The organism is Campylobacteraceae bacterium, from assembly GCA_013215945.1.
GTDB lineage: Bacteria > Campylobacterota > Campylobacteria > Campylobacterales > Arcobacteraceae > NORP36.
In genome coordinates this window covers 115,343-173,013 of the sequence record JABSOM010000002.1, presented here as the reverse complement: position 1 = coordinate 173,013, position 57,671 = coordinate 115,343, and the positions used below count along the sequence as shown (strand labels likewise).

Below are 57,671 nucleotides of genomic sequence, written 5' to 3'. Positions count from 1 at the left end.
ATATACTGTTTTTTTTTATACTCATGTATTTAGCAGGAGGAATATATTTATATATTTTTCAAAGAGATTTTATTTATTTTATACAAACAGAAATAAAACATGATGCTTTGGTACAAAATATCAAAATAAACAATGAGAATATTAAAATAATTGTTATAAACCCAAATAAAAACAAAGCCATTTTATATTTACCAGGCAGAAGTGAAACCGTTTCTAACAGAATTGATGCCTTTAAAAATAATTTTCCAGAACATACTGTGTATTTAGTTAATTATCGTGGTTATGGAGGAAGTTCAGGAAGTCCAAGCGAAAAAAACTTATTTAATGATGCCAAGTTTATTTATAAAAAAATACAAAAAGAGCATAAAAACATAATACTTATAGGAAGAAGTTTAGGAACAGGAATTGCTGCTTATTTGGGAGAAAAGTTTTCTTTTTCTAAAATAATATTGGTTACCCCTTATGATAGTATCATGGGCATGGCCAAAGATAAATATCCTTTTTATCCAATATCTTTCATTTTAAAAGATCATTATAATTCTCTTAAAAGAGTTAAAAATATTAGGTCTAAAACCTTAGTATTATTAGCAAGTAAAGATGAAACAATAGAAGCAAAATATTCAAATAATTTAATAAAAGCTTTTAATCCTAAAATACTTACGGTTAAAACAATTAAAGACTCAGGGCATAACAGTATTATAAAAAAAGAAGATTATTTTAAAGAAATGCGCTTATTTTTAGCACAATAAGTACAAGTGCTTAAATGATTCAAGGCTTAGAAATAGCCTAAAATGCTGTGATGTTTATAGATGATTCTTTTTATCTCTTTTAGAAAAGATTGTTCTAAGCGAAAATACTTAAAACTGAGGCTATTTTTATCTAGTACAGTGGTCATATAAGACTCCTTGTTCAAAGATTATTAAAACTTAATTATTATAGCCTCAAAAAAGACTTAAGTCAATTTTTTCTATTTTTTAAATATTTTTTTAAACGCTCTACCCCTATTTTTAAATGTTCTATATCTCTGGTATAAGCAAAACGTAAATAAACATTACTTTTGTTTTTCCCAAAATCCAAACCAGGCGTACAAGCAACTTGAATATTTTTTAATAATTCTTTTGCAAAAGAGAAAGAATCATTAGTATATTGGGATACATTAGCCCATAAATAAAAAGCCCCATCGGGTTTTGAATCTATATCAAAGATTTCATTTAATTCTTTATACAAATAATCACGTCTTTCTCGAAATATATCTTTTGAGTTTTTCAAATATTCATAATCAAAGGCTTGCAGTGCTCCATATTGAGATAGAGTTGGAGCCGATATAAATATATTTTGAGCAATAATTTCTGCTTGTCTGACATATTTGGGAGGAACAATAATCCACCCTAATCTAGCACCTGGCATAGCAAAATATTTTGAAAAACCATTTATGACAAAAACATTTTCATCAAACTCTAATGCAGTATGAGCGTTTTCTTCATACGTTAAACCATGATACAACTCATCAGAAATAAAAGCTATCTTGTTTTTTTTGCAATACAAGATAAGTGCTTTTAGATTTTCTTTTGTGTAAATATTTCCAGTAGGATTAGCAGGTGAGGATATTTGCAGTGCATCTAGGTCTTGACTTTCTAAGTGTTTAGGGATGAGTTGGTAATTAGTACTTTTATCTATATTCATAAATACAGGTTCAATATCAAGCATATGTGCAAAGTTTTTATAACACGGATAAGAGGGGTCACTTAAACCCAAACGATGTTTGTACTTTAAACTCAAGGTATAAGCCACCAAAAAAGCCCCAGAAGTCCCAGGAGTAAGTAGAATTTGATTTTCATTGATTGTGACATTGTATGTTTTTTTATAATGTTCTTTAATTTTAACTCGTAATGCTAATAAACCCATAGACTCTGTATATGAGAAACAATTGTCATTAATAGCTTCATGCAAAGCTTCTTTTACTTTGGGAGAAGGAGCTAGGTCCGGTTGTCCAATTTCAAAATGAATGGCATTGGGATATTTTTGGGCTTCTTTTACTATGTCCATTACAATAAATGATGTCATATTTTCATAACGCATTATTTTTCTCTCCCTAAGATTTAAGAAACTTCTTCTTAACTGGTTTTAATATAAGTATTTTTTAATTATATCTGCTTAAACTTTTCTATAAGCTCTTTGACCAAATAACTTAGCTAAAATTCAAAAAATAACAGCAAAAAGACAAAGGCAAAACATGCAATACTTTGGTGAACTACAAACAAAATACGAAGAAGTATTTCTTACACGTTCGTATATGTACTTTAATCGTGAAGATGAAGAAGAAATCACAGCAAAAGACTTAAAACAGAAAATTAAAACAGCAAAAGATCGAAAAAAGAATATCATAGGTACTGTATATATGTACAATCCTATTATTACACCAATGGGATTTGATACAACAAAGTTTTTATTGGATCAAGAATTTGATGCTTTTGATGAACTTATAGAACTAAAAGTTGAAAACTATATTACGGCTTATAAACAAGCAATGAAAGACACCTGTGTGGGAAAAATAGTTGAAATTAAAAATCTTTTTAATTTAAATGAAAAACACATAGACACTCCTTCTTTATTAGATAAATTTAATTCTGATTTAGAAAAATACATGTCGGCACAAAATACTGAGTTTGACAGAGATTTAATGTATTTAGATGCAGCAAACTTTATTCCAAGTGGTAAATTTGTTCTTTTTTCTTGGGGTGAGAAACTTAATAAAAAAGAATTTCCAAGTATTTATGATTATGCACAAATAGTTTATGACCACACGGTTAAATTGGGTAAAAATATTGTTTTTGTTTATAAAAAAGAAAAAACAATAGAGGGTTCTATTAATTTATTACAATTTCCAACACCTATGCACAATGTAAAATACAGAACAGACATCGCTTTTGCTTTAAAACTAGCATTTAAAGAATTTCCACCAACAACAGCATTTTATTTATAAGGTACAAAATGAACATTCCATTAACAAAAATACGAAACTTTAAAAACTTTATTGACGCATCAAGCTCATTAAAAGAAGAAGAAGGTAATAATATTTACCTTATTATCACAGCTATAGAATCTTACTATGAATTTGTAAGTGAATCTTTAATTCATGGAACATCTAGAAGTAAAACACAATTTAAATTACTTCAAGAACTAGAAGCTACAAAAGTGATTACTTTTGATGAATTTAAAATCATGGATGAAACAAGAAAACTAAAAAATGATTTAACACATAGATTGGATTTTTTACCTGATTTAAATACTTACCATAATTTTAATAACAACTGTAAAATTGAAAATATTCAAAAACCAAGTGATGAAAAGAATCAAAATGATGTATTAAAAGCTTTAACTTATTCTTTGGTTTCTGCTTATAAAAGCATTGATAAAAAGCTTTTTCCCTTAGTTGAAAAAGAATTATCGTAAAATTACAGTTTTATAGCCTTTATCCTTAATATCTAATGTTATTTTAAGGATAAAACGTTATTATTCCAAGCAACTTATTTAAGAGTAAGTTACGTGATTGGGGTATCGCCAAGTGGTAAGGCATCAGCTTTTGGTGCTGACATTCTCAGGTTCGAATCCTGATACCCCATCCATTTTAATGTTAAATAATAATTCAATCCGGGGAGGTTGGAGAGTGGTCAAATCCAAGGGATTGTAAATCCCTCGCCTACGGCTTCGAAGGTTCGAGTCCTTCTCTCCCCACCACTTTAATAGTGGCTCGATAGCTCAGTCGGTAGAGCAAAGGACTGAAAATCCTTGTGTCGACAGTTCGATTCTGTCTCGCGCCACCATTTGAATTTATTTAACATTATATTTTATATTACTACCATTAAAAATGCGAGCGTGGCGGAATTGGTAGACGCGTTGGACTTAAAATCCAATTCTGGTTTCAGAGTGTCGGTTCAATTCCGACCGTTCGCACCATGAACACTAAAAATAATGTTAAGACATTGTTTTTTTTGTGAATTTTAATATCATTTTATGATATAAAAAATTTAGTCCAATATTGACAGGAACATTATTGAGAAATGAAATGCATATTTCATTTTAGAAAACAAAAATCATAGACGATATGATTTAAATTTTAACTACTTCCTATAGTTATACGGTTGGAGAATTGACAGAGTTGGTCGAATGTACCGGTTTTGAAAACCGGCGAGGGTCACACCTCCGAGGGTTCGAATCCCTTGTTCTCCTCCATTATAAACTTACAAACAATCAAAACCTAATACTCATACAGTGGCTCGATAGCTCAGTCGGTAGAGCAAAGGACTGAAAATCCTTGTGTCGACAGTTCGATTCTGTCTCGCGCCACCACTTGATAACATTTTAAAACTGCATATCTTTTTTCTACTCATATACTATTTACTTATTTGCAAATTACATTAATAATTTATTAACAAAGTGATTCAAGTATGCGATTGTTTTTCTCATGGAAGAGAGGAATAAATATACAAGATTAAAAAACTAAGTATCAATTCTTTACTGCACGGTTTTAGCTCTAGAGAAATAAGGTTTAAAATCTCATAGTTAATAATACAAAACAATACCTAAGCACTCTTTTATAAAATGATATTTATCAAACAGTCAGATAAAACGTCATAATAGCTCAAAAGAAAGCTCTGGCATTTAAAAGTCCTAATATTAAGGGCATTGTGGAAGAAGAATAAAAGGGCGTCATAACACCTAGTTCTGTAGCAAAAAAATAAGCTCCTGCCTTTATTTTGATTCATATATTTATTTTAGATTATATTTTTAGAAATATGGAAATAATTTAAGATAAGACACGTCAAAATGCGTTTTGACTTAGAATATTAAAAAAAGAAGAGATTTATATAGATCTCTTCTTTTGTGCTTTAGCTTAGGGACTAAAGCACTGTTTAATACGAGGAGTTTTTTTCTTTGTTTTTGTTATGAAAAGCAGAAGAGACTTCATTGGCTGCTTTTATCATAAAGTTAGCATCAGAACCAACAGTTACAAAATCAAAACCAAGTACTTTCATTTTCAAAGCGTATTCCACCGTAGCATTATGAATACCTGCATATTTATTATATTTTTTAGCTGTTTTTAAAATATGTTTAATTGTTTCAAGAACAAAAGCTTCTTCTTGATCAAATTTTGGTTCATAACCTAAATTAAAAGACAAATCAGCAGGTCCAATATAAACAGCATCAATACCTTCTACACTTAAAATATCTTCTAAATTATCTAAGGCTTCTTTGGTTTCAATCATAGCTACTATTAAGATAGAATTATTAGCAATTTGCGCATAATTTCCTTCAAAAACATATTTCGCACGAATAGGACCAAAACTTCTTTTTCCCATTGGCGGATAATAAGAATATTCAACAAGTTTTTGCGCTTCTTCTTTATTATTAATCATAGGACAAATAATACCATCAACCCCCGCATCCAAAATTTTCATAACATGAGCAGGATCTAACCAAGGTACTCTTACCATGGTAGTAGTACTGGTAGTATTAATAGCCCTTAACATATCAACCGCTTTTAAATAATCATTAATTCCATGTTGCATATCTATTGTTAAAGAATCAAAACCTTGATGGGCCATTATTTCTGCACTAAAAGCTTCTGGCATAGACAACCAACCATTTAAGGTTGTTTGTTTATTTTCCCAGGCTTTTATAAGTTGATGGTTTTTCATTATTATTCCTTAGGCAAATTGTGTGGTAATTATTTTTGTATTCATATATTCATACATTCCTTCTTCTCCACTTTCACGTCCAAAACCACTGGCTTGGATTCCACCAAAAGGAACTTCAGCAGCAGCCAGCGCAAAAGAATTTACTCCCACCATTCCAGCTACTAAATCACTTGACGTTCTATTGGCTAACTCTAAAGATTTAGTAAAAGTATAAGAAGCCAAAGCATATTCAGTTGAATTGGCTTTTTTAATAACTTCGTCATAAGTCTTGAAACTTTGAATCAATGCAATAGGTCCAAAAATTTCATTGCACAATAAAAAAGAATTATTAGGAAGATCTCGTATTACTGTTGGCTCAAAAAAGAAACCTTTGCTAAAACCATCTGGTCTTTTTCCACCCGTTAAAATAGTACCACCTTGAACAGCTACTTTTTCTAAGAAAGATTCAATCTCTTCTCTTCTTCTTGCATGAACCAAAGGACCCATTGTTGTTTTTTCATCTAAACCAGAACCTAAAACATGTTTTTTAACTTCTGCTACCATTACCTCACAAAATTCATCCATTTTACTTTCATGAATATAAAATCGCGTAGGTGAAACACACACTTGTCCTGCATTGGCAAATTTTACAGCTGCACATAAAGTAGCTGCTTTTTTAATATCAGCATCTGCATGAACAATTACAGGAGCATGTCCTCCTAATTCCATTGTTACTTTTTTCAAAGTAATTGCAGAAGATTCAATAAGTTTTTGCCCTACCATAGTAGAACCCGTAAGTGAAAGTTTTCGAACGCGGGGGTCATTCATAATTCTAGGACTTAAAGCCCTTGCACTTCCGCAAAGAAAAGAAACCAAACCTTTTGGTAATCCTGCATCATGACACGCTTCTATAAGTTTCATTCCTGTTAAAGGTGCCACATCAGTAGAGCGTAAAATCATAGGGCAGCCAGCAGCTAAAGCAGGTGCTAATTTTCTAGCCATTAACAAAATGGGGAAATTCCAAGAAGAAAATGCGGCAACTGTACCAATAGCAGAGTGCTCTACTTTTACAGTAGTATTAGGAACCCTACTTTCAATGGTTTTTCCATAAATTCTTTTTGTTTGCTCTGAAAACCAAATAAATTGATCAATACTTAAAGCTACTTCTCTTTTGGCTTGAACCAAAGGTTTTCCCGTTTCTAAAGAAATGGTATAAGCTATCTCTTCTTCATTTACTTTTAAATTATCAGCAATATTCATAATCTTATCTGCTCTATCCCATGAATGCATAGCATTCCACTCTTTTAAAGCATTCATAGAAGCATCAATTGCAAGTGTAACTTGTTCTGGTGAAGCAATAGGAGCTTGCCCAATTACGGATTCATCATAAGGATTTATAACATCAAAAACGCCCTTATCTCCTTTTACCCATTCATTATTAATATATAAACCATATTCTTCATACATTTTCATTATTTAACCTTTATATTAAATTCTTCTCTTATTTCATTAATTGTAACACTTCTATTTTCTTCTAAAGATTTTTTAGCAGCAACTGCCATTAGTGCAGATTCTAGCGCATCTTCAATACCTACACTCACTTTTTCACTATTATTTATACTGTTTACAAATTCCACACTTTCTTGATAATAAGCATCTTCATATCTCTCTAAAAAGAAATACATAGGTTTGTCACTTGAAGTACCTTCATTATTAGTTATTTCAACTGAATTATCAAAAACGTTCTTACAATTAACATTACTTTTTGTACCAAAAACTTCTACTCTTTGATCATAACCATAAGTCGTAGCTCTACAATTTTCGATCATAGCAAAACTACCATCTTCAAGTGTCATGGTAAGCATTGCTGTATCAATATCTATATCTCCATAATCAGTAATTAAAGAAGCACCTTTTGCAGTAATTTCTGTAATATTTTGATGGGATAAAAATCTAACCATATCAAAATCATGAATAGTCATATCCAAAAATAAACCACCTGATGATTCAACGTAAGAACGTGGAGGTGCACTTGGATCTCTAGAAACTACTTTTAAAGATATTAAATTTCCTAAAGTATCATTTTTTACCAGTTCTGATATTTTTTTGAAATTCTTATCAAATCTTCTATTAAAACCAATTTGAAAAAGTGTATTATTTTCTTTTAGTATTTCTTGAACTTTTAGAATTCTTGATATATCTAAATCTACTGGTTTTTCACAAAAGATTGCTTTTCCTTTTTGTGAGGCTTTTATAATCAAATCTGCGTGACTATCTGTTGGAGTACAAATATAAACAGCATCAATACTATCATCATTTAAAATAGCATCAACATCTTTATATCTGTTTTCAATTCCTTGAGAAATAGCCCATTCTTCATCTAAATAAGGATCCGCAACACTTTTTACATTCACCCCTACTATTTTCTTTAAACTTAAAGCATGTACTTTTCCAATTCTCCCTGCTCCTAAAATCCCTACATTAATCATTATTTGTTTCCTTGTTTTAAAATATTTTCGGCTCTATTCCAGCTCTATTACCACGTGCTAAAAAATCAAAATCACAACCTTCATGCGCTTGTAATACGTGAGAGGTGTATAAATGAGTATATCCGCTGTCATAATCTCTTTTTTCTTGGACATACTCTTTTCGCCTGCCCTCTAATACTTCATCACTTAATAGAACTTCAATAATTCTATTTTTAACATCTAAATGAATCATATCTCCTGTTTGTACCAAACCTAAATTTCCACCAATATAAGACTCAGGAGAAACATGTAAAATACACGTACCATAAGAAGTTCCGCTCATTCTGGCATCTGAAATTCTTACAATATCCGTAATACCTTGTTTTAAAAGTTTTTTAGGAACAGGTAATTGTCCCCACTCTGGCATTCCAGGAGCCCCTTGGGGTCCTGCATTTTGTAAGATTAAAACAGTGTTTTCATCTACATCTAAATCTTCATTATCAATCTCTTCTTTTAAGGTTTTGATGTCTTTGTAAACCAGTGCTTTTCCTGTATGTTTTAACAATCTTGGTTCACAAGCCGTTTGTTTAATAATTGCACCATTTAGCGCTAAATTACCGCGTAAGACAGCAATAGAGCCCAATTTATTTAAAGGTTTAGAAAGACTTTGGATTACATCTTCATTGTAATTGACACTATCTTTTATATTTTCATAAAAAGATTTTAAATTAACTGTTTTAATATCATGTAATTTTGATTTAAGTTCCGTATACAAGGCTTTTGTTCCTCCTGCATAATAAAAATCTTCCATTACATATTTTCCCGAAGGTTGTAAATTTAAAATCAAAGGAATATCATTCGATATTCGTTCAAAATCGGCTAAAGTAATATCAATATTTGCCCGTTTGGCCATAGCAATTAAATGAATAATTCCATTGGTAGAACCCCCAATAGCATTTAAAACAACAATGGCATTTTCAAAAGACTCTTTGCTCAACATATCTTGAGGTTTAAAATCTTGTTTAACAAGTTCGACGGCTTGTATTCCACAATTTCTTGCCATTCGTATATGAGAAGAATCAACAGCAGGAATGCTTGAACTTCCAGGAAGTCCAAAACCTAAGGTCTCTGCTAAAATCATCATGGTAGCAGCCGTTCCCATACTCATACACGTACCAGCTGAACGTGCAATTCCAAATTCCAGTGCACGCCATTGACACTCATCTAACATACCTGCTTGTTTTTTCTCCCAAGCTTTCCACACATCAGTTCCAGAAGCTACGACTTTACCTTGATAGTTTCCTCCAAGCATTGCCCCTGCTGGCATATATACTGTTGGAATGTTAAAAGAAATAGCTCCCATTAACACAGCAGGCGTAGTTTTATCACAGCCTCCCATAACAACACAACCATCAACAGGATGAGCTTTTAATACTTCTTCCACTTCCATTGCTAATAAATTTCTGTACATCATAGAAGTAGGTTTAATTAATTGTTCCCCCAAACTTAGAACGGGTATTTCAATAGGGAAACCTCCTGCTTGTAAAATTCCTCTTTTAATATCTGCTACACGTTGGGGAAAATGAGTATGGCAAGTATTAAATTCATTCCACGGATTAATAATAGCAATAATAGGTTTTCCAATATATTCTTCTGGTTCATATCCCATTTGATTTACCCGTGAACGATGTCCAAAACTTCTTAAATCATCTTTTTCAAACCATCGTAAACTTCGTAATTTTTTTTGCTCTGCCATCTTTTTTCCTTATAAACTAACTACTGTTTTATTTTCATTGGATTCTATAATTGCATTTAAAACAAGAGCAACATTTTTTGCATCTTCAAAATTTACTTTTTTACTCTTATCATTGTGTACAATTACATTAAGAAAATTAGCAGCTTCAATGGCTTTTAAATCTTCATAACCCAAACCAGAACCATCTGATGGATTAAAATTACCGTGATTAGAATGAAGAGGAGAGGAATAAATCTTTCGATACCCATTTTGTTTACCTTCTTCATGAATATAAAGATTTAAGGTATTCATTTCTTCAAAGTTCCATTTAATACTTCCTTTTGAACCATGAACTTCAAAAGTCATTTCAGACGTTGGTCCATAAAAAGCTCTTGAAGAATCAATATAACCTCTTGCTCCATTTTTAAATTTAACAATGGCATTGACGTAATCATCATTCGTAACGTCTTTCATTTCATCGTTTTTTGAACCCTTCGCATAATGAGAAGCGCCTGCAGGGGCTATTGGACGTTGTTTTATAAAAGTATCCATTACCCCTTGAACTTCACTTATTTCACCCATTAAATTAATGGCCATATCTACAGCATGTGACATAATATCGGTCAAAGCACCATGCCCATTCTCTTTTTCAAATCTCCATGAATAAAATCCCAATTCATCTGCAGCATAACAAGAAAAGAATCTTCCTCTAAAATGTCTTAACTCCCCAATAGCTCCATCTTCTATAAGTTTTTTTGCTTCTTGAACCAAAGGAGACCATCTGTAGTTATAACCCACAAAAGTTTCTTTTTCATAATCTTTTACCAGTTCATAAGCTTTAATCGTATCATCAGGAAAAGCACCCACTGGTTTTTCACAGTTAATATGTTTTTTGTGTTTAATACAATATTCAATCATTTCTAAATGCAGAGAATTTGGTGCTGTAATATCTACAATATCAACAGCCGGATCTTCTACTACTTTTTTCCAATCCGTAGTACACTTCTCAAAGCCAAATCTTCTTTTAGCCGCTTGCGCTCTCTCTTCTATAATCTCACTACAAATAATTAATTTAGGACTCACATTTAAAGAAGCAAATTTCGCTTTAATATTATTATACGCATTTGAATGAGCTTCACCCATCCAACCCATTCCAATAATTCCAACACCTATTTCTTTCATCTTTTACCCTTATAATATTTTATTTATATACGCAAATGCTTTTTTAGCATAAACAAATGGATTAGCTAGTTCTGGATCTTGCTCCGCTTCAACAACTATCCAACCCTCGTAATTAATCTCTTTTAATACGTCAACAATAGGAGAAAAATCAATGATTCCATCTCCTGGTACAGTATAAACCCCTGCTAAAACAGCATCAATAAAAGAAGTATCTTTTTTTAATACTTCTTTTTTCACTTCTTCTCTAACATCTTTAAAATGCACATGAGAAATTCTATTTTTATGTTTTTTTATCATATCAAGTGGATTTCCACCTGCAAAATATATATGTCCTGTATCAAAAGATAAACCAACTTCATCTTTTGTATATTTTAAAAACATATCAATTTCATTTTCATTTTGAATAATCGTTCCCATATGATGATGGTAAGTTAAAATAGCACCCTTAGATTTTGCAAAATCATATAAGGTATTATATTTCTTGGCATAATTTTTCATTTCATCTTCACTTAAAACAGGTTTTTTACTTAACGCTATTTCTTGTTTTCCTTGAATTGTATTTGAGCATTCACAATAAACAACTACTTTACACCCTACATATAATTTATTATCAATAAAAACGTCTAAGTCTTTTAACTCTTGTTCTACGCTTTGAGATAATAAATTGCCAGAAAACCATGAACCTGCAAGTTCTAAATCAAAATCTTCTAATACTTTTTTTAACTCTTTTTTATCTTGAGGAAATTTTCCACCCATTTCAGTACCTACATAACCAGCTTCTCTGGTTTGGCTTAAACATGTTTCCAAAGGAGTATTTCCCCCTAATTGTGGTAAATCATCATTTGACCATGCAATAGGTGCTATCGCTAATTTTACTTCCATCTATACTCCTTTTCTTTGTGCTTTTACATTTTCTTCATAGTTTTTTCTGGCTGCTACAATTTTTTCTTTTTTTGAAACTTCTGGCACACCTACTTCCCACCAAGCATCTCCATGTTCGCTCCAATTATATTTTGAAACTTCTATATGAAGTATATAGGTTTTTGAAGAGGCTTTTGCTCGTAAATATGCTTCTTCTAAATCTTCAATTTTTGATACAAATTCACCATTTGCGCCCATAGCTTTGGCATGTTGTACATAATCAACTCCAAAAGGATCTCCTGCTAATTTACAATCTTGTATTAAATTATTAAAAGGCTCTGCTCCTTGATTTATTTGTAGACGATTGATAACGGCATACCCTTGATTATCACAAACAATAACAATCATTTTATCTCCAGATAATACAGAAGAATAAATCTCAGTATTAAGCATCATATACGAGCCATCACCTGTAAATACAATGTTTTGTCCATCTTTATTCGCAATAGCGCTTCCATATCCACCAGATACTTCATAACCCATACAAGAAAAACCATACTCATTGTCAATTGTATTAAAACCTTTGCTTTGCCAAATAGTATTAACTTCCCCAGGTAATCCTCCAGCTGCTGTAATTACCCTGTCTTTTCCCGTGGCTAATTTATTAATAATTCCAACTACATTAGCATAAGAAGGAATCTCATTTTTTTCATTAATTTTGTCTTCTACATATTTTAAATAAATTTTTTTATTTTCTTTTGCTTGGTTAATTAATTTTATGTCTGCTTTATAATCTTTTAATTCTTCACATAATTCTTTAATTATTTCTTTTGCATCGCCTACAACACAATGACTATTATGTTTAATAGCATCAAAGCGTGAAGCATTAATTGATACAAATTTTACATCTTCATTTTTAAATATTGACCATGAACCAGTTGTAAAATCTTGTAAACGTGTACCTATATTTATAACAACATCTGCTTCATTAAGTAAAACATTGATTGCTTTAGTTCCAGGAACACCAACAGGACCTATATTTAATTCTTCATTTGCTAAAAAAGCAGTTTTTCCTGATACCGTTGTACCATAAGGAATTTGGCATTGAAGGGCTAAATCATTTAAAACTTCACTTGCATTTGATAATAAAACACCACCCCCTGCAATAATTACTGGTTTTTTTGCTGCTTTAATTATTCGAACTGCTTCATTTATTTCTTCTTTATCTGCTCTGCTACGTACTAGTTTATGTATTTTCTTAGTAAAAAAAGACTCAGGGTAATCATATGCCATACTTTGGGTATCTTGACAAACGCCTATATATGCAGGTCCACATGTACGTGGATCTAACATCATAGCTATCGCTTGAGGCAAAGACTGCATTAATTGAGCAGGATTAGTTATTCTATCCCAGTACTTAGTAATGGCTTTGAAACAATCACTAGCACTTGAAGTAGAATCTCTTTCATTTTCAATTTGTTGAAGTACGGGGTGGCTTAATCTACTATCAAATACATCTCCACTTAACATCAATAAAGGCAAAGAATTCGTATACGCAACACCAGCAGCAGTAATCATATTGGTTGCTCCTGGTCCTACTGAAGTAGTAACAAGCATAATTTGTTCTCTGTTTTTTGCTCTTGCATACGCAATGGCGGCTAAAGCCATTGATTGCTCATTTTGTCCTCTGTATGTAGGGAATTCCTCTTTTATGTCATATAAAGCTTCTGCTATACATGTTACATTTCCATGTCCAAAGATTCCAAAAGTACCATTTATGTACTTTTGAACCCCAGTATCTGTTTGTATGTATTGATTGTTTAAGAATTTTATAATTGCTTGTCCAACCGTTAATCTAATAGTTCCCATACTTCTACTTCTCCTTATTTCTTATAAGTTTTTAGAGTCTTCACCTAACTCTTCACTTAAATCTTGTATTACTTTTCCACCAGCCATTTTTTCTTGCAGTTCTGCAACTGTTACACCAGCTTTATCATACGTTCCAAAGGTTTGACCTCTGTTTAAAATAGTAAACCTATCTCCTACTGCAAATGCATGATACACATTATGAGTAATAAAAATAACTGCTAGGCCCTTGGCTTTTGCTTGTAAAATATATTTTAAAACCATTGAAGATTGTGCCACCCCAAGTGCTGATGTAGGTTCATCTAAGATAAGTACCTTGGCACCAAAATAAACAGCTTTTGCAATAGCTAAACACTGCCTTTCTCCACCTGAAAGTGTTCCAACAGCTTGAGAGGCTTCTCTAATATTAATACCAATTTCTTTCATGGCATCAAAAGCTATTTTGTCTGCTTTTTTAAAATCCAATACTTTTATAGGTCCCCATCTTTTTTCAATAACATCTTCACGTCCAAGAAAAAAATTTCTTGAAATTGACATCAAAGGAATAGTAGATAAATCTTGGTATACCGTAGCAATTCCTGCATTTAACAGTTTTTCAGGACTTGGATCTACAACATCTTTTCCATCTATTTTGTATTCTCCAGATGTTTTAGGATGAACGCCTGCAAGTGTTTTAATTAAAGTAGATTTACCCGCACCATTGTCACCTAATAAACACATTACTTCCCCAGGATAAAGATCCATTGAAATTCCATTTAATGCAATAACATTCCCAAAACGTTTTTTTACGTCTTTAATTTGTATAATTGGCGTTCTCATCATTAACTTCTCATAATCTTTTTTCTGACACTATTACTTAACATAACAGCACCCAATAACATCAGTCCTAAAAATACTCTAAACCAATCACTATCAATAGAAGTATATGAAATACCAATATTTACAATTCCAAAGATTAAAGCACCCAATGATGCACCAATTACGGTTCCATATCCACCTGTTAATAATGCTCCACCCATAACAACTGCAATAATGGCTTCAAATTCTTTTAACAAACCTCTTTGTGCATCTGCTGATCCATAATCAAATACTTGACACGCTGCAAAAATAGTAGCACAAACAGCTGTTCCCATAAATAATAGAATCTTTACTTTATCTGTTGGAACTCCCATATTCTTAGAAGCTTGTTCATCTCCACCAGTAGCATAAATCCAATTTCCATATTTTGTTAATCGTAAAATAACTACACCAATAACAGTAAGTGCAATCCACCATACCAATAACATTTTAATACCAGTAACAACAGGTGTACCATCATCATAAGTAGCAATCATTCCCATTTCAGCAAAATAAGTAAATAAACCTGTAAAAGCTTCTCCTCCAAATAATGAAGCTAACCAATCTCCCTCTGAGGCTTCTTTAACTCCACCAACTAAAGTTTGATCCGTTAATAATCTTGAAATTGCAACCGTAAGTCCTCTTAAAATAAATAAAGAAGCTAAGGTAACAATAAATGAGGGTAATTTTGTTTTAACAACTATATATCCATTTAAAAACCCTATTCCACTCGCAATAATAAACGCAGTAATAATAGAAATCCAAGCAGGAATCCCATATTCTACTGTCATAATTGCCATTATAATTCCAGAAAATCCAATCATTGAACCTACTGATAAGTCAAACTCTCCACCTATCATTAATAAACAAGCTCCAACTGCAATTATTCCAATTAGTGCTGCTTGCTCTGTCCATGACAAAACACCTTCTAATGTAAACATTGCATCTTCTGCAATCATAAAAAATACTAAAAACACCCCTAATACCCCAACTACTGAAGTAAATTCTGGTTTTTTTAATATTCTTGAATATAAACTCTCTGTTCCTAATCGTTCATCAGCCATTCTTTATCCCTTCATAAAACTAGGATTACTCCTAGTTTTTTATATTATATTTATCTGTATTTACCTGCGTATTTTTCAACATTAGAAACATTTGCTTTCGTAACATATCCAGGACCTGAATTAATATCTCCACTTTGTAATACCCCATATTTAGCCATTTGAGTTAATACAACGATTGGCATATATCCTTGAAGGTATTGTTGTTGGTCAATTGCAAAATCAATCACACCATCTTTAATTCCTTTGATAATATCTTTACTTAAATCAAAACTAACAAAATATATATGTCTACCAAGTCTTGCTTTTTTAACTGCTCTCATTGTAGGAGAAGCCGCAACTGGTCCTAAAGCTAAAACTGCATCATAATCTTTCAATCTTGGTTTAACTTTCCTTTCAATTTCAGCAGGATCAACTCCAACATCTAACATATTATTCTTAACACCTAAAGCATCTGCAAAACCTTGACATCTTTGCTCTAAAGAAATATTTGTAATTTCTTGGTTAATACAAATAAATGTTTTAACTCCCGCTTTTTTAGCTTTTTTACCTGCTTGTAGTCCAGCATCGTACTCAGATTGTCCAATATGCATTAAAGCACCAATCTCTTTTCCATAAGCACCACCTGAATTAATGGTAATAACTGGGATTCCTAATTTAATTGCTTTTTTAATCGCTCCACCTAAAGCATTTGAATCAGGAATAGTAACTACTAAACCATCAGGTCTTTTAGCAATAGCGGCAGTAATTAATCTGGCCATTTCAGTTAAATCTCCTGATGCAGGGTTTCTATAATTTACATTAACACCCATATCTTTAGTTGCATTGTTAACACCATTTTTAACAACAGACCAAAAACCATCGGTATCAGATCCATGAGTAACAACAGCAATATTAATATCTTTTGCAAGAATTAAACTAGATGCACATAACAATCCACATATAACTTTCTTTAACATAGTCGACTCCTTTAATTTTGTTTTTCAACATATTCAAGTTTATGTAATTTTGAACAAAATGTACATAGTTTTTTATAATTACAATAAAAAGTTGTAATTATGGGTAATAACGTAACATTAATTAAGATATAAATATTTTTTTGTATTAAAAATATTTATATCATCAATTATGAGTACTTAAGTAACACATAATGCCATTTATTAAGTATATTTAAAAAAACTCTATACATTTTGTTCAAAATAGCTTATAGTTTTCTTAGTTTTATATCGGTAGAAGTATTTACTCTTTTAAGATAAATAACCGAAAGTATAAGTAAGCATTTTGCCTCTCCTATATATAATAAGATTAAAAGGATTTTCATGAAAATATATAAAATAGGTATAGTTGGGCTTGGACGAATGGGACAAGAACATTTACAGCTTATATCAGAACATGTATCATCTGCAAAAGTCAAAGCAGTATGTGATTTAGAATTTAATCAAGATGCAAAAACACTTATAAAAAAATATGGAATAAGAGATAAATATAGCGATTATAAAGAAATGCTAAAAGATCCCTTACTTGATATCATATATGTATGTACACATATTGATGATTTAACCAGAATATCTATTGATTGTATTAAAGCGAATAAACATACTTTTTGTGAAGAAAATTTATCAAAGAGTGTGGAAAATATAAAAGAATTAATGAGTGTTTTAGAGAACAGTGACTCTAAATTTATTGTGGGATTAAACAAACGTTTTGATAATAATTTTAATTCTGTAAGAGATGCTGTTATAAAAGGAAAAATTGGAGAACCACAAGTTATTAAAATAACGTCAAGAGATCCTGATTTTCCATCTATGGAATATTTAAAAAACTCAGGAGGTCTGTTCTTTGATATGACAGTCGATGACTTTGATATGATTCGTTATTTAAGCAAATCTGAAATTGTTGAAGTTTATGCCATGGGTGCGGTGTTAATTGATGATGCTATCAAAGAATACGATGACATTGATACTGCAACGCTTACCTTACGCTTAGCAAATGGTACCTTATGTATGATTGATAATTCAAGAAGAGCTACCTACGGTTATGATCAAAGAATCGAAGTTCATGGTTCTTTAGGAATGGTAACAACCTCAAACGAATTACAAAGTAAAGCAAAAATATATACAGGATATGGAGTTATTGAAGAAAAACCTCAATACTTAATCTTAGAACGTTATAAACACGCCTATATTAAAGAAACAGAACATTTTATTGATTGTATTAATGAAAACAAAGAACCACTAACAGGTTGTAATGATTCTTTACAGGCTTTGTATGCTGCAAAAGCTGCTATGAAGTCTTATTTAGAGAACAGACCCGTTAAACTTTCAGAAGTAAAATAAAGGAAGAAGATGAAAAAATCCATATGCTTAGAAACTATATTTACAGAAGTTGATTTTTATGATCGTTTTTTTCTTGCAAAAAAATATGGTTTTGCTTATGTTGAGTTTTGGACACATCATGACAAAGATATTACAAAGATTAAAGACTTGTTAAAAAAGTATTCTTTAAAACTGGCTAGTTTTACAGGAGATTATAGATACTCACTTATTGACAAAAAAGAACAAGATGTTTATATAAATGATATCAAAGAAGCAATTAAAGTAGCAAAATTTTTATCCTGTAAAAACATTGTGATTCACTCAAATGCTTTAGGAGATGGAGGAGTAGTTATCAATCATTATCTTGAACTAAACGAAGAAGAGCGAACCTTAACAATGATAGAAACATTAAAAATGTTAAAAAATGAGGTACAAAACTCTGGTATTTGTTTGGTTTTAGAAGCTTTAAATATTCATGAAGATCATTATGGAAATGCTTTAAAACATACCAAAGATGCAGCGCATATTATAAAAGAAGTATCTTGTGATTTTATAAAAGTTTTATACGATATGTATCATATGCAAATAAATGAAGGCAATATTATTTCTACTTTAAAACAGTATCAAAAAGAAATTGCTTACATTCATATAGCAGATGCCCCAGGAAGGGCAGAACCAGGTACAGGAGAAATTAACTTTTCTAATGTCTCAAAAACATTAAGAGAATTGTATGCAGATATACCCATTGGTTTTGAATTATTCCCAAAAATAAATTCGAAAATAGCAATAAATGAAATTATAAATTTATAGGAGAGAAAATGAGTAAAATAATAAAAGCTTTAATAAGCGGAGAGTTAGTAGAAAGTAAAACCAATAATTATGTAGATATGGTATCACCTTTAACCAATGAAGTTATAGGAAAAGTACCTTGTATGTTAGAAAGCGAAATAGATGATGCTGTCCAAAAAGCGCATAAAGCATATTTATTATGGAGATTTACTCCTGTTATGACACGAACAAGAGTAATGCTTAAATATCAAGCTTTAGTGAAAGACAATATGGAAGAATTAGCAACAATTCTTTGCGAAGAATCAGGAAAAACCTTTGATGATGCAAAAGGGGATTTAGTAAGAGGATATGAAGTGATTGAGTTTGCGTGTTCTGCTCCTACATTATTAATGGGAGAAACCATTGAAAATGTTGCAAATAAAGTAAATACCTATTCTTATAAACAAGCTATTGGAGTGTGTGCTGGAATTACACCTTTTAATTTTCCAGGAATGATTCCTTTATGGATGTTTCCCTTATCAATAGTAGCAGGAAATGCATTTATTTTAAAACCTTCAGAAATGGTTCCTAATACAGCATTAAGATTAGCAGAACTTTTATATGAAGCAGGAGCACCTAAAGATATTTTACAAGTTGTTCATGGACAAAAAGAACAGGTTGATATGTTATTAGATCATGATTTAGTACGTTCTTATTCTTTTGTAGGAAGTCCTGCTGTTGGAGGATATATTTATTCACGTGCTACGGCTAATTTAAAAAGAGCTCAGGCTTTAGTTGGAGCTAAAAATCATATGGTTATTATGCCAGATGCAAATAAAGAAAATGTATTAAATGCACTGGTAGGAGCATCAATGGGAGCAGCAGGTCAACGATGTATGGCTATTTCAGTTGCATTATTTGTAGGATCTGCTAAAGAGTGGATTCCTGAATTAGTAGAGCGCTTATCAAAAGTAAAACCCGGTGCTTGGAATGATAAAAGTGCTGATTACGGTCCTATTATTACGCGAAAAGCTCAAAACAGAGTAGAAGATTTAATTGCACAAGGTGTAAAAGAAGGTGCTAATCTGGTTTTAGATGGAAGAGGCGCAACAGTTGAAGGATACCCAAATGGAAATTGGATTGGACCTACTGTTTTTAGAGATGTAAAAGTAGATATGGATATATACAAAGCAGAGATATTTGGTCCTGTTATTTCTATTTTAGAGCCACAAAGCTTAAATGAAGCCTTAGATATTATCAATAACAATATGTTTGGAAATGGTACGTCTATTTTCACTTCAAGTGGAGCAGCTGCTACTAAATTTAGAAGAGAAGTATTAGTAGGACAAGTTGGTATTAATATTCCTATTCCTGTACCTTTACCATTCTTCTCATTTACAGGATGGAGAGGTTCGTTTTATGGAGACCTTCATGCGTATGGAAAACAAGCCATGACTTTTTATACAGAAACTAAAACAGTGACTGAAAAATGGTTTGAAGATGAAGAATATGAAGCAGTTGCTTTTAACTTTAAAGAAAATCACTCAAAATAATACCCTAAAGCGAAAGCTTTAAGGTATTCCTCAAGAACAAATCTACACAACATTTTATATAAACAATAATTTAAGACATGGAGCATGGTATGAAAACAATTGGCATTGGTTTAATTGGCAGTGGATATATGGGGAAAAGACATGCAGTTGCATTACATGCAGTAGGTGCTGTTTTTAATACCCAACTTCGCCCTATTTGTGAAATGATATGTACTACAAGCCTAGAAGGTGCTAAAAAAAGTGCAGAAGAACTTGGCTTTTCTTCGTATACAAATAATATACAAGAACTTATTAATAATCCAAAAGTAGATGCTATTATAATTGCAAGTCCTCAAAATACACATAAAGAGATTGCTTTAGCTGCTTTTGAATTGGGAAAACCCATTTTATGCGAAAAACCTTTAGGAGCTTCGCTTGCTGATGCTAGAATTATGAGTCAAACAGCAAAAACACTAAATGTTGTTAATTTAATTGGTTTTAATTATATAAGAACTCCTCTTACTCAATATGCCAAAAAACTCATACATGAAGGAGAATTAGGAGATATTTTATATGTAAGGGCAGAACATTCAGAAGATTTTTTTGCCGATCCTAAACATAAAACTACCTGGAGAATCAAAGGCAAAGAAAATGGCACGATGGGAGATTTAGCACCGCATTTAGTAAATCTCATGCATTATCTGCTTGGACCCATTGAAGAATTATGTGCCCAAATTGATGTAAAAAGAGAAAAAGACAAATCTAAAGTGGAAATACAAAATAATCTAAATGATGATCAAGCACAATTTATGTGCACCTTTGAAAATGGCGTAAAGGGGCACTTATCTTTCTCAAGAGTAGCAGCTGGAAGAAAAATGGGACTCTCTTATGAAATTACAGGAACAAAAGGAACGCTGCGTTTTGACCAAGAAGATCAAAATGCTTTATATTTATACAAAATGCATGAAAAAGATGAAGGTTTTAAAAAAATTCTAGCAAGTCCCACTCATCCAGATTTTGGAATGTTTTGTGAAGGAGCAGGTCATGGTACGGGTTATCAAGATTTATTAATTATTCAAGCCAGAGATTTTTTAGAAGCCATAGAAACAGGAAGTACATCTTGGCCAACGTTTCAAGATGGTTTAAAAGTAAGCCAAGTTATAGATGCCGTATGGCTCTCTCATGAAAATAAAACATGGGTACAAATAAGTAAATAAAAAGCAAGGTAAAATTTATTTGTTAATATAAAGGAAAAAAAATGTTGCAACAACAAAAATGTTCACTTCAAGACTTTAAAAGAATTTGCAAACAAACACTTAAAAAAGAAGACTATCCTTTGTCCTGTCTTATAAAAAAGAATATTGTTATTTATGATGGAAATAAACTTAGAAAAAGCCTTTCAAAGAAAAAACGAGTGTTTTATGAAATCGAATTTTCAAAAGTATTTGAAGAAGGTTCAGGCATTGTTGTGATTCAAAACTTTTTTGACAATAAAAATATTATTGATAAAATGAATACCGTTTTTAATACTATTTTAAAAGAAGAAAAAAACAAAGAAGCAGCAGATCATTTTGCAAAAGGTGGGCAAAATGCTCGTATTTGGAATGCTTTTGAAAAAAGTGCCCTTAAAGATGCAAAGGTTTTTCTAGAATATTATAAAAACCCCTTATTGTCCCTTGTGGCAAAAGCATGGTTGGGATCAAATTATCAAGTCACCTCACAAGTAAATATCATTTACCCAAAGGGTAAAGCTCAAGCTCCTCATAGAGATTATCATTTAGGCTTCCAAGAAAATGCAGAAGTACTTTCTTATCCTTTGCATACACAAATCATGTCAAGGCTCTTAACCTTACAAGGGGGAGTAGCTCATGTAGATATACCTATAAAAAGCGGGCCTACTAAATTTTTGCCTTTTTCACAGCAATATAAACATGGTTATTTGGCTTGGAGAGAAGAAAAATTTAAAAGCTATTTTGAAAAGTCTTATGTTCAACTTTCTCTAAAAAAAGGGGATGCCGTCTTTTTTAATCCAGCAGTATTTCATGCAGGTGGAGAAAATAGAAGTAAGAATATTATTAGATCGGTGAACCTTTTACAGTTATCTTCTGCTTTTTCAAAAGCAATGGAAAGTGTTGATTTATATAAAATTAGCCTTAATATTTATAAAGACTTACGCAAAGTTTATAAAAAAGGCTTTTTTGATGAACATTCTTTAGATGCCATTTTAACAGCTGCTTGTGATGCATACTCTTTTCCAACTAATCTTGATAAAGACCTTCCTTTAGGAACTATGTCACCACAAACATTAAAAGAATTGTATCAACAGGCTTTAAAAGAAGACTGGAAGTATTCAATGTTTAAAGAAGAAATAAAAAAACATAAAAAAAGAAGAAACTCTTAGTTATTTGGCGTGAGTATTATAGTAGTCAACAAGTTTGTTAATGACATCATTACTTTCTATACAATCTATTATATTCATAACTGGAACTGGGAAAAATGGGTATTGGCATAAAGAAGGAATGTTTGAATATACAAGAGAACATGTATCGGGATTTGAGTTCTTTTTATACGATAAAATCATAAATTTTTCTTTCTTGAAATCCAGATATACCTTAGAATTTACTTTTAATTCAGCAGTAACATAAGCAATAGATGCATAAGAATGATAGGCCAATAAAACTTTTTCATAGGTGAACTCTTCACTCAAGTAAGCTTCTAGTTTTACTTTAAAGTATTCAATTTTTTCAAAGTTTACAAGAGCTTCTCGATCTTCATTTGTACACTCTTTCCAAACTTCTAAAAAATTTCTTTTTAACTCTTGAGTATTCGTTATTTTTTGCATAAAAGATAATAGCTTAAATGCCATTTGATAAGCATTAGAGTTTAGAAAAACAATCAGTAAATATTGTATTTTCATTGAGCGATAAGATTGTATGTTTGATTTTTTATATCTCAAAACGAATAGTAAACAAAGCACCTCTAAAAATCTTATTTTCATATTCGTATTCTACGTTTTTTACCAGAATATTTCCACTAAACTCTTTTTCTATAATTTCCTCCACCATATATAAACCAATGCCTACGCCTTCATTTTCTTTTTTTGTTGTAAAATAAGGCTCAAATATTCTAGATATAATCTTATCATCAATGCCACCTGCATTGTCTTTTATTTCAATTACAACGAAGTTGTCTTCACTATAAACATTAATAAAAATAAAGCGTTCAAAAGACGAGTCCTTTAGTGCATCTTTTGCATTATTTAAAATATTTATAATAACCTGCATGAGCTCATTTTCAACAGCAAGAATGTTAATAAAATCGATTTTTTCTTTTATTTTTATTTTTTTATCATCAAATTGGGCACTTATAATAGTAAAAACCTTGAGAAAAGTATCTTGTAAATTAAACGTTTCTTTTTGTTTTCTTGGGTTGATAAAATTTGTAAAATCATCTATTGTTTTAGACATATATTTTAATTGAATCATACAGGCATCTACATCTTTACGTATTTCTTTTTCATTTAAATTTATGCAATTGTCTCGTAAGTACTGAATAATTAAAGAAACATTATTTAAAGGTTGTCTCCATTGATGTGCAATATTGCCAATCATATCACCCAAAGCAGACTTTTTTGTCTGCTGAGCCAATACAATTTGTTGTTTTTGCGTTTCAAGCTCTAAAGATTTTTTCCTTGAGATATTTCGTATTACGGAATGAAATACCGTTTTATCATCTAATTCTATCTCCGTAATGGTAATATCACACCATACTGTTTCATGATCTTTTTTTACAAATAAACATTCAAAATTACTTGATTTATGAATACTGCATTGTGTAATTATTTTATTCCAATTAACCAAAGGACTGTCATTTTCTAATTGATGGGAGGGGGAAATATCATAGGTACTTAATCCAATAAACTCTGTTTTATTTTGATACTTCATCATTTTTAAAATAGCATAATTGCAATCAATAATTATGCCCTCTTTGTCTAATAATACAATACCATCCGAGGATTTTTCGTATAATGTTTTAAATACATTTTTTTGTTTTTTTAATTTGGCATTACTCATTTTAATGTCTTTTGCATATTGGTCAATTGTTAATTTTGTTTTTCTTGATGTTAAATAAAAAGCGAAAGAAGTTAATAAAGACAATAAAATTGAAATGTAAATACCAACATAAATATAATTTTCTATTTGAGTATTTATATTATTCCTGATTTCATCAATTTCTTTTTGTAAATCATCAAAATAAAAACCAGAACCAATAACCCAATTCCAATCTTTTACCAGATAAAAGAAAGACATTTTTTTGTTCTCTTTTTCGCTATTATTTTTTGAAAATGAATAAGAAATAAAACCCTCATTCTTTTCTTCTAACAGTTTTAAATAACTTTTTCGATAGTTATTCGTGCTCACATTTGTAGTATTAAGTTTTAACTTTTTGCCATTATATGAAGCATTCCCTTGATTGATAATAACTTCTCCATAATATTCACCTTGCTGCTTTGCATACAATTTAAATAAAAATAAATAATGATTGTTATCATACTTTAACGCTTCAAAAGATTTGATAGTTTGTTCTTGAATTTCTTTTTTTAACTCATCTAAATAAATTCCTGTGCCAATAATCCAATTAAGTTCTTTTATCTCTCTTGTATACAATAGTTTTTCATATTTTTTCTTTCCAGCATTTAATTTCGTAAAATAAATTTTTTCATAAACACCATCTCTGTTAAAAATACTATGACCTTTCATAACAAACAATTCTGTCACATGTTTACCCAAAATATTTTTATTGGGATGCCCAAGAACTCGTCCTGTTTTCAAATCTGTTATAAATATATATTCATTTTTATTTTCATATCTCATATTGGTAAGCATAGTATGAATCAAATGATTCAACTCTTTTTTATTTAATGTATTTTTATATTTTTTTATCATTGCATTACTTAAAATAACAGCATTATCAATTTTTAGTTTAATGCGTTTTTTTAATACGTCTTCAACTTCTAAGGCTTTCAACTTAAAAGTATTTGCAACATAACGTACTTTTGTTTCAATAATCTTTTTCTGTTTACTAATAAAGACTTCTGACTCTTCTTTGATAAGTATATTTTTATATTCATTTAAAAAATATATATTATAAACAGTTAATAAAAAAACAGATACTACAATAAAAAAAATGGATAAAACGATGAGTCTTGCAGTGAAATTTTGTTTCATTTTTTCCTAACAACTAATTAAAATCTTAATAATTTATTTAATTATTAAGATTTTAATTATACATAAATAATATGAAAGTAATTTGATATTGAAGAAATATTTTCCTAAGTCTTAAATTATGAAAGAATAAGCTCTCTAAAGTTCATTTTTTTTACTAAAAGTTAAAAAAATATTATGTATATTAAAACTGTTTGTAGGGTATTTTATCTTCTAGAAGTATGTTATTAACCTCGTTTTTTAATAAAGAAGCGCAGGGAATAAAAAGGGAAGTATCGTGATTTTAGCTTTTTTTCTAAAAAGGGGTTTAAGTTGTTGCTTAAAGTGTTAAACGAATGCTAAACTCAGCACCTTTTAAAATATTATTTTGATATTCATATTCTACATTTTTTACCAGAATTTTTCCATTTAATTCTTTCTCTATAATTTCTTCAACCATATATAAACCAATTCCTACGCCTTCATGTTCTTTTTTTGTTGTGAAATAAGGTTCAAATATTCTAGTAATAATTGCATTGTCAATGCCACCTGCATTGTCTTTTATTTTTATAATAATTTCTTCATTTTTTGTATATGCATCAATAAATATCATTTTATTTTCGATTTCATTAGAAAGTAATGCATCTCTTGAATTATTTAAGATATTAATAACAACTTGCATCAGTTCATTTTCAATTCCGTACATGTTAATTTTTTCAATATTTTCATTAAGATTAATGTTTTTATCATTAAATTGAGCAGAAATAATAGTAAATACTTTAACAAAAGTATCTTGTAAATTAAAATGTTCTTTTGATTTATTTGGGTTAATGAAATTTGTAAAATCATCAATTGTTTTAGACATATAATTGAGTTGTATCATACAGTTTTCTACATCTTTATGAATTTCTTTTTCATTCATATTAAGACAATTATCTCTTAAATAATGTATAAGCAAAGAAACATTATTTAAAGGTTGTCTCCATTGATGTGCAATATTACCAATCATATCACCCATTGCAGATTTTTTAGATTGTTGGGCAAGAACAATTTGCTGTTTTTGCATTTCTGATTCTAAATCTTTTTTACTTGAAATATCTCTTAGTACAATATGGATAACAGTTTCATCATCAAGTTTTATCTGGGTAAGAGTGATATCACACCAAACTTTTTTTCCGTTTTTTTGAAGAAATAACCATTCAAAATTAGTTGATTTTTTTTGAATACATATTTCAATATATTTATTCCATTTTTGAAATGATTTTTCACCCTTTTTTTGTTTCAAAGGAGAAACATCATATACATTCAAAATCAAAAAATCATCTTTATTTTTATACTTTAATATTTTTAAAACAGCTTGATTACAGCCAATAATATTAGCTCCCTCATTTAACATTATAATACCATCCGCAGATTTTTCATAAAGTGTTTTAAAAACATTTTTTTGTTTTATTAAATCTTTATTGCTCTGTTTTATATCTCTTGCATAACTATTAATAGTAGCTGCTATTTTTCGAGAAGTAAAATAAAAAACCAAAGACGTTAAAAAAGATAAAAAAATGGCAATATAAACAGCCGTAACGATATAATTTTCTATTTGAACGTTAATATTCTTAGTAATACTATCAATCTCTTTTTGCAAATCATCAAAATAAAAACCTGTACCTACCACCCAAGATAATTCTTTTATCAAAAAGAAAAAAGACATTTTTTTATGCAAGGTTGATGACGTTCCTTTGGGGTAATAATAGGTTACAAAACCCTCTCCATAAGTATCTAATAAAGATAAATACTCTTTTCTGTAGGTATTCTTTCTTTTACTAGGGGTATTCAAAGAAAGTACTTTGCCTTTTAAACTTCTATTGCCTTGATGTAAAATAATTTTTCCATAATTATCATTTATTTTTTGATTATACAGTTCAAAAAGAAAGAGATAGTGTTTTTTATCCTTTTTCAAACGTTGTAATATTTTTAAATTTTGAAGTTTTAATTCTTTTTGCATATCATCAAGATATATACCTGTACCAATCAACCAATTAAAGTGTTTGATTTTTTTAAGATAAATTAACTTCTCAAACTTTTCATTAATACCAGAAGGTTTTGGAAAACGTATTTTATGAAATATTCCATCTGAATCTTTTAGACTTCTTAATTCATTTAATTCTACTTGGGATAAACCAGTGACTTTTTTACCAATGATTCGTTCATTGCCATGAACAAGTATTCTTTCAGTATTAATATCCGTTATAAAGATATATTCATTTTTATTTTTATATTTTACATTTTGAAAGATATTTATTAACATTAATTTTAATTCAGCAGATGTAGTTTTATTTTTGTATTCATCAATAATCTTGTTGCTTAGGTTAACAGCATTATTAATTCTAGTTTTTATTTTTTCTTTTAACCCATCTTCTAAATCTAAGGATTTTGCCTCAAAAATACTAGTAATAAACTTGACTTTACCTTCTATAATGTTTTTTTGTTTATTGATATAACGTTTTGTTTCTTTTTTAATCAACATCTCTTTATACTCATTAAACACATAAATATTATAAACAGTAAGAAAAAACACAGAAATAATAATAAAAAATATTGATAATATAATTAATCTGGCAGTAAAGTTTTTTTTCATCTAGAACCTAAAATAAAAGAGCTTTTAATTTACAGTATACTTGTAATAAAATATATATATACTTATCTTTGCAGATATTTTTTTCTTTTTTTAAAAAAATGGTAATACTAGAACATTTTTATCAAAAATATCTTTTATAATTCATAAGCACATTTTATTTACATAAAAGTATATTATAATAGAATTTCATATACGAAATATTTATAATTTGTTATAAACCTATTTTTTAATATCTTAAATCAACTTATGTATATTTTTGTATGATAATCTAAAAGACAAGTAAGGAATAAAATGCACTTCGAAACAGCAGATTTATGTGATGACAATCAAGATAAAAAAATACAAATACTTAGCCCTAAATTCAAAAACTATGGAGGACTTAAAAAGTGTTTTGGTCAAATAATCACTATTAAACTAGATAAAAGTAACTGGCGATTATTAGAAATGCTAAGAGATGAAGACGGTGAAGGAAAAATCGTTGTTGTTGATAATGCAGAATATTTTTATGGAGTTGTTGGTGATAAATTAATGGCTTTTGCAAAAAACAATAACTGGCAAGCGATAATTTTAAACGGTTATGTAAGAGATACTGCACATACTAGAAATATTGATGTAGCATTATATGCAATTGGTGCATGCCCATTAAGAAATTTTGATAAAACAGAATCTTCTAGAGGAGACCAATTAAGTTTTGGGGGTGTTACTTTTCATGAAGGCGATTATTTATATGCGGATTGTGATGGCGTAATTATTTCAAAAGAAAAACTTATTTAATTGCTATGTTTTCCCTTTTGGGAAAACATAATAAAACCAGAATATAAATTATTTTGTCCTAGCCCTGACTTTTCCTAAAAATGCATTTTTTGTTAACTAAATACTCTTATTTTACTTAAAAAACAAAATAAACCCTACTTTTGAACGAATCTTAAACAAAATTAATATACAATTGCCCACTATAATTTTAAGGAATGTTTTGGCACACGAATATGCGAGATACGAAGATATCGATAAAAATAAACTTCAAGAAGATATTGAAGAAATAAGAAAATCCCTGGGAAAACCCAATCAAGATGACTTTTTGCATTTATTGAAGCTAGAGAGATGGGGTAGATTTTTTACCATGAGTGGTTATTTTTTAATATTATTTGTTGGTTATTTAGAAATTTCATATACTATTACTTCACTAATATTTTGGCCTATAGCCCTTGGTGCTGCTGTTTGTTTAAGTATTGGAAATGTCTCAAGGTGGGCAAATATAGCACATCCTATTTTACATGGGGCTTATGATAAAATTCCTAATATTCCCAAGCGTTATACCAAATCTGGTTTCGCAAAACATGGAAGAAGATATTTAGATTGGATAGATTGGATTAAACCAGAAGCTTGGTCTTATGAGCATAATATTATGCATCACTATCACTTGGGAGAAGATGATGATCCAGATAATGTGGAAAATAATCTTCAATGGTTAATTAAAGCTAAAATTCCAATGTTCTTAAAATATGTTTTTGTTTACGTTTTTGCAGGTACCTGGAAATATTCTTATTATGCACCCAATACCTTAAAAATTTTGGAAAATAAAAAAAGAAGAAAACTAAAATTAAAAGAAATAACTACTTATCAATGGAACCCTTTTAAAGGAACAGGAAAAACATTATGGAGAGAATATATTCTTCCTTATTTTTCTATTCGTTTTATACTTATTCCTTTATTATTTTTACCACTTGGTTTAGAAGCTGTATTTAATGCTTTTATTATTACGTTAATAGCTGAATACTTAGCAAATTTACATTCATTTTTAGTAATTGTACCTAATCATTCTGCTGGAGATATTTACAGATTTGATACGCCGCACAAATCTCAAGGTGAGTTTTATTTACGTCAAATTATGGGAAGTGTTAATTATAAAACAGGAACGAATATTGTTGATTTCTCTCAAGGCTGGTTAAACTACCAAATTGAGCATCACATTTTTCCAACCCTTCCTTTATCACAATTGCAAAAAATACAACCCCTAATTAAAGCATTGTGTGCAAAACATAATCTTGAATACCGTCAAGAAAGTGTTTTTAAACGAATGTATTTAACAATTGAATTAATGGTTGGTAATGCTACTTTACTAAAAGTAGGAAATATATAAAAATATAAAAGACTTCGCTCTTTTATATTTCTCTAACATCTAAAAAACTTCCACTCTCATATTTATTTGCATTTTGTAAAACCTGATCAAATTTGAAAGCAGCCTCTTCTTTAGAAAAAGCAAGACTGTTTTTAATTATTTTTACGGATGGAAATTTTTCATCGTCTAGTTTTAAAATACTCGCTCTTATATCTGTATCCACAATACCAGGAGCAAGAGCTAATACTTTACTCTCTTTATTTTCAAGTGCATACAAAGCCATTAACATATTTAAAGATGTTTTTGACATACAATAACTACTCCAACCCAAAAGAGCATTAATAGAAGCACCTGAAGATGTAGCAATAATAGTTTTAACTTCTAAGTTGGAAAAGATATCCAATAAAACTTTATTTGAATAAACATTTACATTCATGACTTCTTCAAAATCATTCAAACTAAGTTTATCTAAGAAGTCTACTTTCCCTAATATTCCAGCATTTAGATAAACACACTCCCACTTATTTTCTTTTTGTATAAAAGAAGAAAGTGTTTGACTAATGGATTTTGTATCTTTTAAATCACAACGCTCGAAAATAAAGTTTTTATCAGTAATTTTTGGCATTCTTCTTGCGGTTCCATAAACTTTATATGATTTTTTTAAATACAGCTGTGTAAGTGCTAAACCTAAACCAGAGCTACAGCCCGTAATAAAGATATTTTTTTGCATAATAAACCTTTATAACTATTTTTATTAGATATCTTAACAAAATAATATAATATTTCTCATTTTTTAATATCAAAAAGATATAATAAGAAATCAAAAAGGAAGCTATATGAACTATCCTATTTTTACAAAAGAACATCAATCTTTAATGGCAAAGTACTTAAATATTGGTATTTTTAATCATCTAAAAAACTTAAAAAGTAAGAATGATTTTACCCTTGAAAAAGCCATTAATTCAGGCCTTAAAAACCCAGACAGTGGTATTGGTATATATGCAGGAGATGAAGAATCTTATACATTATTTGCTGCTTTGTTTGATAAAATCATAGAAGATTATCATGGTTTTAAAAAAGAGGATAAACATATATCCAACCTAAATGCATCGTATTTAAAAGCACCCTTATTAAAAGAGCATAATAAATACATTCTCTCAACACGAATACGTGTAGGAAGAAACTTAAAAAACTTTCCTTTAGGACCAGCTATTAGTGATATTCAAAGAAAAGAAGTAGAGAAAATAGTTTCAAATGCATTAGAACATTTAGAGTGTGATTTAAAAGGAAAGTATTATGCTTTAAATGCTTTAAATAAAAAAGAGCAAGAGAGTCTAATAAAAGATCATTTTTTATTTAAAGAAGGGGATCGATTTTTACAAGCTGCTTCTTTGAATAATGACTGGCCAAATAGCAGAGGTATTTTTCACAATATTGAAAAAACATTTTTGGTTTGGATTAATGAAGAAGATCAATTAAGAATTATTTCTATGCAAGAAGGTGGAGATATTAACACTGTATTTTCAAGACTTCTAAAAGCCATACACTTATTAGAAGAGCATATGCAATTCTCATACAATGAACACTTGGGATATATCACATCTTGCCCTACTAATTTAGGAACAGCAATGAGAGCTTCTGTTCATATTAAACTTCCAAAATTAAGCATGGATATGAAAGAATATAAAAAAATTACGGATAAGTATTTTTTACAAATAAGAGGAATTCACGGGGAACACTCAAAAAGCGAAGGGGGTATTTATGATATTTCTAATAAAAGAAGACTGGGAGTTAGTGAAGTACAATGTGTGCAAGATATGTACGATGGAGTAAGTGCTTTAATTAAAAAAGAAGAGTCTTTATAAAAAAGGCTTTTCTTTTTTTAAATTAGACATTATAGTTTTAAACTTTAACGCTTTTGCCACTTCTTTTTCAACAATCATTTTTCCAATGGGTGCGATAGAAATCACAGCCAATTTATAATGTGCAAAAGCAAAAGGAATACCAATAATACTAACAGCAGAAACTATCATACAAATCACATGTCCAAGGGATAGAAAAAATCCAGCAAAAACAAACCAAATTACATTTCCTACTAAACCAAAAGACGAAGTGCCTATATCATTTTTCTCTAACACATCTCTGTTAATAGCTTCATAACCAAAAGGAAAAAATGTAAACTTTCCTATTACAAAACATGCTCTACCCCAAGGGATTCCTATAATACTTACAAATGCAAGCAGTGAAAAAAACCACCAGGTAAGTCCCATAAAAAAGCCTCCAAATATAAACCACAAAAAGTTTAAAATAAAGCGCATGTTTTTCCTTTAGTTTATTAACTATAAATGAATTAGTCTTCTTTTGTATCTTCTATTTTTTCTTCATTATTGTTATTTTCTTCAGTTTCTTCAGTTTCTTCTACTTTTTTTACTTCTCTTTTTTTAGCAGATGAAAGCAGTTCTATATATATACTTTTTGCATCAGAAGTACTTGCTTCATCAATATTTTTTGTAATTTCAGTAAAATCAATAGTTTTAGCTTCTTCGTTATTAAGCGAAAATTTACAATCAATATTCCAAAAATCAAAACCTTCTGGCAATTTTTTGTTTTTTTCTCTTTTGATGTATTTTCTAACATCGTGTTTAATCGCTTCTAAAACTCTTTCTTTTTTCTTTTTTACATCATCTAATTGATATGTTTTTTTCATTAAAATCCTTTGCGCGAATTATAGCAGTATTTTTCCATTATGCTTAAGGAAAATTGGTTAAATTTGCTTGTGTTTTTACAGCTGTGAATACTATTTCAACTAGGGTTTGTGGCGTGGACATTTTTGCTTCTACACAAGCTCTGGAGGGAGGATTGTCTCTATCAACCCATTCATCCCATACTTCATTAAAAGCAGCAAAATCTGCGTCAATATCTTTTAAAAATATTTCTGCTTTTAAAAGATATTCTTTGCTTGTACCTGCTTTTATAAAAAGCCCGTGTGCAATCTTTAAAACATCAGCCGTCTGACCTTTTACATCTAAGCTTTTATCTTCTGGAACAATACCTGCAAAATAAATCACATTTTGATATTCAACAATCTTACTCATTCTTGGTCCTGTCATATCTCTAGTAATCATGATATTTCCTTTGAATTGCGTTTTAAAAGTATATCACTATTTTCTTTAGTAACAAAATATTGACCATAATCAATTTTTTGATCTCTTTTTTATGTTATATTAAAAAATATTATACAAAGGCAAACAGTGATTTATACAAGTATTCTAACCCTACATCTTTTATGTGTATTTATTTATGGTGGTTTTTTATTCGTAGATATTTTTTTTCTTTCACGAATGAAAGAAAGTTTAAATAAAGAAGAGCATAAAATTGCAAGAGAAGCTCTCATGCAACATGTAAGAAAAGTAGTTCCCTGGGCTCTTTTATTAGCTGTTGCTACGGGAATTTATTTAATTTCACAAGTATTTGGTCCTATTGAAGATCAAAGCTTGACTTATTATCAAAGTTTATTAGCCTTAAAAGCATTTTTAGGACTGTGGTTGGGAATAAGAGGTTTTAATCAAAAGTTTTTTAAAATAAATCCCTTTGTATTTAAAGGTCATGCTTTACCATTTACTTTTGTAGTGTTAATGATAATTCTTTCAAAATTTATGTATTTGTAAATAACAAGTACATAAATATTAAAATATCTTTATTTAAGAAACACTTTTTTCCAAATTCAAACTTTTTTCAAAAGCTTCATGAATCCATTTCTCAACTTCACTTGGGTTATTAGACCAATCATACAGTTTAATAGAACCATTCTTAATCTCCAAAGACATTTCTTCTGGCAAGATATTTTCATCAATACAGTACGTTGAATTTTCTAATTTTACTTGTCCATAATAAGGAAATAAACCTTTTGATAGTTTTCCTGTATACGAAGGTAAAATTATCCCAAGCAGACCATTTTTTGTTTTATCACGTGAAGAATCTAAAGAAAAAGATATTTCATCAAGCACATATTTTTGCACTAAAGTATCATCTCCAATTAATACAATGGTAACCGTTGAAGAAACATCTAATTCATCTTCTAAAAAACTAGAAATAGTGATATTTTCATCATTTAAATACATTTTTACAAAATCATTTTTATATTCCGCATCATTTTTATCCGTAACAGTAGAGAGTTTCCCTGTATGAACATAAGAAAGAAATACTTTTTGTTTCTTTGTCATAATATACTCCTTAAAAATATTGTTAACTAAGACGTATACATAGTATAAACTATCTATCCATACACAAAAGTAAAAAAAATAAGCTAGTTAAATATCCTAACAAATTATTTATTCTTAGAGTAAAAAGTAGCTAAACAGTACATTTTATAAAAAAAGTATCATAAGATAAAGAAAATTTAAAAGCACACTTCTTTAACACTTCACTATACTAGGATAGAATAGTTTGTACATTAGAGGAGAAAATGTGTTTACTGAAAAAAATCTACCAAAACTGATTATATTAACACCTATTATTACTATCATTATTTTATTCATGGTAATTTTGTATTATTTTATTAAAAGCCAAAATGACTATTTTGTAAAAGAAAGTCATCTTCTGGAGCAAGAGTATATTAATAAACAAAAAGTTGTATTACAAAACGAAGTCTCTGGGATTTTCGACTATATTAACTATCATAAAAAACTAATGATTAAAAACATAAAAAAAGATATGAAGCTACAAATGCAAGCTTTTATTTACTTGTTAGAAGAGCAAACAAATGATGAAAAATATATGCAGTATATTAATCAAAATGTTAATGCCCGTACCGATTTTCTTATTTATGATAAAAAGAAACTCTTAAAAAATACCAGTGTATTTTTCAATATGAATAATCTTATTAACTTTCAAAAAAATATGCAGACAAAAAAACAGAGTTTTATTTTTGTAGATGAAACAGATTTATATTTATTTAAATACCTAAAAAACAAAGATATTATTATTATTTTAAAAAAAGATATTTTTTATAATATGGATGATTTAAAATACTCTATTGCAAGATGGGTTGAGTTTATACGTTTTGGGCGTAATAATTATTTTTGGATTCATTCTAATACTAACAAATTAATCGCTCATCCTTACAGACAAGAAGATATAAACAAAGATGATACTCACCTTAAAGATGGGAAAGGAACCTTTTATATTCAACAAAATATAAAACTTGCAATGAAAAATCATCAAGGAAACTTCTCTGAATATTATTGGAACAAACCCAAAGAAAAAGAAAAAATTAAAAAACTGAGTTTTGTAAAACTTTATAAAGAATGGAATTGGGTTATTGGTACTGGTATTTATATGGATGAAATACAAAAAGTTATCATTACAAAGAAAAAGAGACTGGAAGAGAAAATAGACAAATATATAGAAGTAACCATAGGTATTACTATTTTATTATTACTGTTTATGTCTTTTTTATCCGTAATGGTCTCGCAAAAAATCAATAAAACCTTTAAAGGGTATCAAGATAAAGTGCATAAAAAAGAACTAAAACTAAAAGATTTAAACCAAAACCTGCACAGTAAAATAGCACTCGCTTTAAAAGAAGCACAGGAAAAAGACCGCGCAATGTTACACCAGTCAAGACTTGCACGTATGGGAAAAATGCTTAATATGATTTCACATCAATGGAGACAACCTTTGAGCCAATTAGCAGGAATAATGATGGAACTTGAAACAACTGTTGCTTTTAAAAAAGCAAATAACCAGTTTGTATTAACGTGTGCCAGTGATGCCACTAAAATTATTCAATTTATGTCTTTGACTATTGATGATTTTAAAAACTTTTTTAAACCAGAAAAAAACAAAGAATATTTTTATGTATCAAGTGCTTGTAATGAAGCCATCTCTTTAATAAAAGACTCTTTAATTAATGAAAACATACGCTTGCATTTAGATATTAAAAATGACAAAAAAATTAAAGGCTATAAAAGAGAATATGCCCAAGTAATTTTAAATTTTTTAGTCAATGCAAAAGATGCACTCTTAAGTAAAAAAATTAAAGATGCTCATATTACACTTAGCATTGATACAAAAGACAATCGCTCCATTGTTTCTGTAAAAGACAATGCCCAAGGTATTATAGAAGAAAACATGGATTTAATTTTTGAACCTTATTTCTCAACTAAAAAAGCCCAAGGAACTGGCCTTGGTCTGTATATGGCAAAAATGATTATTGAAACAAATATGCAAGGAAAACTTTCTGTTCATAATGATGAAAACGGTGCAGTTTTTAAAATAGTAATTTAAAAAAAGGACAAGAAGATGATAGAACTCGCTTTAAAACTAAAAGACTATAAACTCTTATTAGTAGAAGATGATGAAGAAATACGTAAACGTTTAAAGAATACCTTGAGTTTTTATTTCAAAGAAATTTATGAAGCAAATAATGGTTTTGATGCTTATGATATCTATTTAGAACAAAAACCAGACCTTGTTATTACGGATATAGAAATGCATGATGGCAATGGGATAGACTTAGTAAAAAACATAAGAAAACTTAATTTATCAACGCCTATTATTATCATTAGCGCGTATTCAAAAGAAGAATACTTACTTAAGTTAATTAATTTAAAAATAGATTATTATATATTAAAACCTACAACAAGAGAAGATTTATTGTCTGCAATAAATATTGCTTTATTTAAAAATAATATTAGCACTTTACAAGTAGGAAAAGATCTTTTTTTAGATGTACAACGCTCGTGTATTTTTTATAAAAATGAAGAAATTATTTTAAGAAAAAAAGAGAAAAACTTTTTAGAACTTTTATATCAAAATAATAATAGAATTACATCTTATGATTTAATAGAAGATTACATTTGGGTAGATAAAATAATGACACAAGATGCCCTAAAAACATTTATTAAAGAATTAAGAAAAAAACTTCCTGTAAATATTATTGAAAATATTATACAAGAAGGGTATAAATTAGCAGAGTATTAAACATAATACTCTGAGTCTTTTTTATCACTAACAAACATATATCCAGGAGAATGAGTAATAGCGAAAGGAAGTTTAAGTCCTTTTATTACATTTTCACAGCTAACCCCACAAGGCCAAAAAACAGGAATTTCATCTTTTTTAATTAACACTGCATCTCCATAATCAGGTTTTGAAATATCGTTAATTCCAATCATAGAAGGATATCCTATATGTATAGGACTTCCATGTACACTTGGATAATGACTAGTAATTACACAGGCGTCTGCCACCCTGTCTTTCATAACAGGGCGCATGGAAACTACCATTGATCCATGAAAATTATCCACAGGCTTTAGTTTAATATTGCTTTTATACATAGACACATTTAAACCTTCTTCAATATGTCGTAAAAAAATACCTTCCTTCATTAAAGGTGCCTCAAACGTAAAACTGCAACCAATTAAATAAATAACCATGTCTTTTGTATAATATTTTTCTATATTATTACTTGTCTCTACTAGTGTTCCTTCTTTAAATATATTATAAGAGGGAATTTCTTTTAAAATATTAGCACCTTTTGCTAATACTTTTGAGTAAGGACTGTCTTTTAATATTTCCAAAATAGGAATGGCTTTGGCATTTGCTTTAGCAAATTTTTCAAAAGAATCGGCATACTCTTTTGGAAGCATTAACATATTAGCTTGTAAATAACCCTTACACATTCCAGCTGTAGTTTGAGTAAACTCATTCTTAGCTATACGTTTTCGTAAATCTTTTGGCGTCATTTTTTATCCTTATACATATTGCACTAAAAACAGTGTTATTTGTGGAAACAGTACCAATAAAAATGCCATCAACAACATAATTAAAACAAAAGGAAAACAGCCTTTCATAACTTCTGTAATACTTCCTTTGTTTCTTATGCCTTGAACTACATACAAATTAAGTCCAACAGGAGGAGTAATTAATGCCATCTCAATTAAAATAATCAAATAAATTCCAAACCAAATACTATCAAAACCGATAGCTATCATTACTGGTGCAATTATAGGAATGGTAATTACCATTAAAGATAAAGTTTCTATAAACAAACCTAAAATAATAAACAAAACAGTGACTATAAATAACATGGTATATTTTGAAATCTCTAAGGTTTCAATAAAATCAGCTAAATCTTCAGTCAATCCAATAGATACCAAAACAAAATTTAAAAAATTTGCAGCAATAATTATAAACATAATCATACCAGTTGTTCGTACCGTACCTTTAATAGATTTGATAATAACATCAACACTCAAAGAAGCATTAAAATATACAATTACTAAAGAAACCAATACCCCTAAAGCAGCACTTTCAGTAGGCGTTGCAAAACCTGTATAAATAGAACCCATAATTAAAACAAAAAGAATTAAAATAGGCAATAAGTCTTTTAATGCCAAAAATCGTTCTTTCCAAGTCACTTTTTGAAGTATTACTGTCTCTTCTTTATTAAGTAAAGAATAAATTAAAATAAAACTCATAAATAAAAGCGATAACAAAATACCAGGTACCAGTCCTGCAATAAAAAGTTTGGGAATAGAAGTATTGGTTAAAAATCCGTATACAATCAAATTAATTGAAGGTGGAATTAAAATGCCTAAGGTTCCTCCTGCTGCAATAGTTCCAGCAAAAAGTCCTGCTTTATAACCATATTTTTCAGCCTGTGGCATAGCAACTGTTGTAATTGTTGCAGCCGTTGCTACTGAAGATCCTGAAATAGAAGAAAAGATGGCAGAAGAAGCAATATTAGCATGTAACAAACCTCCTGGTAACCAAGACAACCATTTTTGCAAAGCAAAATAAATGTTTTTAGCAATTCCTGAATGCAGTAAAATTTCACCCAATAAAACAAAAAAGGGAATAGATAGCAGTAGAAAATCTGTACTAGCACTCCACGTCACTTCCCCAATAGATTCAAAAATAGCATAATCTGAGAAAAAATATCCCACCAGCGTTCCTACGCCTGCAATAGTCGAAGCAACAGGAACAGAGAGAAAAAGCAAAGACAATAATACTAAAACGCTTATAAGAACTAAAATCATACCTTCTCCTTTGAAATACCAGTATATTTATTTTTTTTATTGTCATATAAACTTTTAATTGCTTTCAATAATAAAACAAATACAACCAAAGAAAAAAATAAAAAACCCAACCACCAAATTCCTTGTGGAATCCATAAAGGTGTGCCTAAAGGTGTGTTTGCTGTGGAGTTTTTAAGTATAGATGTATACAAAACATCAAAAGAATAATACGTAAGTAATGTAGAAAAACAAAAAGTAAAACTCATAGCAATAACATCAAATAAATGTTTAAATCTTAAAGAGACTTTATTATGAATAATATCAATACGTATGTGCATTTTTTCAAACAATACATAGGATAATGACCATGAAATTAATATTCCCAAAACATAAGAAGAGAGCTCATCTGCCCCACCAAAAGAAAACGAAAAGAATTTCCTTAATACAACATCTGCGCTTATTAAAAGCACAGATGCGAAAAGTAAAATTCCACAAAAATAAATAAAATATTCAGAATTTTTCTTTAACCGTTCAATCATAATAAAACCCTACTTAGCTTCAATAGAAACGATTTTACCAATACTCTCATTCCATTGTTTAACAACTTCAGGGGATACTTTTTTAACCCATTTTGGAATAACATTGTTCACCAATATATTCTTAGCCATTACAGTATCTTCTGTTTTTACCGTATGTAAAATCATATTATTTGCTTTTCCATAAGAACAATCTTGTCCTGTAAGACATTTTTCACCCTCAGACGTTTCATAATCCGTTTTTTTCCAGGCAGGAACAGTAATATTTTTATTAATAGAAGATAATAATGTTTTTTGTTCATTTTTTGAAAATTTATCCCAAGTGTTTAAATTCATAGCCGTTACAACATATGCCCATCCCCCAATTGGTAAAGGATATAAATGATTTGCAACTTCTCCCCAACCAGAAGAATACCCAGACAAGCCACCCGTAACTGCACAATCAATAACTCCACGTTGTAGGGCTTGAGGAACTTCACTATAAGACATAGTAATACCAGTAGCCCCAATGCCATCTAAAAATTCAGCAACCGTCCAACCAGAAGCTCTTACTTTTTTACCTTTTAAGTCTTTTAATGAACGTACTTCATCTTTACAAAAAAGTATTTGAGAAGGATAAGGAACAACTGCCAATAACTTAGAGTTGAAATCATTCTTTAATGCCGCATCCAGTGTTGGTTTATACGCTTCAACTATTTTTTCAGCCGTAACAATATCATTTGCTAATGCAGGAAAATCCAAACCAGCAATTGTTTGTGAATCAGATACCACATACCCGCCTACAGTTGAAACCACATCAAAAACACCTTTTGATAATTGCCGATATACTGCTGCACCTTTTAATTTGATTTGACCCAAAGAACTTAATCTTACTTTGGTATTAACAAATTCTTTTGAAAATTCTTTTTTCCAATACGGTTTTTCATATTCTTTGTACAATGAAAGACTACTCCATGAACCAACCACTCTTAATTTTTCAGGTGCGCCATATATACTTGAGGCAAATAATACTGCACCCATTCCCACTAAAATACTTTTTTTCATTTTATCTCCTTTTTATTATTTCAAAGTATAACAAGCAGCAGTGTGTTCGAAGTGTGGTTTTTTAAGAGCTTCAAAAGAAACTATTTATGCATATTTTTTTTGGTTTTATTAGTAGCTTCTGCCGTATAAGGATCTTCTGGCCAGTAGTGTCTTTTGTATTTTCCTCTTAATTCTTTTCTTACCTCAGCATAAGAATTTTTCCAAAAACTCTCTAAATCATTCGAAATTTGTATTGCTTGCATAGCAGGAGATAAAAGATGTATTTGTAAAGATACAGTATTGTTTAAAATCTTAGGGCTTTTTTGCAAACCAAAAACTTCTTGGATTTTTACTTTTAAAACAGCCACATGGGTACTATAATCTATACTGATATATGTGCCACTTGGAACCTTTATACTTGAAGGCAAGAGGGATTCAAAAGTTTTCTTTTCTTCATAAGATAATAGTGAGCTAAGAATAGGAAATAAGTCCACATTTTTAAGTGCTTTAATACTCTTAACATTACTTAAATAAGATTCCAACCATTCTTCTAAATTATCTAATAAATATTCATCGTTTATTTTTGCATACTTTTCATTTTCAAATAAAGCAGCATTTGTGCAAGCACTTAAAAAATTAAATCTCTCTCTTAACTGTAAGGCTTTTTTACTCCAAGATAAAAGATCCAAACCTTCTTCACGTATTAAAGAAAGCAATACTTTTGAAAAACCTTCCTTTGTATTTATTTCTTTTGCTTGAACACTTAACTCAAGATTTAAAAAAGAAAGGTGTTCCTTGCATTCAAAATTTTCTTTATTTTTGTTATAAAGAAAAGATTCTTTTTTCTTTATTTGATGCGCAAAATATTTATAGATATCTTTTTCTTCAATTTTTAAAGCCATTTGAATTAAAGAATCTTTGTCTTTACTAATAATTTGCGAAACCACTAAATATTGCGTTTTGTATAAATGGTCATTCTTAGATAGTGTTGCACCTTTTTTATTACTTAAAAGATACTTATTACCTTGTTGTTCTCTTCTTTTAGCCAATCTATCCGGATAAGCAAATAATAAAAGTACTCCTATAATTGAAGCATTTAGTTTTTTATTAGAAGAGGTGATTTTTTTAATCTTTTTTATTTTTACATGCAAATTTTTGGCTTCTTTTTTCACTTCTTTTAATGCATAAGCTTTAATAATAAAACTTCTCTCATTGTTTATTACAGCTAAAAATCTGCTTTTTAAATCACAATCTCTAATCTCTTTGTTAAATATGTCTTTGTTCTCTAAAAGCGCTGCTAAAATACAAGCTTCTTCTTCATATCCCAAAACACTCGCTTTTAAAATCATATAGGAAAGTCTGGGATGAAGTCCTAACGCTAAAGCCTCTTTTCCTAAAGCTGAGATGTTTAAGTTCTCATCTATCATTTCTAGGTTTTGTAAAAGTTCATACGTAGAGTTTAGACTCTTTTGTGTGGGTCTATCTATTAAAGATATTTCATTTAAGTCTTTTACTCCCCATAAACATAAATCCAAAAGAAAAGAACTTAGGTCTGCTCTTAATACTTCTGCTTTACTTACCTCTTCTAATATCTTAGTTTTATGCCACAGTCTATAACACTTTCCATTTCCAAGCCTTGCAGCTCGCCCTGCTCTTTGAATAGCACTTTGCTCTGAAATAAAAGAAAGTTTTAATTGATTCATAGCTGTATCATGATTAAACAAAGCTACCTTCTGCGTTCCTGTATCTATTACTGTTCTTATTCCGCTAATTGTTAAAGAGGTTTGAGCAATATTAGTTGCTAAGACTATTTTTCTTTTAGCTGTAGAGTATATAGCTTTATCTTGTTCTTCTTGATTTAAAGCAGAATACAAAGGCAAAATATCAATATCTTTTATCACTTCCTCTTCTAAAAAGTTTTTTAAGGTATTAATTTCTCTTGCTCCTGGTAAAAAAACCAAGATATCGCCTTTTTCTTTATGTATTACTTCTAAACACGTATTTTGTAAAACCCTTAAAAAACTCTCTTCATCGTTTATTTTAATACTTTGCTTTAGATATATGTGTTGCAGTTCATACTGGCTACTTTTACAGCGCACTATTAAGGATCTTGGTAAAACCTTTCTAATATCTTCTTCTTTTAACGTAGCAGACATAAGTAAAATCTTTAAATCTTCTCTTAATAACTCTTGTACTTCTAAACATAAAGCCAAAGACAAATCACTGTGTATACTTCTTTCATGAAACTCATCAAAAATAACCAAGCCTATGCCTTCTAAACTTTGATCATTTTGAAGTTTTTTGATTAACACACCTTCTGTTATTATAAGTATCTTTGTTTCTTTACTGTACTTACTGTCATTTTTGATTTGATACCCAACACTTTGACCTATACTCTCATTTAACATTTTTGACATCTGTTTTGCTAGTGTTCTTGCAGCCACACGTCTGGGTTCTAAAAGAAGTATTCTTTTGTTTTGTACATAGCTTTCTTGCATTAAAGACAAAGGAACCAAGGTGGATTTACCAGCACCTGGGGGGGCTTCTAAAATAAGGGTTTGATTGTTTTGCAAAGAAGTTTTAATCTCTTCTAGTACTGTATTAATAGCTAGGTTTTTCATTTGTTTATTATACTGCTTTATACTAAAGGCAAACAAGGTTTTATGTCTTTTTTAAATTGAAAAAAATAATATATAAACTTCTGCTTTTTAGGTGTATACTATAAAAAATAAGTTTTATGGGAGTTCTAATGCAAAAAAGAAAAATTCGTATGGGTATGATAGGTGGTGGACTAGAAGGTTTTATAGGAGCTACGCATAGAAAAGCTGCTTTTTTAGATGGCCATATTGATTTAGTCTGTGGTGCTTTTAGTTCTAATGCAAAAACCTGTATAACTACAGGTGAGACTCTTTATTTAGAAAAAAATCGTTGTTATGCTTCTTATACAGAAATGATAAAAGAAGAAGCGTTACTTCCTACACATATTCGTATGGATTTTGTCTCTATTGTAACACCCAATCATTTACACTATCCTATGGCAAAACTAGCACTTGAACATGGTTTTCATGTTATGTGTGATAAACCCTTGTGTTTTGAAATCAAAGAAGCAGAAGAACTGCAAGCTTTATGTAAAAAGAAGCATTTAATCTTTGGTCTTACTCATGCTTATACTTCTTACCCTATGGTTAAACAAATGCGAAAAATGATAGAAGATAACAAACTGGGGAAAATACGAAAAGTTATTGTTGAATATCCCCAAGGTTGGTTAAGTACTCCTTTGGAAGATACAAATCACAAACAAGCTCTTTGGCGTATGAATAAAGAACAAGCTGGAATTTCTTGTTGTATGGCAGATATTGGAACCCATTGTTTAAATCTTTTGGAATATGTTACACAATTAGAAGTGCAGTATGTATGTGCAGATTTAAGTACTTATGGAAAAAATCGTAGTTTAGATGATGATGGAAATGTTCTTTTACGTTTAAACAAAGAAGTAAAAGGAATACTTCATGCTTCACAAATCTCAGTGGGAGAAGAAAACGATTTGAATATTCGTATTTATGGTGAAAAAGCCAGTATCTCTTGGTCCCAAATGACTCCCAATACCCTAGCTTTTAAACAACAAGATAAAATAGCCCAAGTATACAGCGCAGGAGCTCCTTATCTAGAAGATATAGCTAAATACAATACCAGACTTCCTTCGGGTCATCCAGAAGGTTTATTAGAAGCCTTTGCCAATCTATATAGAAACTTTGCATTTTGTATACAAAACAAACAAAATAATCAGAACAACAAAAAAGAGAATCTTGATTTTCCTGGAATAAAAGAAGGTATTAGAGGCATGCTTTTTATGCAAGCCTGTGTTTACAATTCAAAAAGTGGTGAAAAATGGACAAAAGTAGAGCAGAAGAAAGTAGAGAAGAACAAATAAAAACTTCTCTCATTATAAGTAAGAAAAGTATTTACATAAATACCTTTCTTTTCTTATTTCTCTTTATTATTGAATAAATTTTTTACCATCAGCACTTTGTAAAATGACTCTTGCAATATCATCCGTTTCATTGGCTATATCTTTGGTTGTATTAGAAATACTTGCATTCTTCTGTGTTTTATGATCCAGTTCATTAATAGCAGAATTTATTTGCGCAATTCCTACTTCTTGTTCTTTACTTGCACTTTGCACATCTGTAATAAGTTCTATGGTTTTAGAAATATTTTCATTCAGTCCCAAATAACCATCAATCATTTTAGAAGCAATGTGTTTTCCATCATTTGCTTTTATTGAAGCAGCTTCTACAAGTGCTTTGATTTCATTTGCAGCTTCTGCTGATCTTGAAGCTAAGTTTCGTACTTCTTGGGCAACAACAGCAAAACCTTTTCCAGCTTCTCCTGCTGTTGCTGCTTCAACAGCTGCATTAAGAGATAAAATATTGGTTTGAAAGGATATTTGATCTATTACTCCTATTGCTTCTTTAATAGAGGATACTTGTTCATTTATATCATTCATTGCTTGTGTTGTTTCTTCTGCAAGATTTTTTCCTCCATTTGCCGAAGTATCTAATTCTTTTGCATACGAAGACATTTTAATTATGGTTTGATTATTGTTCGTGATATTAGCAGTAATCTCTTCTAAAGCAGCAGCCGTTTCTTCTAGTGCAGCAGCAGATTCATTTGAATTTGTATTTAATTCACTTACATTATTAAGTAAAACCTTACTGCTTTTTCCTAAGGCTTCTCCATTTGATTTATTCTCAAGCAACATTTCATTAATTATGTCGGCCAAAGCATTTAATCCCAAAGATGTTTTTCCCGTGGCATTTTGTATTCTATGAGTAAAATCAAGATTTTGATAACTTATTAAAGCATTATGAATTTTATTTAAATCAACAGCAACATCTCTTGCCATTATTTCAAGCATTTCATTAATCATAATTTTTAAATCTTCTAGGTTTTTATTGTGAGTACTTTTAGTGATTTCTTGTTTGATTTTTCCCTCTTTTACAAGAGAAACAACTCTTTTAACATCATTAATTAAAACAATATCTTCTTCCATTAGATCTCTTGTTTTTGTGATATTTTCATTTACTTCTTGAGCCATCAAACCAATTTCATCTTTGCTCTTCACCTCAAGTAAACTTACTGTTTTATTTTCTTTGTTTAAATACTTGAAAAAATCCCTTAATCCGTATTGAAAATTATTTAAAGGTTTGATTACTTCTTTATTAATCACAAAATACGTAATAAGAGAAATTATAATTAAAAACACAAGAGAGATAATAGTACTTTGAATTTTTATATTATTTGAAGCCATTAATACTTCTTCTTCTGTAATTTCAGAAATAATCGCCCATTTTAGATCTTCACCAATTTTAATAAGTGCATAAGCAGATAAAACAGCTTTTCCTTCATAGTTTTCTATAATTTTAGTATCTGATTTACCTTTTAAAGCATTTGTTGAAGCCAGTGTTTTTACAGCTCCCTTAGATGGATTTAAAAAAGATGCTTTTGTACTGTGTGTTTTAGGTTTTAAATAACTGTCACTTCTCATTAAATAATCAGTTCCCACAAGATAATCTTCTTGGGTTTTTGCATAACCTTTTCTAAACTTCATTACATTATTAATAGCAATATCACTTATTTGAAATACCAATATGGCTGTAATTTCTTCATCTTCAAAAACAGGAGCACCTAAAAACATCGTAGGAGTATTATTGCTTGGGCCATAAGGTTTTATATCCACAAAAGTAGCTCTTTTATTTTCCATCGTTTTAGCAAAGACTTCACCTAAACCACTGTTTTTTAAGCCACCTGTTTTTAAATTTTCACCATAATCAGACTTTTTATCAACAGCATAAACAACCTGCCCAGTTTCAACATTAATTAAATAAATATTCGCATATTTATTGGCTTTCATATAACTTGAAAAAAAGTTCTCATGAGGTTTGGTCATTGCTTGAACCAACTCTTCATCAATAGGAAATTTTCCTTCTGCATTAATATTCATTTGACCTTCAATACTGTCCATATCGTAAGCCAATTCATTAACATCTTTTGTTTTAGCCAGCATATTAATATCTGCAATTTTTTGCATAAAAAAGTTCTTAATTTGTTCTGTTTTACCATCACGTGCAGATGTTAAAGAACCATAACTCATTTGAGTAAGCGCTTGGCTTGCTTTATTTACAGAAATAAAACCAACTGCACCTGCTATTAAAAACAATCCTAAAAGTGTGATTGCTAAAATTTTTATCTTTATACTTAGGTTTTTAAACACCAAATCTCCTTTAAAAAAAATACTTTACATGAAAGATATGACAAATATATGATAAATAATTTAAATACTAGACTGTTATATGGCACTTATAGACCAATAATTGAAATAAAATAATTAATAGTCTAATACTTATTCTCAAATAAGAGAAAAAACAAGTACTATATTAATCCAAAAAAACAAACATACATTCTTATTTCTACTTATTTAATAAACACTTGGTTATGATGAATCAAAATAAAAAAGAAGAAGATAAAGATGCAAAAACAAGAAAAATTAAGTCCTTTAAAACCCAATGAATTAAAAGAATTTATAGAAAAAAATACATACTTAATATACGAATATATCAATAAAGAAGTATTAAAAAATACAGCCATAATAAACAAAGCGTATTTTATAAAAACAATAAAAGATATCTTTGCAAAAAATTCAACTCTTTTAATAAATCAAAATATTCTGCCCTACTCTTTTTTTACACTTCTAGGAAAAAATGGAAAACTGGATTATACAAGTTTAAGAGAAGACACAATAAATTTAAGCAAAATAAATAAAGAGTCTTCCAGCTATTATAATTATGTAAAATTCTCAATAACAGAAGATCTTTTCATTATAGAATTAATGCAAAATAAAACAGGAGGCATGGCTATAAAAGAAGATATTGTAAAGTTTAAAAAAGAGATTTTCATTAATAAAAGTGGCTTAGATACTTTTATATTAAAACAAAAAGACAAAACATAAAATAGTGTATTTCTAAGCTTAATACGATTTAATAATAAATAAAATTTTATGCAAAAGCTTTAGATTTTGTACTTTTAAGTATAATGATTCCATAAAAAAATACGAAACCATAAAAACAAGGAATAGAATGAGAAATTACAATGCTTGAAATGATTATTGCTTCATTTTTAAAGATATGGCACTTAATACCACTGATTATTTTTATTATATTGTTAAAAAAATTTGTTAATAATAAAGACAAAAAAAGTAGAATAAATAAAAATGATGAAAATGAAAAAAATGGTCTTACGCTAGAAGTACGTACTCAAAAGAACTATGAAAATTTAGGTTATGAAGTAAAGTACCAAAAAAAACAAGAGAATACAGAAGAAATAGATCTTGTTTGTAAAAGAGATAATAAAATACTCCTAATTCAATGTAAAAATGATTCAAAAACAAAATCAATTACAGAAGATGACATAAAAACATTTTATAAAAATGCACTTCAATATCTGAAAACAAATGATATAGAAAAAAAAGATGCCCAATTTAGGTATGTAGTTGCCTACAGTGATGTTTTACATAAGTCAGCTATTAAAATACTAAGAGATGATTTTTACAATTGTAAGTATGTTGTTTTATAAATAAAAGCTTTTATTCTTATCTTCACTTGTTTTTTTAATAGAAAAAAGAACACAGTGAAGAATCCTTCTTGCAAGTACTTGATTTAATGAAAAATACTTATACCGTCCAGTAAATAAAATTCATTCTTGCATTAGAAGGATGATAATCCTCTCTTAACTCAAAGTTTGTATCTAATAATTCTAAATCTCTGATTTCACGCAAAGCAAATTGTCTCCACGTCATATCACCTGAAGCATCACTTCCACCTTCAAGTTGAAAAGCACTTAGAGTATCTTTGCCTGTGGCTGATTCTCCAAAGGTATAAGGTTCAACCAGTCTGTTTTTATTTTTATAAGTAAATCGCAAGACTTGTTTATTTTCAATTGCTATTTTAATTATGTTTTCCATTTATTTCCTTATTCTTTTAGAAAAGGAGTATACAATACTTGAGTTTTATTTGTAGTAATCACCTCTCATAGTTTTTTAAAAAGTCTAAATTCATGCTGTGTATTTTAGTATTAAAGAACATTTAGTTTTTCTAATTTATAAAAATCATGTTAATATAAGTATAATAAAATTAAATTATTTTTATATAGGACTTCAATATGCCACAGGTAAATAAGAAAGATATTTTAAAAATTATTTCATCTATCTTAGACATAGACCAAAGACTTACGGGAATAGATTATTTAAAAGAATTTATAAAAAACATTGCCCTTAATTTGGATGTTAAGTATGCTTTAATCGGTCACCCTACAGGGGATTCTTTAAGTGAATTAAAAACAGATGTTGTCTGGGCAGTAAATGATTTTGCAGATAATTTTGTCTATAATCTAAAAGATACACCCTGTGAATTGGTACTTACAGGTGAGCGTGTATGCATACATGACAAAAATGTTATTAAAGACTTTCCTGATGATAAACTCTTACAAGATATGGGTATTGAAGCATATATAGGAGCACCTGTTGTATCTCGTACAAAAACAGGAGTATCCAGTATTTTAGTTCTTTTAGATGATAAAACAATGGAAAACAAAGATTTTTTTGTTTCAATTGTAGAGTTTCTTGCTTTAAGAGCAAGTGCTGAAATTACCCAACATCACATAGATGAAAGTTTACAGCATAAAGTAGATCAAAGAACATTGGAATTAAAAAAAGCAAAAATCGAGATAGAGAAAATCAATAAGAATTTAGAGAAAAGAATAAAAGAAGAAATAAATGAAAATAAAATAAAACAGCAAATCATTTTTCATCAATCTAAAATGGCAGCAATGGGTGAAATGATTGAAAACATTGCCCATCAGTGGAGACAACCACTCTCTGTTATTTCTACATCAGCAACAGGATTAATACTTAAAAGCGAAATCTCAACACTAAATAAAGAAGAAATAGTGAATACAATGGAGTGTATAAATAATCATACGCAATACTTATCACATACAATTGATGACTTCAGAAAGTTTTTTAGTCTCAAAAAAGAAAAAAATACATTTTGTCTAAAAGACAGTATCAAAAAAGTTTTTAAACTTCTTTCTTCTGAGTTTGCAAACTCCAATATAAATATTATAGAAAATACACAAGAGGTATGTATTATTAGTTATGAATATGAGTTAATTCAAGTACTTATTAATATTTTAAACAATGCAAAAGACCAATTACTTGAAAAAGAAATAAAAGAGAAATATATATTCATAGATATAAAAGTTAAAGAGAACGTAGAAATAAGTATAAAAGATAATGCACAAGGCATTCCAACTAAGTTACTTCATAAAATTTTTAAACAACATTTTACGACCAAATCAAAACAAAATGGAACAGGTATTGGCTTGTATATGTCAAATATGATTATTACAAAAAATCTTAAGGGAGAAATAACCGTGTCAAATAAAAAATTTACGTATAACAACACAGATTATAAAGGTGCTGAATTTAAAATCATTTTACCGCATAAAATTTAAACAAAAAAGCCATTCTTTCTTCTGTTTTTAATAAAAAAATAGGCCTTTTTTATGCCTCTGCTTCTGTTTCTTTAATTTTACTAGGGGAGACTCCAAAATATCTCTTAAATTCTCTGCTAAACTGACTGGTACTGTCATATCCAACTACTTGTGCCGCATCAACTGTTCTTAGGTTATTGTATATAATCAATTGTCTTGCTTTATACAATCTGATTTTTTTCATGTATTGCACTGGAGTATCATTTAATGCTTGTTTAAAAAGTTTATGAAAGTTATTTATACTCATATCTGTTAATCTGGCCATCTCATCCAAGCTTATTTTTTTATCAATATTTTCAATAATATATTCAACAGCTCTTGATATTTTTGACACATCACTGTTTTGTTCACACATTAGTTCTAACATAGGGCCATTAGTACTTTGAAGTATTCTATAATAAAGTTCATCCAACAAACCATCTGCTAAGATATTTGAATCAATTTCACTGTTAAGTATATTTAATAATTTCATATAAATTTCTTGAATTATTTCAGTTCTAATATTACACGTAATTGAAAAAGACAGTTCTTTGTTTTTTTTATTCTCATGCTTAAACTTAGAATACTTTCTTACAACTCTATGAAGTCTGTTCATATCAAGGTTTATATAAATACCAATTAAGGGTTCATCTCCTAGTATATATGTTTCACATTGAATGGCTTCAGGAGAACAAATTACAAGATAATCACTAGAACCATGTTCAAATTTTGCATTATTTTTATATCCAATTTTCCTACCTTGACCTACAAAACTAAATCCCTTATTATAAAATAAAGGACTTAATTGATCATTGCTTGATACTTTGAATAATTTGATGTCATCAATATACGTATTTGAAAAACCATCTTTTTCATTTAAAGAAAATAATTCACACAGTTGTTTTAATTTTATTATTTCATTTGTCATTTTTTATCTTTTGTGCTTTTGTGCATGAAATTTGCGCTTTTGTGTCTGGAAATACGCATTTGTATGTGTTATTATACATGCAATTAATAAATAAAAGGATAAAAATGAAAAAAACAGCAATAATTTTAGGTACATCACGAGCCAATGGAAATACAGCAAACTTAACAAATATAGTTGCACAAAAAACAAATGCAGTTATCTTTGATATTAGTAAATACAATATTTTGCCCTTTGATTATGAACATAAAAATAAACATGATGATTTTATAAACTTAATCAAAGAGATTTTGACTTATGACAATATTATTTTATCAAGCCCTGTATATTGGTTTAGTCCCAGTGTTCAAATGAAATTGTTCTTAGACAGACTCACTGATTTAATTACCGTTGAAAAAGACTTAGGCAAACAATTAAAAGGTAAAAACACAGCAGTAATATCAACAAGTGATGCAAAAAACCCTGAAAGTTGTTTTGAAGATATATTCAAGCATACTTTTGCGTATTTAGGAATGAATTATAAAGGTATGTTGCATTGTGCCTGTCCTTTTGATAGTAATGCAACAAGTGGTGATTCTAGTTATAATTTAGATAAATATTTACAAAAGATTAGCACGTTTAGTCAATCTTTTGTAGCTATAAATTAAGGATTTTAAATGGCATATGAAATGCTCGTAGGGTTAGATATTATTGATGAAATAAACTACCAAAAATACAGACAGCTTATACTCCCCCTAGCAGTAAAATACGGTGGCAGTATTCTTTATGATTTTAAAGTATCAGAAGTATTAAAATCGCAGACAAAAGATAAAATCAATCGTGTCTTTACAATATGTTTTGAAAATGAAGATAAAATGAATGCGTTCTTTTTAAACCCAGATTATTTAACAATAAAAGAAAAATACTTTAACAAAGCGGTTGCTAGTACAAGTATTATTTCAAGTTATACTAAAGAAGAAAACAGCTAACTGTTTGTCTTCTCTTATTAAAAAACCTTTATCATCTTTAAATTAAAGCTCTTTTTCCGTAATTCTTAGGAAAAAGAGCTAAAAGCAGATAATTATTAATGTTGATTTGTGCTTTCAAATATTTTGTCTGCGGATTGTATTACAAAACCTTGAAATAAATGATTGTTTTTATTTTTATAGCGTTTTGCAAATTCATAATAACAAGAAGGTATATTATAAATTCCTTCTTTAAATTTTATAGGAATAACTTGAGCTAAAGTGGAGCTTTGTTCTAATAATTCTTTTGCACTTCCCTTAATTTCCCCTCCACTTGTATTTAATTTAAATCCGGATTTTTTTATAAAAGTATTGACATCTTTTATATTAGTGAAGTTTTTTAAATCATTAATATAAACAGTAAAATGATTTGCACAAAAACCATAAACATAAAACCACGCAGCATATTCACTGATTTTATATATATCTTCATAGGTTTTATATGATATGTCCCAGTGTTTGCCTGAATAAATAAGCTCGCTGCTTTTAAGAATATTAAGAGGAATATTTTTTATAATTTCGTTAAATATATTTTGTATTCTTTTATCAAAAGATAAAAGTTGCAGTTCACTTATAAATATTTTCGGATAAGTGGGATTTTTATGCATAAAATAATAGGCAGATAGTTTTTTTTCTTTAAAAGTATAATGTTCTTTTCTTTCGTAGTTTAAATCAAGAAAAACTTTAGATAAAACATCAATATTACATTCTTTTAAAGAAAGTGTTCTAAATGCTATATGATCATTTGTAATAATATGATTTTCTTGTTCTTGAAACAGTTCATGTATTGTTTTTGCTTGAGGTGTTAGTTTAATATATTCTTTCCATAAGCTAATAAATAAGGTATCAAGATTCATAACAGCTCCTTGCTATAGTATTTATAATTAATTATTATCTTTATATTTTTTTTGAATTGCTAAAAAATCATCCAGGTTTTCAAATAAGATATCTACCAGTTTTGGTTCAAAATGTTTTCCTCTTTCTTCTTTAAACAGTTTTAATAATTTATCCAAAGGCCAAGCTCGTTTATAACATCTGTTACTTCCTAAAGCATCAAAAACATCAGCAAGGGCTGTTATACGACCAAAGATATGTATTTCTTCTTCTTTTAATCCTCTTGGATAACCTGATCCATCCCATTTTTCATGGTGCTCATATGCAACAATTGACGCTGTTTTTAATATCTCTCTTTTTGAGTATTTTAACATTTCATAACCCAATTGCGCATGTGTTTTCATAATTTTCCATTCTTGGGCATCTAATAAAGCAGGTTTTTTTAAAATAGAATCAGGAATTCCAACTTTTCCTATATCATGCATAGGAGAAGCTTCTTTTAAAATTTTTACTGTATGTTCATCTAAAGGATATTTTTTTGCTAAAAGCTCCGAATATGCGGCAACTCTTCTTACGTGATTACTTGTTTCTTTACTTCTACTCTCCCCAATAGCACCCATAGTAAATATTACTTCTTTTTGAGTATCTTCTATTTCTATATTTAATTCTTTGATTTCATTCATATTGTTATGCAAACTAGAGGTCATTTTATTAAAAGTATTTGAAAGTTGCCCAAATTCATCTTCTACTTCAATGGGTATGTTTTTTAATAAACTTATCTTATGTGAAGAAATTTTTTTAATAAAATCTATTATTCCAGCCAAGGGTATATTTATTCTTGAAATTAAAGTAAAAGCGGAAAAAATAATTAAAAGCAACAATACTAAACCAACAATGATTACTATAAGGGTAGATCTTTTTGCAATATTATCTGAATTATTTAAAATATCAATTTTAATAGTATTAGAATAAGTACTTACGTCATTAATGATTTTAAAAAGGGTTTTATTTAAAATATCTTTGTCATCTTTTAATATATTTAAAGCAATTATTTGTAAAAGCATTTGATTTTTTGCATTTGTAATATAAGAAATAATTTCTTTGATATTCATAAAATTCATTCTTATGGCTAATATTTTTTCTTTATCTAAAGCTTCCATCTTATCAAGTTTTTCTAAACTGTTGTCAAGCAGCATTTTACTTTGTAATAATTTATTACTTATAATATCATTTAATAAATCTTTATCTTTTTCATAAATAATGCTATTAATATGTTTTTGCATAGCTAAAATGGAAAGATCTAGTTTTTTAGTAATACTGTTTATTCGTTCATAGTCTTTAGTAAAAATAATTTTCAAAGATGAGGATATGTCTTTATTATTTTTAATGTCTTTTTGTATTCTTCTATGCAATCTTTTTCTCTTTAATAAAATAGAACTGGAAATACTATTACTTGTATTAATCATACTTTCAATTTTTTTATTAATGCTAATTAAATAATCATTTAATTCACTTTGATAAAACAAAATGAGACTGGCTTTATCGTAAAAATCATGTTGTAAGTTTATTTCTTCATTGATAAGTTTGTTAATTGTTTTAATACTGCTATTGTATTTTTTTTCTAAGTGTAAATTTCTTTTAAAATCCAGAGTTTTTTCATTTATCATTTCTTCTAATAATAAATCTTCTATTTTTTCTAATTCTTCACTGTTTTTTGCAAGTAAGATTTCAGTATCCAAATAATTAATTTCTTTTATAACATTAATAATATCTTTGTTTTGGCTTTCTACTAAAAGGATTTTTTTTAGACTAATTTGATCATATTTTATTGTATTAGATAAATAAATCATTGTTGAAGCAAAAGCAAGAATAACCAAAGTCATTACAAAAACCCCAGAAAAAACGATTGCTTTTATTGATAAATACTTGCTAAGTTTATTTAAGAAATCAATCATTATTTATTCCTTTTATAAAAGACTAATCTTCTTTATTCAATAAATCCCATTTAAACTCAATATATTGATTGTTTTTTAATAAAGTAAGCCAAATTTTATTAGAAAATTGATGGTTATTTTTAGAAAAACCTGACGTAAAACCAAGACCAATATCAAAGTCTTTTATGTTTTCAAAGGCTTTAATAATATTCTCTTTGTTAATATTTTTTTCTGGTATATTTTTAAGTGCTTCTATAAATAATCTTCCAACAATATATCCTTCTAAGGATACAAAAGAAAAAATCTCATTTTTTTCATAGTGTGATAAAACAGATAAATATTCTTTTACTATTCGTAATTTTGATGTAAAATGGGGAACTACCTGCGTTACAAGAACATTGGATATATTTTTGTTTAATGCTTTTTTTAAAGCATTACTACCAACAAAAGATACATTTAAAAATAAAGCAGAGGGAAAATCTTCTTTTGCTAAATGAATAAATTTAGCAACAGGAGCATAAGCGCCTACTATGATTATTGCTTTTGGATCAATTTGTGCATCTAAAATACTAATTAAACCATCTTCTACATTTAAGGTATTTCTTCTATATCTGCCATGAGCTAAAGTGTTTATTTTGTTAAACCCTCTTTTTTCAAGAGCAGAAACAGCACCATAATATCCAGCATCTCCATACGCATCATTTTGTGTAAAGAATGCAATTTCTTCTGCTTTAATACCATTATTTAAAAGCATATCAATCATATAAGAAGTTTCTTGTCGATAGGATGCTCTGTAATTTATAATATATTTATCAGGAGGTATTTTTCGCAAAATGCCTGCTCCTGTAAAAGCACCAAAGAAGAGAATTTTCTTTTCATTTGCAATAGGAACAGAAACATTCGCAGTAGGAGTACCAACATTTCCAAGTATTGCTAGAATTTTTTTATCTTCTGTTAATATTCTCATATTTTTAGCACTTAAGTCTGGTTCATATTTATCATCTAAGACTGTAATTTTATAGTGAAATTTTTTTTGTAAATCATTTTCATGTTGAAATGCTAAATTAAGGCCTAAATACATATTTTGACCCAGCGCTTTGGTAGGTCCACTAAGAGCAGTACTCATACCAACATTTATTTCATAAGAACAAAGCATAACAAGTGAGAAGCATAAAATAATGAGATATTTCATTACAATCCTTATACTTAATAATAATTATATAAAACAATTCTAAATACTAAATGACAATAAATCTATCTTAATTATATGCTTAATAATTATTAAGTAAATATGTTTAAAAAGTAATTCATATTTTTAAGTTAGTTTTATTCCTCTTTTTTTTATAAAAAAGATCAAAATATATAAAATGATTTTCCTTCCCAAGTCCCTCTTTTAGTAATTCTTAGGAGGAACAGCTAACATGAGATATTCCAGCGAGATCAAAGAAGTGTGAGGGTTTAAGTCTATAATACTTTTCTTCCATCTCTTTTGAGAGCTCTGAATAGGGATTAATCATAACTTCTTGAAGTTCTCTAAGGAGTGAATACTCACCCTCATTTGCGCTCTCATATGCAGGCACAAGAAACCACTCTCGTAAGGTGTATTTGGGATTAATACTTTTCATTAAAGATGAAAGCGCTTCGCGCTCTTTTTCAGATTTTGTATTTTCTTCACTAGAAATGAGAGCTTGCCATTTTTTAAACCACTGTAACCAACGTTCTTGTATCTCTGCATTATTTGTCACATCATTATAAAAACTTTTTTTCAAAGGTTCCATATCAGAAGGCAGTTCTGAGAGCTCACGAAAAAAGATAGTGTAATCTACAGATGTTTGAAGCATAAGCAATTCTAGCTCAGTATACAAATGGGCATTAAAACTTTTAAGTCCAAGTTTAGAAGCCCACATTTTTTGCATTTTTTCTTGTATTACAGAAGAAAAAGTACTTCTAATTTCTTCTAATAAAACCAAATCTTTTTTAGATGTTTGTAACAAGGGTTGTAAAGCGCTGCAAAACACATGAAAATTTTGTTCTGCTGCTGCGGCTTGATTAAAAAAAGAGAAGTGTTCTCCTCCACCTGTCCAAGGCTGATAATACGGATCAAATACATCACAAAAGCCAAAAGGTCCATAATCCAGTGTGAAACCACCAGCTGCACAGTTATCGCTGTTAAAATTTCCTTGACAATATCCAATACGAACCCAGTTTACTATAAGAGCACTCAAACGAGTAAGAAATGTTTTTGCTAACAATAATACTTTTTTTTCTGTGCTTAAATTTTTATCAATTACCTCACTATACTCTCGCTCAATCAAATGCAAAACAATTTTTTCAAGCTCTTCTTTTGCAGATGCGTGTTCATTTTTTCTAGCACGTCTGGCAAAAAGTTCTATTTGTCCAACACGAAGAAAAGAGGAAGATACACGCGTAGAAATTGCAACGGCTTCATTAATCATTCTGTCTGGATCTTTGGAATAAGAACCATGAGAAAACCATGGTCTTTGTACTTTTTCCGTGTTTGAAGTGTATAAAGACAAAGAACG

Annotated in this window: 51 protein-coding genes and 6 tRNA genes (2 of these 57 running past the window's edge); 26 read left to right on the top strand and 31 right to left on the bottom strand. The window is 29.2% G+C overall.

From position 1 onward, the window contains the following. Positions 1 to 749 carry the 3' portion of an alpha/beta fold hydrolase gene (locus tag HRT41_02815; protein NQY22933.1) on the top strand. The gene continues 16 nt to the left of window position 1, outside the view, so only the last 749 of its 765 coding nucleotides appear in the window; its start codon lies off the left edge, out of view; it ends in the stop codon at positions 747 to 749. A 208-nt stretch (positions 750 to 957) separates the two neighbouring features. Here the strand turns inward: HRT41_02815 and HRT41_02810 are convergent, their stop codons facing one another. Next, positions 958 to 2,079, bottom strand: a complete 1,122-nt coding sequence (locus HRT41_02810; GenBank protein NQY22932.1) for an aminotransferase class I/II-fold pyridoxal phosphate-dependent enzyme — start codon at positions 2,077 to 2,079, stop codon at positions 958 to 960. Positions 2,080 to 2,233: 154 nt separating this feature from the next. Here HRT41_02810 and HRT41_02805 point away from each other — a divergent pair, with 154 nt between their 5' ends. The 8 genes from HRT41_02805 (at position 2,234) to HRT41_02770 (ending at position 4,350) form a co-directional block, all read left to right on the top strand. After that, positions 2,234 to 2,983, top strand: coding sequence for a hypothetical protein (locus HRT41_02805; GenBank protein NQY22931.1), 750 nt, complete (start codon positions 2,234 to 2,236; stop codon positions 2,981 to 2,983). A gap of 8 nt (positions 2,984 to 2,991) precedes the next feature. Then, complete coding sequence (locus HRT41_02800) at positions 2,992 to 3,453, top strand: hypothetical protein (GenBank protein ID NQY22930.1); 462 nt, start codon at positions 2,992 to 2,994, stop codon at positions 3,451 to 3,453. A 98-nt stretch (positions 3,454 to 3,551) separates the two neighbouring features. Then, positions 3,552 to 3,626 (top strand) — tRNA-Gln (locus tag HRT41_02795). A 27-nt stretch (positions 3,627 to 3,653) separates the two neighbouring features. Continuing rightward, positions 3,654 to 3,738: transfer RNA gene (locus HRT41_02790), tRNA-Tyr, on the top strand. 10 nt (positions 3,739 to 3,748) lie between these two features. Further along, positions 3,749 to 3,824: transfer RNA gene (locus HRT41_02785), tRNA-Phe, on the top strand. Positions 3,825 to 3,870: 46 nt separating this feature from the next. Further along, positions 3,871 to 3,957, top strand: a tRNA-Leu gene (locus HRT41_02780). 187 nt (positions 3,958 to 4,144) lie between these two features. Next, positions 4,145 to 4,233, top strand: a tRNA-Ser gene (locus HRT41_02775). A gap of 41 nt (positions 4,234 to 4,274) precedes the next feature. Continuing rightward, positions 4,275 to 4,350, top strand: a tRNA-Phe gene (locus tag HRT41_02770). A 563-nt stretch (positions 4,351 to 4,913) separates the two neighbouring features. Here HRT41_02770 and HRT41_02765 read toward each other — a convergent pair. Genes HRT41_02765 through HRT41_02720 form a run of 10 tightly spaced genes read right to left on the bottom strand, consistent with a single transcriptional unit; the run spans position 4,914 to position 16,647 of the window. Beyond that, positions 4,914 to 5,699, bottom strand: coding sequence for a 2,4-dihydroxyhept-2-ene-1,7-dioic acid aldolase (locus HRT41_02765; protein NQY22929.1), 786 nt, complete (start codon positions 5,697 to 5,699; stop codon positions 4,914 to 4,916). A 9-nt stretch (positions 5,700 to 5,708) separates the two neighbouring features. After that, the gene (locus HRT41_02760; protein ID NQY22928.1) at positions 5,709 to 7,151 is read right to left on the bottom strand and encodes an NAD-dependent succinate-semialdehyde dehydrogenase; all 1,443 of its coding nucleotides are present in this window, start codon (positions 7,149 to 7,151) and stop codon (positions 5,709 to 5,711) included. Beyond that, a complete protein-coding gene (iolG, locus tag HRT41_02755) occupies positions 7,151 to 8,167 on the bottom strand; it encodes an inositol 2-dehydrogenase (protein ID NQY22927.1) in 1,017 nt (338 codons plus the stop codon). The genes HRT41_02760 and iolG (HRT41_02755) overlap by 1 nt, the downstream gene beginning before the upstream one ends. A gap of 16 nt (positions 8,168 to 8,183) precedes the next feature. Then, positions 8,184 to 9,902, bottom strand: coding sequence for a dihydroxy-acid dehydratase (locus HRT41_02750; GenBank protein NQY22926.1), 1,719 nt, complete (start codon positions 9,900 to 9,902; stop codon positions 8,184 to 8,186). 9 nt (positions 9,903 to 9,911) lie between these two features. After that, positions 9,912 to 11,063: a Gfo/Idh/MocA family oxidoreductase gene (locus HRT41_02745; protein ID NQY22925.1), complete on the bottom strand. Its 1,152-nt coding sequence runs from the start codon at positions 11,061 to 11,063 to the stop codon at positions 9,912 to 9,914. A 9-nt stretch (positions 11,064 to 11,072) separates the two neighbouring features. Next, on the bottom strand, positions 11,073 to 11,945 hold the full coding sequence (gene iolE / locus HRT41_02740) for a myo-inosose-2 dehydratase (GenBank protein ID NQY22924.1): 873 nt from the start codon (positions 11,943 to 11,945) through the stop codon (positions 11,073 to 11,075). Continuing rightward, entirely contained in the window at positions 11,946 to 13,793 is a 1,848-nt protein-coding gene (gene iolD, locus HRT41_02735; protein ID NQY22923.1) for a 3D-(3,5/4)-trihydroxycyclohexane-1,2-dione acylhydrolase (decyclizing), read from the bottom strand. Positions 13,794 to 13,814: 21 nt separating this feature from the next. Next, positions 13,815 to 14,612, bottom strand: coding sequence for a sugar ABC transporter ATP-binding protein (locus HRT41_02730; protein NQY22922.1), 798 nt, complete (start codon positions 14,610 to 14,612; stop codon positions 13,815 to 13,817). Then, positions 14,612 to 15,691 (bottom strand): ABC transporter permease, encoded by a 1,080-nt coding sequence (locus HRT41_02725; protein NQY22921.1) that lies wholly within the window; start codon positions 15,689 to 15,691, stop codon positions 14,612 to 14,614. The genes HRT41_02730 and HRT41_02725 overlap by 1 nt, the downstream gene beginning before the upstream one ends. 50 nt (positions 15,692 to 15,741) lie before the next feature. After that, on the bottom strand, positions 15,742 to 16,647 hold the full coding sequence (locus tag HRT41_02720) for a sugar ABC transporter substrate-binding protein (protein NQY22920.1): 906 nt from the start codon (positions 16,645 to 16,647) through the stop codon (positions 15,742 to 15,744). A 366-nt stretch (positions 16,648 to 17,013) separates the two neighbouring features. Here HRT41_02720 and iolG (HRT41_02715) point away from each other — a divergent pair, with 366 nt between their 5' ends. The 5 genes from iolG (HRT41_02715) to HRT41_02695 all read left to right on the top strand — a co-directional run bounded on the left by iolG (HRT41_02715) (position 17,014) and on the right by HRT41_02695 (position 22,704). Next, positions 17,014 to 18,024: an inositol 2-dehydrogenase gene (gene iolG, locus HRT41_02715; protein NQY22919.1), complete on the top strand. Its 1,011-nt coding sequence runs from the start codon at positions 17,014 to 17,016 to the stop codon at positions 18,022 to 18,024. Between the two features lie 9 nt (positions 18,025 to 18,033). Continuing rightward, positions 18,034 to 18,813, top strand: a complete 780-nt coding sequence (locus HRT41_02710; GenBank protein ID NQY22918.1) for a TIM barrel protein — start codon at positions 18,034 to 18,036, stop codon at positions 18,811 to 18,813. Between the two features lie 8 nt (positions 18,814 to 18,821). Continuing rightward, positions 18,822 to 20,324: a CoA-acylating methylmalonate-semialdehyde dehydrogenase gene (locus tag HRT41_02705; protein ID NQY22917.1), complete on the top strand. Its 1,503-nt coding sequence runs from the start codon at positions 18,822 to 18,824 to the stop codon at positions 20,322 to 20,324. A gap of 89 nt (positions 20,325 to 20,413) precedes the next feature. Next, complete coding sequence (locus tag HRT41_02700; protein ID NQY22916.1) at positions 20,414 to 21,520, top strand: Gfo/Idh/MocA family oxidoreductase; 1,107 nt, start codon at positions 20,414 to 20,416, stop codon at positions 21,518 to 21,520. A 41-nt stretch (positions 21,521 to 21,561) separates the two neighbouring features. Then, a complete protein-coding gene (locus HRT41_02695) occupies positions 21,562 to 22,704 on the top strand; it encodes a phytanoyl-CoA dioxygenase family protein (GenBank protein NQY22915.1) in 1,143 nt (380 codons plus the stop codon). Here HRT41_02695 and HRT41_02690 read toward each other — a convergent pair whose 3' ends face one another. The 3 genes from HRT41_02690 to HRT41_02680 form a co-directional block, all read right to left on the bottom strand. Then, positions 22,705 to 23,169, bottom strand: coding sequence for a hypothetical protein (locus HRT41_02690; protein NQY22914.1), 465 nt, complete (start codon positions 23,167 to 23,169; stop codon positions 22,705 to 22,707). Positions 23,170 to 23,248: 79 nt separating this feature from the next. Continuing rightward, positions 23,249 to 25,531, bottom strand: coding sequence for a cache domain-containing protein (locus HRT41_02685; protein NQY22913.1), 2,283 nt, complete (start codon positions 25,529 to 25,531; stop codon positions 23,249 to 23,251). A 316-nt stretch (positions 25,532 to 25,847) separates the two neighbouring features. Further along, positions 25,848 to 28,142 carry a cache domain-containing protein gene (locus tag HRT41_02680; protein ID NQY22912.1) on the bottom strand — a complete coding sequence of 765 codons (2,295 nt, stop codon included), beginning with the start codon at positions 28,140 to 28,142 and terminating at the stop codon, positions 25,848 to 25,850. Between the two features lie 291 nt (positions 28,143 to 28,433). Between HRT41_02680 and HRT41_02675 the strand changes: the two genes are divergently transcribed. Further along, positions 28,434 to 28,916, top strand: coding sequence for an S-adenosylmethionine--2-demethylmenaquinone methyltransferase (locus HRT41_02675; protein ID NQY22911.1), 483 nt, complete (start codon positions 28,434 to 28,436; stop codon positions 28,914 to 28,916). 100 nt (positions 28,917 to 29,016) lie between these two features. Further along, a complete protein-coding gene (locus HRT41_02670; GenBank protein ID NQY22910.1) occupies positions 29,017 to 30,282 on the top strand; it encodes a fatty acid desaturase in 1,266 nt (421 codons plus the stop codon). Between the two features lie 22 nt (positions 30,283 to 30,304). On the opposite strand, the gene HRT41_02665 is transcribed toward HRT41_02670, so the two are convergent. Beyond that, entirely contained in the window at positions 30,305 to 30,991 is a 687-nt protein-coding gene (locus HRT41_02665; GenBank protein NQY22909.1) for an SDR family NAD(P)-dependent oxidoreductase, read from the bottom strand. A 106-nt stretch (positions 30,992 to 31,097) separates the two neighbouring features. Between HRT41_02665 and HRT41_02660 the strand changes: the two genes are divergently transcribed. Beyond that, positions 31,098 to 32,126 (top strand): arginine kinase, encoded by a 1,029-nt coding sequence (locus tag HRT41_02660; protein NQY22908.1) that lies wholly within the window; start codon positions 31,098 to 31,100, stop codon positions 32,124 to 32,126. On the opposite strand, the gene HRT41_02655 is transcribed toward HRT41_02660, so the two are convergent. From HRT41_02655 to HRT41_02645, 3 genes are read right to left on the bottom strand one after another with little or no spacing between them, the layout of a single operon-like run. Beyond that, positions 32,121 to 32,579: a YccF domain-containing protein gene (locus HRT41_02655; protein ID NQY22907.1), complete on the bottom strand. Its 459-nt coding sequence runs from the start codon at positions 32,577 to 32,579 to the stop codon at positions 32,121 to 32,123. The two genes, HRT41_02660 and HRT41_02655, sit on opposite strands and share 6 nt — an antisense overlap. Before the next feature lie 32 nt (positions 32,580 to 32,611). Beyond that, complete coding sequence (locus HRT41_02650) at positions 32,612 to 32,968, bottom strand: hypothetical protein (protein NQY22906.1); 357 nt, start codon at positions 32,966 to 32,968, stop codon at positions 32,612 to 32,614. Positions 32,969 to 33,011: 43 nt separating this feature from the next. After that, on the bottom strand, positions 33,012 to 33,386 hold the full coding sequence (locus HRT41_02645; protein NQY22905.1) for a RidA family protein: 375 nt from the start codon (positions 33,384 to 33,386) through the stop codon (positions 33,012 to 33,014). A gap of 216 nt (positions 33,387 to 33,602) precedes the next feature. On the opposite strand from HRT41_02645, the gene HRT41_02640 reads away from it, so the two are divergent. Next, positions 33,603 to 33,929 carry a hypothetical protein gene (locus HRT41_02640; protein NQY22904.1) on the top strand — a complete coding sequence of 109 codons (327 nt, stop codon included), beginning with the start codon at positions 33,603 to 33,605 and terminating at the stop codon, positions 33,927 to 33,929. A 33-nt stretch (positions 33,930 to 33,962) separates the two neighbouring features. Here the strand turns inward: HRT41_02640 and HRT41_02635 are convergent, their stop codons facing one another. Then, positions 33,963 to 34,484 carry a TIR domain-containing protein gene (locus tag HRT41_02635; GenBank protein NQY22903.1) on the bottom strand — a complete coding sequence of 174 codons (522 nt, stop codon included), beginning with the start codon at positions 34,482 to 34,484 and terminating at the stop codon, positions 33,963 to 33,965. 244 nt (positions 34,485 to 34,728) lie between these two features. Between HRT41_02635 and HRT41_02630 the strand changes: the two genes are divergently transcribed. Next, positions 34,729 to 36,549: a cache domain-containing protein gene (locus HRT41_02630; GenBank protein ID NQY22902.1), complete on the top strand. Its 1,821-nt coding sequence runs from the start codon at positions 34,729 to 34,731 to the stop codon at positions 36,547 to 36,549. A 15-nt stretch (positions 36,550 to 36,564) separates the two neighbouring features. Then, the gene (locus HRT41_02625) at positions 36,565 to 37,245 is read left to right on the top strand and encodes a response regulator transcription factor (protein ID NQY22901.1); all 681 of its coding nucleotides are present in this window, start codon (positions 36,565 to 36,567) and stop codon (positions 37,243 to 37,245) included. Here HRT41_02625 and HRT41_02620 read toward each other — a convergent pair. The 5 genes from HRT41_02620 to hrpB form a co-directional block, all read right to left on the bottom strand. Beyond that, a complete protein-coding gene (locus HRT41_02620) occupies positions 37,242 to 38,009 on the bottom strand; it encodes a putative hydro-lyase (GenBank protein NQY22900.1) in 768 nt (255 codons plus the stop codon). The genes HRT41_02625 and HRT41_02620 overlap by 4 nt on opposite strands. Positions 38,010 to 38,018: 9 nt before the next feature. Then, positions 38,019 to 39,305: a TRAP transporter large permease gene (locus HRT41_02615; protein NQY22899.1), complete on the bottom strand. Its 1,287-nt coding sequence runs from the start codon at positions 39,303 to 39,305 to the stop codon at positions 38,019 to 38,021. Then, entirely contained in the window at positions 39,302 to 39,823 is a 522-nt protein-coding gene (locus HRT41_02610) for a TRAP transporter small permease (GenBank protein ID NQY22898.1), read from the bottom strand. Before HRT41_02610 ends, HRT41_02615 begins: the two co-directional genes overlap by 4 nt. A 9-nt stretch (positions 39,824 to 39,832) precedes the next feature. Next, positions 39,833 to 40,864 (bottom strand): TRAP transporter substrate-binding protein, encoded by a 1,032-nt coding sequence (locus HRT41_02605; protein NQY22897.1) that lies wholly within the window; start codon positions 40,862 to 40,864, stop codon positions 39,833 to 39,835. 80 nt (positions 40,865 to 40,944) lie between these two features. Continuing rightward, a complete protein-coding gene (hrpB, locus tag HRT41_02600) occupies positions 40,945 to 43,464 on the bottom strand; it encodes an ATP-dependent helicase HrpB (GenBank protein ID NQY22896.1) in 2,520 nt (839 codons plus the stop codon). A 149-nt stretch (positions 43,465 to 43,613) separates the two neighbouring features. Between hrpB and HRT41_02595 the strand changes: the two genes are divergently transcribed. After that, on the top strand, positions 43,614 to 44,774 hold the full coding sequence (locus HRT41_02595) for a Gfo/Idh/MocA family oxidoreductase (GenBank protein NQY22895.1): 1,161 nt from the start codon (positions 43,614 to 43,616) through the stop codon (positions 44,772 to 44,774). 66 nt (positions 44,775 to 44,840) lie between these two features. Here HRT41_02595 and HRT41_02590 read toward each other — a convergent pair whose 3' ends face one another. Beyond that, entirely contained in the window at positions 44,841 to 47,117 is a 2,277-nt protein-coding gene (locus tag HRT41_02590; protein ID NQY22894.1) for a methyl-accepting chemotaxis protein, read from the bottom strand. 255 nt (positions 47,118 to 47,372) lie between these two features. Here HRT41_02590 and HRT41_02585 point away from each other — a divergent pair, with 255 nt between their 5' ends. After that, entirely contained in the window at positions 47,373 to 47,852 is a 480-nt protein-coding gene (locus HRT41_02585; GenBank protein NQY22893.1) for a hypothetical protein, read from the top strand. Between the two features lie 140 nt (positions 47,853 to 47,992). After that, positions 47,993 to 48,475 (top strand): restriction endonuclease, encoded by a 483-nt coding sequence (locus HRT41_02580; protein NQY22892.1) that lies wholly within the window; start codon positions 47,993 to 47,995, stop codon positions 48,473 to 48,475. 97 nt (positions 48,476 to 48,572) lie between these two features. Here HRT41_02580 and HRT41_02575 read toward each other — a convergent pair whose 3' ends face one another. Then, a complete protein-coding gene (locus tag HRT41_02575) occupies positions 48,573 to 48,863 on the bottom strand; it encodes a hypothetical protein (protein NQY22891.1) in 291 nt (96 codons plus the stop codon). Between the two features lie 197 nt (positions 48,864 to 49,060). On the opposite strand from HRT41_02575, the gene HRT41_02570 reads away from it, so the two are divergent. Beyond that, positions 49,061 to 50,413, top strand: a complete 1,353-nt coding sequence (locus tag HRT41_02570) for a hypothetical protein (protein NQY22890.1) — start codon at positions 49,061 to 49,063, stop codon at positions 50,411 to 50,413. Between the two features lie 49 nt (positions 50,414 to 50,462). Here the strand turns inward: HRT41_02570 and HRT41_02565 are convergent, their stop codons facing one another. Continuing rightward, on the bottom strand, positions 50,463 to 51,359 hold the full coding sequence (locus HRT41_02565) for an AraC family transcriptional regulator (protein NQY22889.1): 897 nt from the start codon (positions 51,357 to 51,359) through the stop codon (positions 50,463 to 50,465). Positions 51,360 to 51,463: 104 nt separating this feature from the next. Between HRT41_02565 and HRT41_02560 the strand changes: the two genes are divergently transcribed. After that, positions 51,464 to 52,003: a flavodoxin family protein gene (locus HRT41_02560; GenBank protein ID NQY22888.1), complete on the top strand. Its 540-nt coding sequence runs from the start codon at positions 51,464 to 51,466 to the stop codon at positions 52,001 to 52,003. Between the two features lie 9 nt (positions 52,004 to 52,012). Then, positions 52,013 to 52,324: a DUF1330 domain-containing protein gene (locus HRT41_02555; protein ID NQY22887.1), complete on the top strand. Its 312-nt coding sequence runs from the start codon at positions 52,013 to 52,015 to the stop codon at positions 52,322 to 52,324. 95 nt (positions 52,325 to 52,419) lie between these two features. Here the strand turns inward: HRT41_02555 and HRT41_02550 are convergent, their stop codons facing one another. The 4 genes from HRT41_02550 to HRT41_02535 form a co-directional block, all read right to left on the bottom strand. Continuing rightward, entirely contained in the window at positions 52,420 to 53,217 is a 798-nt protein-coding gene (locus HRT41_02550; GenBank protein NQY22886.1) for a DUF1338 domain-containing protein, read from the bottom strand. A gap of 27 nt (positions 53,218 to 53,244) precedes the next feature. Continuing rightward, positions 53,245 to 55,044 (bottom strand): HD domain-containing protein, encoded by a 1,800-nt coding sequence (locus tag HRT41_02545; GenBank protein NQY22885.1) that lies wholly within the window; start codon positions 55,042 to 55,044, stop codon positions 53,245 to 53,247. A 127-nt stretch (positions 55,045 to 55,171) separates the two neighbouring features. After that, positions 55,172 to 56,254: an ABC transporter substrate-binding protein gene (locus HRT41_02540; GenBank protein NQY22884.1), complete on the bottom strand. Its 1,083-nt coding sequence runs from the start codon at positions 56,252 to 56,254 to the stop codon at positions 55,172 to 55,174. Between the two features lie 277 nt (positions 56,255 to 56,531). Then, positions 56,532 to 57,671 carry the 3' portion of a YdiU family protein gene (locus HRT41_02535; protein NQY22883.1) on the bottom strand. 582 nt of this gene lie beyond the right edge of the window, so 1,140 of the gene's 1,722 nt are visible here — the last part of the coding sequence; the start codon falls outside the window, past its right edge; it ends in the stop codon at positions 56,532 to 56,534.

Bases quoted from the DNA above. Each gene is read 5' to 3' on its own strand.
- HRT41_02810 (NQY22932.1), bottom strand. From the start codon at position 2,079: ATGCGTTATGAAAATATGACATCATTTATTGTAATGGACATAGTAAAA.
- HRT41_02690 (NQY22914.1), bottom strand. From the start codon at position 23,169: ATGGCATTTAAGCTATTATCTTTTATGCAAAAAATAACGAATACTCAA.
- iolE (NQY22924.1), bottom strand. From the start codon at position 11,945: ATGGAAGTAAAATTAGCGATAGCACCTATTGCATGGTCAAATGATGAT.
- HRT41_02555 (NQY22887.1), top strand. From the start codon at position 52,013: ATGGCATATGAAATGCTCGTAGGGTTAGATATTATTGATGAAATAAAC.
- HRT41_02750 (NQY22926.1), bottom strand. From the start codon at position 9,902: ATGGCAGAGCAAAAAAAATTACGAAGTTTACGATGGTTTGAAAAAGAT.
- HRT41_02680 (NQY22912.1), bottom strand. From the start codon at position 28,142: ATGAAAAAAAACTTTACTGCCAGATTAATTATATTATCAATATTTTTT.
- iolD (NQY22923.1), bottom strand. From the start codon at position 13,793: ATGGGAACTATTAGATTAACGGTTGGACAAGCAATTATAAAATTCTTA.
- HRT41_02540 (NQY22884.1), bottom strand. From the start codon at position 56,254: ATGAGTACTGCTCTTAGTGGACCTACCAAAGCGCTGGGTCAAAATATG.
- HRT41_02560 (NQY22888.1), top strand. From the start codon at position 51,464: ATGAAAAAAACAGCAATAATTTTAGGTACATCACGAGCCAATGGAAAT.
- HRT41_02575 (NQY22891.1), bottom strand. From the start codon at position 48,863: ATGGAAAACATAATTAAAATAGCAATTGAAAATAAACAAGTCTTGCGA.
- HRT41_02580 (NQY22892.1), top strand. From the start codon at position 47,993: ATGCTTGAAATGATTATTGCTTCATTTTTAAAGATATGGCACTTAATA.
- HRT41_02550 (NQY22886.1), bottom strand. From the start codon at position 53,217: ATGAATCTTGATACCTTATTTATTAGCTTATGGAAAGAATATATTAAA.
- HRT41_02695 (NQY22915.1), top strand. From the start codon at position 21,562: ATGTTGCAACAACAAAAATGTTCACTTCAAGACTTTAAAAGAATTTGC.
- HRT41_02655 (NQY22907.1), bottom strand. From the start codon at position 32,579: ATGCGCTTTATTTTAAACTTTTTGTGGTTTATATTTGGAGGCTTTTTT.
- HRT41_02660 (NQY22908.1), top strand. From the start codon at position 31,098: ATGAACTATCCTATTTTTACAAAAGAACATCAATCTTTAATGGCAAAG.
- HRT41_02565 (NQY22889.1), bottom strand. From the start codon at position 51,359: ATGACAAATGAAATAATAAAATTAAAACAACTGTGTGAATTATTTTCT.
- HRT41_02665 (NQY22909.1), bottom strand. From the start codon at position 30,991: ATGCAAAAAAATATCTTTATTACGGGCTGTAGCTCTGGTTTAGGTTTA.
- HRT41_02760 (NQY22928.1), bottom strand. From the start codon at position 7,151: ATGAAAATGTATGAAGAATATGGTTTATATATTAATAATGAATGGGTA.
- HRT41_02610 (NQY22898.1), bottom strand. From the start codon at position 39,823: ATGATTGAACGGTTAAAGAAAAATTCTGAATATTTTATTTATTTTTGT.
- HRT41_02710 (NQY22918.1), top strand. From the start codon at position 18,034: ATGAAAAAATCCATATGCTTAGAAACTATATTTACAGAAGTTGATTTT.
- HRT41_02635 (NQY22903.1), bottom strand. From the start codon at position 34,484: ATGACAAAGAAACAAAAAGTATTTCTTTCTTATGTTCATACAGGGAAA.
- HRT41_02645 (NQY22905.1), bottom strand. From the start codon at position 33,386: ATGATTACTAGAGATATGACAGGACCAAGAATGAGTAAGATTGTTGAA.
- HRT41_02745 (NQY22925.1), bottom strand. From the start codon at position 11,063: ATGAAAGAAATAGGTGTTGGAATTATTGGAATGGGTTGGATGGGTGAA.
- HRT41_02545 (NQY22885.1), bottom strand. From the start codon at position 55,044: ATGATTTATTTATCTAATACAATAAAATATGATCAAATTAGTCTAAAA.
- HRT41_02620 (NQY22900.1), bottom strand. From the start codon at position 38,009: ATGACGCCAAAAGATTTACGAAAACGTATAGCTAAGAATGAGTTTACT.
- HRT41_02805 (NQY22931.1), top strand. From the start codon at position 2,234: ATGCAATACTTTGGTGAACTACAAACAAAATACGAAGAAGTATTTCTT.
- HRT41_02730 (NQY22922.1), bottom strand. From the start codon at position 14,612: ATGATGAGAACGCCAATTATACAAATTAAAGACGTAAAAAAACGTTTT.
- iolG (NQY22927.1), bottom strand. From the start codon at position 8,167: ATGATTAATGTAGGGATTTTAGGAGCAGGGAGAATTGGAAAAGTACAT.
- HRT41_02595 (NQY22895.1), top strand. From the start codon at position 43,614: ATGGGTATGATAGGTGGTGGACTAGAAGGTTTTATAGGAGCTACGCAT.
- HRT41_02570 (NQY22890.1), top strand. From the start codon at position 49,061: ATGCCACAGGTAAATAAGAAAGATATTTTAAAAATTATTTCATCTATC.
- HRT41_02605 (NQY22897.1), bottom strand. From the start codon at position 40,864: ATGAAAAAAAGTATTTTAGTGGGAATGGGTGCAGTATTATTTGCCTCA.
- HRT41_02675 (NQY22911.1), top strand. From the start codon at position 28,434: ATGCACTTCGAAACAGCAGATTTATGTGATGACAATCAAGATAAAAAA.
- HRT41_02615 (NQY22899.1), bottom strand. From the start codon at position 39,305: ATGATTTTAGTTCTTATAAGCGTTTTAGTATTATTGTCTTTGCTTTTT.
- hrpB (NQY22896.1), bottom strand. From the start codon at position 43,464: ATGAAAAACCTAGCTATTAATACAGTACTAGAAGAGATTAAAACTTCT.
- HRT41_02800 (NQY22930.1), top strand. From the start codon at position 2,992: ATGAACATTCCATTAACAAAAATACGAAACTTTAAAAACTTTATTGAC.
- HRT41_02650 (NQY22906.1), bottom strand. From the start codon at position 32,968: ATGAAAAAAACATATCAATTAGATGATGTAAAAAAGAAAAAAGAAAGA.
- HRT41_02700 (NQY22916.1), top strand. From the start codon at position 20,414: ATGAAAACAATTGGCATTGGTTTAATTGGCAGTGGATATATGGGGAAA.
- HRT41_02720 (NQY22920.1), bottom strand. From the start codon at position 16,647: ATGTTAAAGAAAGTTATATGTGGATTGTTATGTGCATCTAGTTTAATT.
- HRT41_02765 (NQY22929.1), bottom strand. From the start codon at position 5,699: ATGAAAAACCATCAACTTATAAAAGCCTGGGAAAATAAACAAACAACC.
- HRT41_02585 (NQY22893.1), top strand. From the start codon at position 47,373: ATGCAAAAACAAGAAAAATTAAGTCCTTTAAAACCCAATGAATTAAAA.
- HRT41_02625 (NQY22901.1), top strand. From the start codon at position 36,565: ATGATAGAACTCGCTTTAAAACTAAAAGACTATAAACTCTTATTAGTA.
- HRT41_02685 (NQY22913.1), bottom strand. From the start codon at position 25,531: ATGAAACAAAATTTCACTGCAAGACTCATCGTTTTATCCATTTTTTTT.
- HRT41_02640 (NQY22904.1), top strand. From the start codon at position 33,603: ATGAAAGAAAGTTTAAATAAAGAAGAGCATAAAATTGCAAGAGAAGCT.
- HRT41_02705 (NQY22917.1), top strand. From the start codon at position 18,822: ATGAGTAAAATAATAAAAGCTTTAATAAGCGGAGAGTTAGTAGAAAGT.
- HRT41_02725 (NQY22921.1), bottom strand. From the start codon at position 15,691: ATGGCTGATGAACGATTAGGAACAGAGAGTTTATATTCAAGAATATTA.